We start from the raw sequence: 57,671 nt of genomic DNA, 5'->3' as shown, positions 1-57,671 counted from the left end.
AACGTCAATAGCCAAAAGAGTTATGCCCAAGGGCAAAATCACATGTTTATCATTATTGGTATTGGCGTGCTAACTTCGTTTGTCACTTCATTCTTTATTGTTATCGGCCTAAAAACGCGAGTGGCCAGCCTACAAAAATCCATTGCTTTGGCCGCTGAAAACATGGCGCTAGATGCTCGCATTGATTTAGGTGGCCAAGATGAGTTATCGAAAATTAGCGACAGTTTTAACGACTTCATTGAGAAAGTACATGTAGCGATCAAGCAAGTGGCTTCGAGTTCTTATGAATTAGCGAATACGGCTAACCAAGTTTCAGCTCGGGCACTATTAACCAAAAACAACTGCACTTCGCAACGTGATAGAACAGTTCAAGTGGCCACTGCCATTCATGAGTTAGGCGCAACGGTAGGCGAAATTGCAAACAACGCAGCTCAAGCTGCCGACGTTGCGAAACAGGCCACTCATCAGGCGGAAAATGGCACCACTGTAGTAGAGAAAGCACAAGTGCAAATTGCAGATTTGATCACTGAATTAGAGCAAGCTGCACAAGTCGTAGGCTCTTTGGCTGGTCAAGTGGTTAACATCAGCTCGATACTTGAGACTATTCGTAGCATTTCCGAGCAAACGAACTTACTTGCATTGAACGCAGCGATTGAGGCGGCGCGAGCGGGAGAGCAAGGTCGAGGTTTTGCGGTCGTTGCCGATGAGGTGCGAAATTTAGCAAGCCGTTCTGCTGCATCAACCGAAGAAATTCAAAGAGTCATTAATAACTTACAGGAAGAATCGAAACGGGCGGTTGGGGCAATGTCCCAAGGCCGAGAGCAGAGTTTGTTGGTGGTTGAACAAGCTGAAAATGCCAATAGCTCGCTAAAACAGATCCGCGTTTATATAGAGAATATTAGTGATCAGAACATTCAAGTGGCGACGGCAACGGAAGAGCAATCAAGTGTGGTCAGTGAAATCAACCGCACCGTTGAAGATATTAATCATCTCACCATGGAAACAACAACAGTGGCTGAGGAGCTCACTGTCAGTAGCGAACATTTGAAAAAAGTTTCTAAGCAACTCGATAGCCTAGTGAATAATTTTAAATTGTAATTGTGGTGATTAATACGATACAGAAAGAGAGTGGAGGCTCTCTTTCTTATTTTTAAAATAAGAATTAAATATCCTATCACTCACTATTTTTATTATTTGTCACACGTCACAATTTTCTTGATTCTGTGATGTTAAACATGAGTTGGTTATTTTTATTTAAATGAGATATTTATCTAACCATTTGTTATGTATTGTATTTATTTTATACGTGAGTGGGTTTTAATAAAGCGTACTCAGTTTAAAATCATAAACGTCATATCCCGCATTAAACAACTAATTTATAGGGTTTTGAATCACATAACCATTTTCGTATTCATTGAATAATTCCATTATCAATTTGAGGCTGAATGACAGTTAAGTATTTAGCTAATAGTTGAGCTAAAGGGAATAACTATAAATAATAGGTACAATAATGAATATGAAACTCAAGAGTATACTGATCAGCACAGCGATTGCCTCTATCTGCGCTATTCCTGTAGGAACGGTAATGGCGAAAGATTATCCGCCTAAAACAATCTCATTTATAGCCCCAGCAGGTGCTGGTGGTGGTTGGGACTTAACCATTCGTACCGTTGCTAAGACCCTAAAAGATACCAACTTAGTCGAATCGAATTTACCGATCACTAACCGCCCTGGTGGTGGTGGTGCCGTTAACTTAGCTTATATGCAAACGCAAAAAGACAGTGACAAATTAATTGCTGTTTATTCTCCACCTATTTTGCTTACTCACCTTACTGGTGCAAGCAAATACAGCTATGAGGATACGACTCCATTAGCCCGTTTGATCACTGACTATGGCGCATTCGTCGTTTCAAAAGATTCAAAATACACCTCAATCAATCAAGTGATGGATGCGCTTAAAAAGGATCCAAAGAGCGTTAAAATTGGTGGAACATCGGCTGCAGGCAGTATGGATCACATTCAATTTCTGATGATTGCGAAAGCAGCAAGCGTACCGAACCTAAACCAGATTGATTACATTTCCTTTCAGGACGGCGGCGCGGTGGCTCAAGTATTGGGTGGACACGTTGACCTCATTTCGACCGGTCTTGGTGATGTCGCTCAATTGGTTGAAAGCGGTAACCTAGTAGCGCTGGCACACACAGCTAATAAACGAATTGGTGAAGGCGAAGTTGCTAAGATTCCAACAGTGAAAGAACAAGGAATTGATGCGACTTTCGAAAACTGGCGTGGGTTATTTGGCCCGAAAGATATGCCTGATTACGCGGTCACTTATTGGAATGCCAAGTTAAAACAAATGGCGGAAACATCAGAGTGGGCGGAAGCACGCAAACGTCATGGCTGGGATGATGCTTACCAGAATAGTGAGGAATTCACTCAATTTTTGGCAACCACTAATGAGCAATATAAAGAGATCCTAGCGGAAATATTTAAGAAAAAATAATTCATCTTAAATATTGGGGGCTCAGAGTGTTGTCGTGTCCCCGAATTCTTTCCAATCGCATTGTTTCTCAATCATTCCTCGCAAAAGGGTTACATATGGAAAATAACAAGATTCGTCCAAACTGGGATGCTTTTACAGGTTTGTTTAGCGTCGGATTTGGTCTTATATATGGAGGCATGACTTATACCATGCCAAGAGCTGCCTTCGGCAACCCACTTGATCCTATTTATTTCCCAATGGGCATTGCAGTACTTGCTCTGATGGTAGGTTGCATTCTTCTGGCTAAAAGTAACATGAGAGCCTCTGTCATGGCTTTTATTGCTTTGATTAATGAAGATGAAGTGAAGAAGTTTGATCGTAAAAGAATTTTATATACCTGCATTGTTTCTGTTGGTTACGCTCTGATTTTCGACCCACTTGGCTATGTAATCAGCACCTTCTTCTTCTTGTTTTCAATGTTGACGATCACTAGTGGAATCAAGGCATGGAAACAAAGCATCTTGGTTGCATTAGCGTTCTCTGTCTGCGTGTATTTTGTGTTCAGCACGTTACTAAGCATTAGTCTTCCACCATTACCGTTTATGGAATAAGGCAAATAATTATGACTGATATTTTTGTTAACTTAATGAATGGTTTTGGTATCGCTTTTCAACCTTATCATCTATTACTAGTCACGTTAGGTGGCATATTGGGTACTGTTGTGGGAATGCTTCCAGGCTTAGGCCCCGCAACGGGTGTTGCTGTTCTGCTTCCCATGACGTTTGCTATGGGGCCGACGGCCGCCTTGATCACTATGACGGGTGTTTACATTGGGGCGATGTTTGGTGGTTCTCGTAGCTCGATCTTGATCAATACTCCCGGAGATGGTGCCGCCTTGGCGGCAACCTTCGATGGCTACCCGATGGCGATGAAGGGCAGAGCAGAATCCGCGTTAGCGATTTCAGCGATTGCTTCTTTGATCGGCGGTACGATAGCCGCAATTTTAATGACACTACTTGCTGAACCTGTTGCAGGATTCGCGCTTAAATTTGGTCCTGCGGAATACTTTTTGTTGATGGTGGCTGCGTTGTCCATGACCGCATCCATGTCGAAAGGCAATATGTTGAAAGGTTTCTTATCCATGGTAATCGGTCTTGCTATTGCAACGGTCGGTATTGATGCGCAAAGTGGAGCAGAACGATTTACATTTGGTAATTTACACCTTCAAACGGGTATTGATTTTCTGGTGGTGATTATCGGTATTTACGCAATGGGTGAAGTCTTTAAGAGCTTCAGTTCGTTAAGTAAAGGCACGAAAAAAGCACAAACCAAATTCAAACGCATTTGGATTGAAGGGGATGACTGGAAACGTTCCAAATGGGCTATTCTTCGCAGTGCTCCCATTGGTTTCATCATCGGTTCCTTGCCCGGTGCGGGTGGGACTATGGCCTCGTTAATGTGCTACAACAACGAAAAGCAGCTTTCAAAACACAGTGAAGAGTTTGGCCATGGTGCAATTGAAGGCCTTGCAGCACCAGAGTCGGCTAACAACGCTGCATCGATTGGTGCAATGATCCCGATGTTGTCGCTCGGTGTTCCAGGTTCTGGTACGACGGCCGTCATGATGGGTGCGTTACTGATGTTGGGTATTCAGCCTGGACCATTGCTATTTGTACAGCATGCTGATGTGGCTTGGGGTCTGATTGCAAGTATGTTTGTAGCAAACATCATTCTGGCTATAGTGAATATTCCTCTGGCAGGTTTGTTAGTACGAGTGTTAGCCATTCCACCTAAAGTGTTATACCCAATTGTATTAGGTTTGGCATTTATCGGTTGTTACGCGATCAGTAGCTCAGTGATTGAGTTTTACATTCTGATCATCTTGGGTGTGGCTGGTGTGATCATGAAGCGAGTGAATATCCCCACTGCGCCTATGATTCTTGCCGTGATAGTGGGTGGCACCATGGAGCAATCATTCCGCCAAGCGTTTAGGATTTCCAATCAAGATTTATCTATTTTTGCAGGCTCAACCGTATCACAGGTATTAATTGCTATTACTGTATTGTCAATTGCACTACCACTATTTGGTATGTACAGAAAGACAAAACAAACATCACAGCCAGCATAATTTTCGAGTTCTTTAAACGAGATGAAATTTAGTGTTGCATTGATGTAAATAGCGACAAAACCCTCCATCGAATAGATGGAGGGTTTTGTCATTAATATAAAATCAAATGGTATTGGTTAAATATTATCCAAAAATGCTGAATTAATTCATTAACGCCATTTAAATAATTAATCATTGATACCCTATATGATGAAACTCAACGTTAGTCAGTCAAAGAAACAAGATAATTTGTTGGTGAATTTTTAAATGAGAAAGGCCTGTGCTCACGTCATACAGTTTTGAACGAATAAAAAAGAGCAATGCAAGAAGAATGGAGCCCGTCAGTCTATTCTTGCAAAAAATGGGACTCGGGGTTGATGCGGATGTTGAACTCTTTGTCATCGCTTACTATAACCAATCCATTGTTGGATGCGGTGGTTTGGCGGGGAATACACTCAAGTCCGTTGCGGTAGACACTCAGCACCAAGGACAAGGGTTATCAACAACATTATTAAGTGAATTGGTCACGCTTGCTTACGATTTGGGGCGTTACAATCTTTTTATTTACACCAAACCTGAAAATTACGCGATGTTTCACAGTGCGGGTTTTTATTTGCTTACCGCTGTAAAAGGGCGCGTCATTCTGCTAGAAAACAGCAAGTCCCGGCTCACCGATTATTGCCACCGACTCTCAAAGCTCAAGCAACCTGGCAATCACATCGGAAGTATTGTGATGAATGCCAATCCTTTTACGAGAGGGCATCGTTACCTGATTGAACAGGCCGCTCAACAATGCGATTGGGTCCATTTGTTTGTGGTTAAAGAGGATCGTTCCTTTTTTTCTTATCAAGATCGCTTAGCAATGATACGTTCAGGTGTGAAAGATCTAAAAAATGTCATTATCCACGAAGGTTCAGACTATATTATTTCGCGCGCGACTTTTCCTAGTTACTTTCTCAAAGATGAAGGGGTGACGAACTACTGTCATACTGCGGTCGATCTGCAATTATTTCGCAATTATATTGCACCCGCATTGGGGATCACACGTAGGTATGTGGGAACTGAACCTATTTGCGCCGTTACACGTTTTTATAATCAGCAGATGCTGCAATGGTTGACTACACCGACGTTAGACAGTGCGCCGATCGCTTTGATTGAGCTTCCACGGACAGAAAAAGCCAATACGCCAATTTCGGCGTCATTAGTGAGAAATCTACTGTTCGATAATCAATGGGATATGGTTGCGCAACTTGTTCCAGAAACGACCCTTAACTATTTGAAGCCGTTATTTAGCCTTGATACATCCGTTTACCAAGTAAAGAGAAGAACGATGGCGATGAAAGATAGAGGCAATATCGCAATACAATGTTGAATGCATACCAATGCAAAAGCGCCGCAATGCAAGGGCGCTTTTATTTATTACACTCATTGTGCCGATGGGCTCGAATGAAAATCGCGTTTACATATTTAACTAACGACTAGTTTTTAACTATAGCTGTAAGCCTGATTACATAATGAAACGATACATTTTTCTAGCTCATCCAATGCATGTTGGTGAGTCGATGAACATTTCTGTACTGGCTGGCCACACATTAGGCACTGCCGTGGTGCCATACCACAAGATTTTCTAGAAATGGTTTTCCCTCGCAGACACATTACATCGATATTAAATAACGTACCTAAAGGGTGTATCTGTTCAATATCGATCATCGCTTTTTTTACAACGTTAGCCGATGCAATCTGAGTAATATAATAGGCTTCTGAACCAAAATTGGAATGGATTATCTGACGATGCAGTACCTGTGATCTGAGTGCATTGATCTTTTCATTTATAGCATCAAGTGCGCTATTGAATATCACTTCGGTGTATCTTTTTTGAGCTAATTCAATCGGCAAATTTAATGTAAGCGTGATCAGGGGCGCCTGAAATTGCTTTAAGAGTTGAGATTGACGTTCAATTCTTTGTTGTAGATTTGTCAAATTGTCTATGGTGTTACGGTATTGGTTGCTTTGCATGGTGTTTTCTCATTTTGGCATATCCCATATTTAAACCATAACGGCGAAATGATGATCAAAATTTGAATTAGCGGACAATTACACGCAGCACTTGAGTTTTAAATGACCTTAATGATGTTAATTATTCCTTGCTGACATCCGGTCACTATAAAGTTGGCTACCATTATCTGCTATTTCGTCACTTTCCTGTTTGATTGGGTTTAAATATGGGCTTGTTCCCTGCTTATTTGGTTATTTAGGTGTGCTTGATGTAAATTGTTTGTTATCAATTTGATGAATTTAAACGGTATTTACATCAATATGAATTAAATAAATAAACACCATTTAAGTTGTTTAATGGTGTCATTTGAATGATGAAGTTCACGAAGTCCATAAGCTTCGCTCAGTAGACTAATCTCACCGATTTTAATGTGGGTTTTAGAATAACCATGAGCCAAGATCCAATTATTTATGAAGGCATAACCCTAATGGCATTAGGCATGGGGTTTGTGTTTTGTTTCCTATTGTTGCTGGTGGGCGCAATTAGAGTGTTGACCAGTCTCTCATCTTATTTTTTACCAGTGTTAATCAACAAGCCTACAGTGTCAGATAAAACCACGGCACCTGAAGATACGCTTGTCGCTGCCATTTCTGCAGCCCTTCACCACCATAAGAAAAAATTCAGTTAATCATGATTCGAATATAGGGGATTTTTAATGTCTAATAACAATAAACCACTTGGCATCACCGATGTCGTTTTGCGCGATGCGCATCAATCTCTTTTTGCTACTCGCTTACGTCTTGATGACATGTTACCCATCGCATCGGAACTTGATCAAATTGGTTACTGGTCCTTGGAAACGTGGGGCGGAGCCACGTTCGATTCATGCATCCGCTTTTTAGGGGAAGACCCATGGCATCGGTTGCGCGAGCTTAAAAAGGCGATGCCAAATACCAAGCAACAAATGCTATTTAGAGGACAGAACATCCTTGGCTATCGCCATTATGCTGATGATGTTGTTGATAAATTTGTTGAGCGTGCTGTTGTCAACGGAATGGACGTATTTCGTGTGTTTGATGCATTAAACGATGTACGCAACATGAAACAGGCCATTCAGTCCGTCAATAAGTATGGAGCTCATGCTCAAGGCACCATTTGCTATACCACGAGCCCAGTTCACACCATGCAATCTTGGGTTGATGTGGCGGAGCAATTAGTAGAGTGCGGTGTGCAATCCATCGCAATCAAAGATATGGCGGGTGTTATGACGCCGTATGAAGCCAGCGAATTGGTTTCTACACTGAAAAAACAGCTTGATATAGAGCTTCATTTACACTGTCATTCAACGGCAGGCCTTGCTGATATGACATTACTGAAGGCCATTGAGGCTGGAGTGGATCGCGTTGATACTGCCATTTCTTCGATGAGTGGTACTTATGGCCATCCTTGTACTGAGTCCATAGTCGCGGCCTTAAAAGGGACAGGACGTGATACCGGGTTAGACATCTACAAATTAGAGAGTATCGCCGCTTATTTCCGTGAAATTCGCAAAAAATATCATGCTTTCGAAGGGCAGCTAAAAGGAGCCGATTCACGTATTTTAGTGGCTCAAGTGCCTGGCGGCATGCTGACCAATATGGAAAGCCAACTCAAACAGCAAAATGCACTTGATAAAATAGACGAAGTGCTGAAAGAGATCCCTCGCGTAAGAGAAGATCTCGGTTTTATTCCACTGGTTACCCCAACGTCACAAATCGTAGGCACGCAAGCGGTGATTAATGTGATGATGGGTGAGCGTTACAAAACCATCACCAAGGAAACGGCTGGTGTTCTTAAAGGAGAATACGGACAGACACCAGCGCCAGTGAATGCCGAACTTCAAGCGAAAGTGCTGAAAGGCGCAGCGGCAATCACTTGTCGACCTGCTGATTTAATTGAACCAGAAATCAATACGTTGTCATTGAGTGTTCAAGCACAGGCCAAAGAGAGAAATATCTCTTTAGTTGAAGAGGTGATTGACGATATTCTTACCATAGCACTGTTTGACCAGGTGGGTTGGAAGTTCTTAGAAAATAGAATGAATCCAGCTGCATTTGAGCCTAAGCCTTGTATTGCTGAGGTGAAAGCCCCCGTTGTGGCCTGCAAAGAAGAACAAGCGATCTATACCGTGAGTGTTAATAACCAAAGCTACGTTGTTCAAATCAACGAAGGCGGTGATCCACAGGTTCTTGCAACTGCGTCCAACGTTTCCCCCAAAGCAGCGGCTGCTTCGGCATCCCCTAGTGCTCCTTCAGGTAACGCTGAAACAGTGGCTGCTCCTCTGGCAGGCAACATTTGGAAAATACACACCAAGGTAGGAGATGTAGTCGAAGAAGGCCAAGTACTGCTGATTTTAGAAGCCATGAAAATGGAAACGGAAATCCGCGCAGCCCGAGATGGCATTATTGAAAAGTTGAGTGTCTCTGAAGGGGATTCCGTGCAGGTTGGTGATGCTTTGATGGCGTTAGCGTAAGGAACGATGATGGACAGTATTTTAGCGCTAATCAATGATTTCGGATTTTTCCATTTACAGCTAGGCCAAGCCGTTATGATTATCATCGGTCTTTTGTTGCTGTACTTGGCCATAGTGAAGAAGTTCGAACCTTTACTGCTAGTGCCGATTGGTTTCGGCGGAATTTTAGCAAACTTGCCAGATGCAAACCTAGCCGTTAATGCAATAGAAGCGGCGATCTACGCTGGGAAAAGCGATGTTATGAGCGCTTTTTCCTCTGTGCTTAATATCACGGAAGCGGCTCCTGATTCGGTGAAGCACGCGCTTGAGATGGCGACTCCGCTACAAAAAATGAATTTGCATTTATTGGCTGAACAATTCAATTACAGCGATGGTATGTTGTATACCTTCTATAGCGTGGTGATTGCATCTGGTGTGGGCCCGTTGGTCATTTTCATGGGCGTGGGGGCTATGACGGATTTTGGCCCACTATTGGCGAACCCCAAAACCTTGTTGCTAGGAGCCGCTGCTCAATTTGGTATCTTCGCTACCGTTCTTGGTGCGTTAGGTCTTAGTCAATTGGGGCTGATGGACTTTAGTGTGGCTCAGGCTGCGGCTATCGGTATCATTGGGGGGGCTGATGGCCCTACTGCGATTTATGTTTCGAGTATGCTAGCGCCAGAATTACTGGGTGCTATTGCTGTTGCCGCTTACTCATACATGGCGTTGGTTCCTATGATTCAACCGCCGATTATGCGTGCGCTGACCACGGAAGCAGAGCGTAAAATTCAAATGACTCAGCTTAGAACCGTTAGTAAAGTTGAAAAAGTTTGCTTCCCGTTAATGCTGCTTATTTTGATTGCGATGTTGCTGCCTTCGGCCACGCCACTACTTGGGATGTTTTGCTTTGGCAACTTAATGCGTGAGTGTGGGGTGGTGGAACGGCTCAGTGATACTGCTCAAAATGCCTTAATTAACATCGTTACGATATTTCTTGGATTGTCGGTAGGTTCGAAGTTGATGGCAGACAAGTTCTTGCAACCTCAAACCTTAGGTATTTTAGCGTTGGGTATTGTTGCGTTCTGTGTGGGTACAGCGGCGGGTCTGCTAATGGCAAAAGCCATGAATCGTATCTGCACCGAAAAAGTGAACCCGCTTATTGGTTCTGCAGGGGTTTCGGCGGTACCGATGGCAGCGCGAGTCAGTAATAAATTGGGTCTAGAAGCTAATTCACAAAACTTTTTATTGATGCACGCGATGGGACCAAACGTGGCTGGTGTTATCGGTTCGGCCGTAGCGGCTGGAGTAATGATCAAGTATGTGATCGGAGGCTAACCGTAATTTAAAAAGGAAGATCACGGTATCTTCCTTTTTATTATTTTGCCAAGCAAAATATCCGATGAATAGACTAAATAAGAAATTTAATTAAAGGAAAGTTTCGAGTATGAGCATTAATTATATGCAAATAGTGGCAAGGATGAAAAATGGTCTATCATTTAGAAATCGGGTATTTATATTAATATTTTGCCTAATGATGGTTCAACTTTCTCTAGTGGGTATGAACTTTCATAAAGGGCTTATTAATACGCTTGAGCATCAAGTTGGAACAAGAGCGCTTATTCAAGCTAAAGAGATTGCAAGTGATCCTGAGTTAATTCAAGAAGTTCGGATTAAAAATATTGCCGCGATTGACCACGTTATTAGCCGATTGCATAAAATATCGGATGCTAGTTTTATTGTAATTGGCGATGCTGATGGCATACGCTTATCTCACCCCGTTAAAAAGAGCATCGGAAAACCAATGCAAGGTGGCGATAATGAAGGAGTATTAGAGCGAGGTGAGGCTTATGTTTCCATTCAAGAGGGAAGTTTAGGCTATGGTGTTCGTGGCAAGGCGCCAATCGTAGATTTTGATGGTGAAATAATCGGTGTGATCTCTGTGGGCTATTTGTTCAATCGCTTTGAACAGTGGGTCAATTTTTATTTTCAACCACTGGTTTATGAACTCATCTTTACATTCTTTTTGACATTAATTGGTGCTTGGTTTTTCTCTAGTCACATAAAAAAGAAAATGAATGGCATGGAACCTTCAGAAATTGCGTTGGCACTGTATCTTCAAAAGTCGATTTTATCGTCCGTTTATGAGGGAGTGATTGCTATCGATAAAGTAGGTTCTATTTTAGCGATCAACCGTAGCGCGTTAGAATTACTGGGATCAGAGCGTGATCCAAAACATATGAAATCTCGTTCTATTTTGGAGTATGTAACTAATTCTCAATTTTTCTTTCAGACACCGTTTGAAAAAAATATTAAAGATGAAATTGTATCGATCAATGGGAAAACGATCATTGCCAACCGAGTTGCTATATTTGATGGTACAGAACTCATAGGGTGGGTTGTTAGCTTTCGTCAAAAGAATGATATTAATTCACTTACGGCAGAATTAACACAAATAAAACAATATACTGATAATTTACGTGTGATGCGTCATGAGCATGCAAACAAATTATCAACAATTAGTGGTTTAATAGAAATAGGAGATAATAAAGCAGCATTAGAATTAATTAACAGTGAAAACATAAAAAAGCAACAATTAATTGACTTTATAAGTTCAAGAATAAAACTAAGGCAAATTGCAGGAATCCTGCTAGGAAAATATTCTCGCTCTTGCGAGCTAGGGCTAGAATTGCAGTTCGATCCCACTTGCCAGTTACGTCATTTAAATGAAAAAATAGAACCAAATGAATTATCCGCTATTATTGGGAATTTGATTGATAACGCATTTGAAGCCACACTTCAGAACCCTGAAAGTAATAAAATTGTTACCGTGTTAATTACAGATGCTGGTGATGATTTAGTGGTTGAAGTCTCTGACAATGGTTGTGGTATATCATCGGATATAGCAAGTACTATTTTTGAACGTGGGGTAACCAGTAAAAAAGATAGTGAAGGCCATGGAATAGGTTTATATCTTATCAATCGATACGTGATGAATGCTGGTGGAGTTATATTAGTTGATGATGCGGAACCTAAGGGAACGATATTTTCAATTTTTATTCCGAATAAAGGTAATTAAGAATGAATATGATTGATGTATTAATTATAGAAGATGAAGTTGGAATCGCTGAACTTCATGCACATTTCTTCCGTCAGACGATAAGGTTCAATCCTATCGGTATCGCATCGACCATTGCTATGGCGAAAACGATGATACGGATCCATAAACCTAGCCTGATCATTTTAGATAACTACTTGCCCGATGGCCGTGGGATTGATTTGTTGCGCGAGATCATCGCCGATAAGAGTGGCAATCAACCCGATGTGATTTTGGTGACGGCATCAAGTGAGATGGAAACAGTAAAAGACGCGCTTCATTGTGGTTGTTTTGACTACCTTTTAAAGCCTATTTCTTACGATAGACTACAAGAAACGCTCAATCGATACTTGAAATACCACTGTGCCATCAAAGCGTTTGACAACATCAGCCAACGCCATGTCGATGATTTATTTAATATCCAGACGCGGGATAAAGAATCCAGCCGCCTTCCTAAAGGGATTGGTGAGTTAACATTGGATATGATTAAACAAGTATTTAGAGCCAATAGCGGCCTTAAATACACCGCGGAAAGTTTAGGCAGTGAAGTGGGGATCAGTAAAACCACTGCGCGACGCTACCTTGAATATTGCGCCGCCAGCGGTTTCATCTCGGTTGAAAATGAGCATGGCCGGGTCGGTAGACCTGAACGGGTCTACGTTAAAAACGCCTAGTATTTATGCTTATCGCTACCGCGCCACTCTTTCAGGGTGGCGTTTTCACATCATTGCTATTGTTCTTTCTTTACTCGCGATTAAATTCATTAAAAACGTTAATGGTTTTTACCCTACAGCGAAACTTGAGCAGCGTCCCCTTTAATCGCCCAGCCTTTGACGACAATGCTAGCAACAGGCAATAGCGGATAAACATCTATTGTCAAAAAATTCAAACATCCAATAGACGTATCTTAAGGACTTCGTATGCATATTAGTCAGCGCTCCTACGCTGGAACACTTGAGTCGAGTGACCTACTCGTTGAAGTGACACCTAGCGGTGGCGGTCATCTGAAAATTGACATTACTAGCTCGGTCGAAAAGCAATTTGAGCCAATTATCCGTCAGGTTGTAACTCACACGTTGGAGGAGATGGGTGTCAGTTCTGCCATCGTCACTATTAATGATAAAGGAGCCCTTGATTGTGTGATCCGCGCTCGCGTACAAGCCGCAGTGATGCGCGCAGCGAATATCGCTAATAACGATATTATTTGGGGGGCAATTTAATGAGTAAGCTACGAAGAAGCATGCTTTTTGTCCCAAGCTCTAATGCGGCAATGTTAAGCAATGCATTCATCTACACACCCGATGCAATCATGTTTGATTTAGAAGATTCCGTCTCCCTGCGTGAGAAAGATACGGCGCGCATGTTGGTTTACAACGCACTGCAACACCCGCTCTACCAAAATATTGAGACGATTGTACGTGTTAATGCTTTGGAATCTGATTTTGGACATGCTGATGTAAGGGCCGTCGTCAAAGCTGGCGTGAACGCGGTGCGTTTACCCAAAACAGATACGCTGCAAGATGTGGTGGATATGGAGCTTGCCATAGAACAAGCTGAAATTGAATTTGGTCGCAAGTTAGGCAGTACCAAAATGCTTGCTGCGATTGAATCGGCGATGGGAGTAAATAACGCTGTTGAGATTGCTTGTGGTTCAAAACGTTTGATTGGTATTGCGTTGGGCGCAGAAGATTATGTACGCGATTTGCGTACACAACGCACATCTGAAGGCACTGAACTTTTGTTTGCACGCTGTTCAATACTGCAAGCTGCTCGTGCCGCCGGCGTCATGGCTTTCGATACTGTTTATTCCGATGCGAACAATGACGAAGGCTTTCTTCACGAAGCGGAACAGATCAAAACATTAGGTTTTGATGGCAAGTCGCTGATTAACCCTCGCCAAATCGAAATGATCCACAACGTTTTTGCTCCATCACAGAAAGAAGTTGATCACGCTTACGCCGTTATTGAGGTGGCGCAAGACGCTGAGCAACAAGGTTCTGGCGTGGTTTCTCTCAATGGAAAAATGGTGGATGCGCCGATCATTGAACGTGCTCGATGGACACTAGAGCGGGCAAAATCCGGTATTAAACAGTAAGGCAGCAGTTGGATGAATAATAAAAAACTTCGTGAATTTGATTTAACGGCTCCCAATTTAAGACCTTATGCGGGTCCACATGAGCTTACTCCCCACTTATATGACCGTGACAAAAAAAAGTCACGTAAGCTGTTCAAAACCGTTCAAGACGCTGTGCGCAACAGTGGGTTGAAAGATGGTATGACTGTCTCATTCCATCACTCTTTTCGTGGTGGTGATCAAATCATCAACATGGTGATGGATGTCCTCGCGCAGCTAGGATTAAAGAATTTAACCTTAGCCTCCAGCTCGTTGGCCGAAATCCATTCACCGCTTATTACGCACATAGAAAATGGTGTAGTGAGTAAGATTTATACCTCCGGATTGCGTGGTGAGCTGGCGGAATTTATTTCCAACGGATCCATGAATGAGCCGATCCACATTCATTCGCATGGTGGTCGTGTTCAGCTTATACAATCTGGTGAACTTAATATTGATGTTGCGTTTCTTGGTGTCTCTACCAGTGACGAATTTGGTAATGCCAATGCCGTACATGGTCATTCACGTTGTGGCTCTTTGGGTTACGCACAAATCGATGCCATGTACGCTAAGCATGTGGTTATTTTAACCGAGCAACTGGTTCAATTTCCAAACCAACCAGCTTCAATAGCGCAAGATAGTGTTGATAGTGTGGTACTGGTGAAATGTGTCGGCGATGCTTCAAAAATCGGCGGTGGAACAACACGTATGACAAGTAACCCCCGTGAGCTTTTGATTGCACGGAAAGCGGCCGATGTTATTGAGCATTCTGGGTACTTTAAGCAAGATTTCTCAATGCAAACTGGCTCGGGTGGTGCTTCTTTAGCGGTGACTCGTTTTCTTGAAGAAAAAATGGTCAGAAAGAATATTACAGCCAGTTTTGCACTGGGTGGTATTACATCCACTATGGTGGATCTGCATGAAAAAGGCTTGATCAAAACGCTACTCGATGTTCAGTCATTCGATGGCCATGCGATTGACTCTTTAGCTCGCAATCCAAACCACATTGAAATTTCCGCTAACCAATATGCTAATCCTGCCTCCAAAGGAGCGGTAGTAGATCGATTGGATGTAGTGATCTTAAGTGCACTAGAGATCGATACCGATTTCAACGTCAATGTGATTACCGGTTCCGATGGTGTTATCCGCGGCGCATCGGGTGGTCACAGTGATACTGCGGCTTCGGCCAATTTGACGATTATTGTTGCTCCCTTGGTCAGAGGCCGAATTCCTACGGTTGTAGAATCAGTATTGAATGTCGTGACCGTTGGCAGCGAAATTGATGTGTTAGTGACTGATCATGGTGTGGCAGTTAACCCGAATCGACCTGAAATTGCCGAAAAATTGCAACAAAGTGGCCTGATTCTAATGAGCATCGAGCAGTTGCAAGAGAGGGCAGAATTATTGACGGGTAAACCAAGGTCCATTGCTTTTGAAGAAAAAGTGGTGGGCTATGTTCGTTACCGTGATGGTTCAGTGCTTGATGTGATTCGGCAAGTTAAGGAGTTGTGAGTGTACAGTGGGCCACAAGTTAATTTACAGCAATTACTTGATTGTAAAGAACAAAGAGCCTATCGACAAAGAGAGTGGGTTAACACTCACTCTCTGCCGCTGATCAGTTTCACGATCAACATGGTGGGGGTTGTTAAGAAAAATGCGATATCAGAAAAAGCGTTTGATGCTGGATACTATGCGATTTTAGAAACCTGTTTAGCAAACAACATTGCGGTTGTTCGGATGGAAACTGTTGTGGAAGTCACCGGCTATGAGCTTTTGATCGCTGCAAAATGCGAAGATCCCTATCGGTTAAAATGCTTGATGGTGAAATTGGAGGAGAATCATCACTATGGGCGTCTATTTGATATCGATGTGATTTCAACCTCTGGTCTTCCAATGTCGAGAGAGATGTTACGTTTGCCGAAGCGACGCTGTTTATTATGTGAGAACGAGGCGAAAAGTTGCGCTCGTAACCGAACTCATCCTCTGTCTGAATTGATCCATAAAATGAGCGAGATAACCCATGATTGCCAATAGAAGCATTGAATGGTTGATGGATGACTGCTGCCTATATCAACCAGCCGAACGTGGAGCGTTGAGGCTGAATATTTGTGTGTTAGCAGGCAATTTGGCCTACCACGCCATGATGTTAGAAGTGCATTTAACCCCAAAAGCGGGGCTGGTAGATTGCTCCTCAAACGGTGCGCACCATGATATGGACATCCATACATTTGTGCGCAGTTGCGATGCACTTCGGCCGTTTATGAAGGCATTCGTTAAAGCAGGAGCCAGAATGTCGTATTTACCAGCCAAATCACTGCTGCCGGGTTTAAGAACTGTTGGTATTCAGGCAGAGAAAGCGATGTTTTCCGCAACCAATAAAGTTAATACGCATAAAGGCATGATTTTTACCCTTGGCCTGATATGCGGTGCAGTCGGCTGGCTGTATCAAAAAGGACTCAGTTACGACTCACAACGAGTGAGAGCCGTTATCAAAGAGTGTTGCGCAAGTTTGGTGGTAGATGATTTAAAATTATCCAATAAAATCCCCGTAACTGCTGGAGAAAAACTGTACAAACAATTTGGAATTACGGGCATTCGAGGAGAAGCTTCAAAAGGTTACCCTACCATTTATTGTTACGGGCTGCCTATTTACCAAGAGTGCATTTTGCAAGGCCATTCGGAAGAGCAAGCGCTGTCAAAAACCTTGCTCTCTTTAATGAGCCACAACTGTGACAGCAATGTGGTTAACCGTGGTGGAATGTCGGGTCTCGACTACGTACAAAGTCAATCAAGGCAGCTACTGGAAAAAAGCCATTATCCCCACACCAACCTTGACAGTGAAATTACGCTACTCGACCAGCAATTTACGCATAAAAATCTCAGTCCAGGAGGTAGTGCAGATTTGCTGGCTGCTACTTGGCTGCTTGCTCAACTCGATATTTGTTCACAGATACTGGTGAACAAACAAGTGTCAATATAAGCAATAAAGTCAGTGATAAAGGGAAAGTTTCATGTTGTGTATCGGTATTATTGGTAATTATTCAGGTCATTTAAGTGGTGCAGAACAAGTACAAGAAACGGCATTGCCCAATGGTATCTTTGTGATTGATTGTTCTCATCCGGAAACGTTAACCTCAGGGAAGATAATCTACTACCCAAGAAGTGGAAGTAAAGTTGATATTGAGCCAGAATTTGTTATTCGTTGCCAAGTGAGTTATGAGCAAGGGAAAGTGAGCGCTTTAATGCCAAAACAGCTTACTATAGGCAATGACTTTACTATTCGTGAATTGACAGGTTCCAATAAAATTGACCAACGAAAATCTTGGGGAGAATGTTCTAAAGGGATTAATCACTATTGGTGGGATGTGCTGAGATTAAGTCCTTCAAATTATGGTGAGAATTTAAAGCTTATCTCCTATATTGAACGAGATGGTGATTTCTATTTAGCAACGCCAGAAGTTGATTGCACCGAACTAAAAATATTCTATTGTCATTTAATGGTGTGGTTAACTAACGTGATTAATAACCAAGTTGATGAAGGTATGTATAGCACTATTTTACCTGAAATAGAAAAACAAGGTTTTCCTAATGAACTGATTCTCTTTACTGGTGCACCAAATTATACCTATTGGGGTGATATGAACTTTATCCAGAAAGGTGATAAAGTTCATATCGCTGCTTATGATATAAATCATATTAATGAGGATGAAATAAAGAGAATGTTTAAATCACAATATATTATCAATAACCAATACATATTATCATTGTCTCAACATATTATTTGACATTGTAGGGATATTTGTTTTTCTATTTAAATTTCTATTTTTTAATAGTCAAGCATTAGTCGGCGTGAGAATTAAATTCATAGAATTCATTAAATGATATTTGAACGTCAAGAAAGTGATAGCTTATTCATACTTATGGTTTCTATTTCGTCATATTATCATTTTGTGCTCATCGACAGGATTGAACAATGATTGTAACCAATACATTTAACGAAAATTTAAGTGAAGAATCAAAACAGAATTGGCTTAGTTACTGGAATCACTTTAATAATAATGAATACCAATTTTGTGCAGAACATAATTGCATAAACAAGCATCATCATGGCGTATTGGTCAAACAAACTGGTTTTAGTGATGATAGGCTATTTGTTATACCTTTGTGTAAAGAACACAGCGCTAATTTTTTAAACCCCATTGAACTTGATGAGAAAGTCAGTGTTGTTCCAGCAGAGCTAAGTTTGTAGATATCCTTGTAGGGATTTTGTTGGAAGTTGAGCAATGCCATTTATTTTGCATTGCTCTTTTTTTATCTAAAATTTGTAGTTCTGGTTTTAATGTTTGAAAAGTGTAATGTTGATTATGGAATTGGAGGTGTGCTTTGTGATGCCTTAACCTCCGACATTAGAAATGTGATAACTATTCCATAACTTAACACGACATAAGACATGTCTATGAAAAATGGTATTATTTTTGAGAATTTTAGTATTTTTATAGGAATCGGTTGTGGACCCTGTGATATCGCAATTAAAGAAGGATTTTTATGCGCAGATTCGCTCTCTCAAAGACGGTCCGACATCTGAATCTCAAACGACCTTAGCACTGCTCACAGAAGAAGAGTTGCAACAACTCGAACAAATGTGGGTTGAACTGGCGGTTTGGAAGCAGTCGCAGAATATCTAACTGCCCACAAATTGATTAGCGCAAATTTTCGTAATAATCCCAAATAAAAAGCCAGCAGAACAGATGCTGGCTTTTTTGTTTATCACATCGGCTGTTAATTATACGCGCGTGCGACACGTCCAAGTGATGACAGTTGATAATGTTCAGCGTATGCGGGGATGAAGATTGAGTGACCTTTTTTCACGGTTAGAGACTCACCATTGTCATGGGTTAAGGTCGCATCAGCATCAATGGCAAAGATAATTTCGGCACTGTTGATTTTCACGTTAACTTGCGCGGCATTGAGGTAAATCGCAAACTTAAAATCGCGGACTGGGACAGGGAACAATAATGCTCCATTTTCTTCGATTGGTTTCAATAACAGGCTTGAAGCGGGTTTTTCTTCAAATAGCGTGCATGATGCGAGCTCTTCAATATCCATGTGTTTGGGTGTTAGGCCAGCGCGCAGCACGTTGTCTGAGTTGGCCATGATTTCAAGCCCGGTACCTTTCAAGTAGGCGTGTGGTGTTCTGGCGTCTAAAAACATGGCCTCACCCGGAGCTAAAGTGAGTACATTGAGCATTAACGGAGAAAATAGGCCAATATCACCGGGGTATTGTTGTGCCAGCTCTAAAATGAGATCAAAAAGATCATCATCTGAATGATGATGGGCATACGCTAATAATGCATTCACCGCATGTTCTTTTTTTTCGCCAGTTAATGATAGCAATGCACTAAAAAAGGTTTTTAAACCTTGTGATGTTGGGTTGTGTGCAAAAGCATCGACTAGGGTTGAAATCGCATTGATATTCAGCGTTTGAAATTGTTCAACAATCTCTGTGATTGGGCGAAACCCATTCATCGCTTTATAAGGGGTAAGGGCGTAAACTAATTCCGGCTTGTGGTTAGGATCTTTATAGTTGCGATGTCCGGCATTGAGTGGGATCCCCGCTTGGTTTTCTTTCTCAAAGCCAATTTCCGCTTCTTGCTTACTTGGGTGAACTTGAATCGAAAGGGCGTTCGCTGCGGCAAGTACTTTGAAAAGATAAGGTAACTCACCAAAGGTTGTTGCAGTAGCAGCAGAAAGAAACGCTGTTTTATCTTGGTTGATCATCTCAAGCAACGAAACAGGTTCTCCATTCACATGAATTTGTGAGCATCCATTTGGGTGTGCTCCCATCCAAATTTCTGCTTGTGGAGCCTTGGTTGGGTTAGCAATATCAAACAAGTGCTGAATCGAAGTCGTGCTTCCCCACGCATAGTTTTGGATGACATTGTCCATCAAAAAGAAAGGTTGTTTGTTATTGGTCATAGTACATCTCACAAAAAATCAAAATAAAAACAAAGTAGCAGTACACAGAGTAAGAGAAATAAAAAACTCCCGAGTTAAAGCGGGAGTACAACATAAAGTCAGAAGCTCAGCGTTGATGAACATCAAGCACTCTCGGGGGAGAGTGCTTGATCATTAAGCCGTTGCTTGTTGTAATTTCGCTTGGCGCATTTTTTTCAGAGTGATACAAACAACACCTGTCACTACAGCACCGGTTGCCATGCAAAGCAAAGCTAGCAAAGGCTTATTCATGGCACCGAGCAATGCTACTACAGGACCGCCGTGGGCAACACTGTTTGTAATGCCAAAAGTGAACGCCATAACCGCTGCAACCATCGACCCCAAGATGTTTGCTGGAATGACTGACATCGGATCTTGCGCGGCAAATGGAATTGCCCCTTCAGAGATACCAACCAAGCCCATTGCACCGGAAGCTTTCCCTGCTTCAATTTCAGAGGCTTCAAACAAGTTCAGTTTACGGCCCAAAACGGTTGCTAAAGCCATACCGAGTGGCGCGACTGGAATGGCACACGCCATTGCACCCATAAATTGAGTTTGACCACTGGCAATCATACCAACAGAGAAGAGGAATGCCACTTTGTTAAATGGGCCACCCATATCAAAGCCAGCCATGCCGCCGAGCACAATACCGAGCAGTATCACGTTACCTGAGCTCATGCTCGTAAGTAGTGCGGTTAAGCCATCCATCAGGCTTGCAATCGGCGCGCCGATAACAAAAATAAAGAGCCCAGAGATAAAGAGTGAGCCTGCGATGGGTGCAATCATGATTGGCACAAGTGGTTGAATAAACTTGTGAAAATGGATGCTTGTTAACCATTTGATGAAATAACCGACTAAAAGGCCAGCAATAATGGCACCGATAAAACCTGTACCGGCATCTGCGCCGTAGAATGACCCGTTGTTAGCGATCCAACCACCAATTAAGCCAGGAGTCAGAGCGGGGCGATCGGCGATCGCATACGCGATGTAACCTGCAAGAATGGGGATCATCAACGTAAAAGCAACCACACCGACGTTCAGCACTTGGTTCCACATACTGCCGTCAGGAATGGCCATACCAGCTTCGGTTGGCTCGCCGCCAATAGCGAGTGCTAAAGCAATCAACAAACCGCCAGTAACAACGAATGGGATCATATGCGATACACCATTCATCAAATAGCGGTATAAATCGGAGCGAGCTTGCGCCGCTTTGCCTTTTCCATTTAAAGTCTTGGTACTGGCATCGGCTTGATATTTTGGTGCGCTGAGGGCTTTTTCAATCAACCCTTTTGCATCACGAATCGGCGCTTTAACGCCAGTTTCAATCAGTTTTTTACCCGCAAAGCGCACCATGTCAACTTGCTTGTCGCAAGCCACGATGATCGCATCAGCTTTGGCTATCTCTTCATCCGTTGGGCTGTTTTTCACCCCAATCGAACCGTTGGTTTCGACTTTAATTTGATAACCCATCGCGGCGGCCCCTTTTTCCAGCGCTTCAGCGGCAAGATAAGTGTGTGCAACACCCGCTGGGCAGCCCGTTACGCCAATCAAAAAGCCTTTATTGGCTTCAACATCGGTTGTTTTTTCGGTTTTTTGTAGCAATAAATCTAGCGCTGCTTGCTCTGTTTTTGCGTCTAAGAAACGTTGGATGAACCCTTCTTCAATCAGCTTGGAAGAGAGCTCTGCCAGCACTTCAATATGATGATTTGAACCACCATCAGGCGAGGCTATCATGAAAAATAATTTAGAAGGCAAGCCATCTTCCGCGCCATATTCGATACCGCTTTTGCTGATGCCTATCACAACTGCAGGCGAGATAACGGCGGAACTTTTGGCATGAGGCAGTGCGACACCATCTTCAAATCCAGTGTTACCAAGCTCTTCACGAGCATAGATATCGGCTAAAAACTGCGATTTATCGCTGATGCGTCCTTGTTCTAACAGTACATCGACCAGCTCTGAGAAAACGCCATCTTTTGATGTTGCTTTCAAATCAAGCCGGATCAAGTTCTCATTAATGAGTTGAGTGATCATGTTTCGTCCCCTATATGGTTTTTATCCCCTTCGCACTTAGAACTGAGCCATGTTGGCTGCAACTTCAAACTGTTTGGGGATATTGTTATTGCGCACCGCGCTTTTTGTTGGAGATATTGTGATCGCCTCGGGTGAACAGTGGTAGTGTACGAAACTGGCATTTACTGGATTATTGTAACCTGTGGCTGCAAACGTGATCAGGCTCTTATTTTGGTTTTAGGGTGATAATTTGAATTTATTATTAATTTTTTATTTTAATTCAATTAGATAAATTGATTATTTTGCTTTTTCGATCGGAGTTATCGAATGCGTAATGATTGGTGATTCATAAGGTATTGGATTATAGTTGCCTCGTTTATTGATGGGTATAGGGTGAATTTTGTGATCCCAGTATTTAAAAATGTGATTGAAGTGCTGCTCTCGGAGCGAGAAAGTTTTAATCGAATATGGTTTGCTGGGGACAAAATAACGCCGCCAGCGTTCAGTTACCAAGTCAATTTCCCTCGTCTAGAATTGGTTTTAAGCGGCGTGTATAGCAACGAAATCGAAGAGATTGAACACGGTATCAGTAAGGTCAACATCTTATCTGGTGATGCGCTTTATATACCTCCGAACTGCTGGAATAAACCTGATTGGCAAGAGAGCTGTTCGGTCTTGAGTTTGCTATTTGGCCGTCGTCAAATGGGGTTTAGTTTGGTCAGTAAACACAAAGGCGAGAGTGGTTTTTATGATGTTCAGAAACACAGTATTCCAACGCGTACTGGGCACGCGATTGATCACATGCTCGAAGGGCTAAATGCATTAGCACGTGAGCCTCAGAAAAGCCCAATGGACGAACATTTGTTGTTGGCTCTGTTGAGTTACAGCGCCACAATGCTTGATCAACCGACCGCTTCTCCTAAAAAGCGCAGTGAAGATTTATATCAAGGCATCTGCATCTATATCCAAGAAAATTTTCATCGCAATATTTGCCGTGACAGCATCGCACAGCGGTTTAATATCTCTGCCAACCATTTATCGCGCATGTTTCGCCAACAAGGACACATGACTCTTGCTGATTACATCACTTGGGTAAGAATTGAACGGGCAAAATTTATGTTGAAGAAATACACCTTTCGTTTAGCCGAAGTGGCCACGCGCTGTGGATTTCAAGATGTGAATTATTTTTTCCGCGTATTTAAAAGCAAAGCGGGTATGACTCCATCTGAATATCGAACTCTGTCGCAATAAAGCTATTCATTTTGTATTGGGTCGCACGGCTTAGCCATCACGTGCAGCAAAATGGCTTTAAGGGTTTCTTCTCTTTTTGCCGTAAGTAGCCATTGACGATGTTCCTCTTCCAGCAACCAACGAGTTAACTGCGTGAGCGGTTTAATCACGGTTCGCGGCGCTGATGTCGGCAGTAATAAGGTGATGATCAGCGACACATCGCCGGATTTTTCTGACCATGATAGCGGGTTTGCTAACCAGTGAACCGCCAGTGTTGGCTGGGCAACTCGTGCGTGAATGATATGGGGTAGCGCTATTCCACGGCCAATAATGGTCGGGGAGATGGCTTCTCTTTTTTCCAGCGCATGCAAAATATCATGGCAATGTGCGGGCATGATCTGCTTAGCAATCGTGTCGAGTGCTTCTGATTTGCTAAGCTCAGGGCCTAATGTGGCGTAATGCCACTGTAGCGAAAAGGGCAGTTTAAAAGCAGAGTGGGTGGCAAACGCCAATTCCGCTTTGGCATTTTGTTTGTGTGATGTTGAAATAAGCAGTGTGTGCTCGCGTAAATACTCTGTCATCACCATGCAGGCCAACTCGGCGTCGAGCCCTTCAATGGCAATTTGGCATACATCTCCCGGGTTTGAACCAAGGCTTAACACTTGCAGTGTATGGTTAAGCATTGCCTTGCTGTCACGCGTGATGTTAAACAGCACCACCACCGAGCGAAAATGGCGGTTGAGATCTTTCAATTCATTTAATTGCCAGCTGACCAGACCGCCTGCTTTTAAAACAAAGGTGATGCGCGTTGTGATCATCGGCGGTTACAAATAACGATCTAAAACAGATTGCACGTTCGTCAACACTTCTTCAATTGACACCTGAACCGTTTTGCAACCAACAAAACGTTCACGCTGTTCAATGTCGATATCTGAAGCGATGAGGATCAGATCCGCGTTGACAATATCTGCCACTGTCAGTGGGTTCTCGACACCCATTGCGCCTTGGGTTTCGACTTTAATTGAGATATTACGCTTATTCGCTTCTTTTTTGAGTGCGTCTGCGGCCATATAGGTGTGCGCGATGCCTGTTGGACAAGCGGTTACTGCGATAATTTTCATAACGAAAGATAATAGAGAAATGATGAGTGAGTATAAGGAGGATGAAAGCGTGACTCAACCGAAGTTTACGCTAAGCCAGCACCCTAATGACTGTAGCACTCAGGCTACTCGGCTTTGCACATAAACTTTGCACTGGCCGTAGAATAGGGAAGCCCATCATAAAAAATGGTGCTGCACAGATAGTAAATGTGACGTTTTTGTTTGATAAGATGCGCTTCGACTTGCAACGGTACATTCAGTGGAATAGGGTGCAGATAACGTACGTTTAGCTCTGCTGTCATCGCATAAATGCACTGTGCAAACAGACAATGTGTCATGGCCGCATCATGTAAGGTGCTGATCAGTCCACCCTGCATGACCCCTTGATAGCCTTGCATCTTTTCTGTTGCTACAATCTGTGCGCATACGCTCCCCGTTTCTGTTTGGTTAAATTGCAGTGCGTGCGTTTCAGAAAAGAACGGGGCACAACACACCGCGCAGTGGCAATGTTGTAGGGGAGGTTGAATGTTCATAAGTTCACCAAACTGTTTTTAAATGATTAGGAGAAGAAAATGGCAAGACCCAAAAAAATTCGTCGTGTTTGTGGTCAAGCGGCGTATGCATGCTTCAAACCCAACGGTGTCAAATTATCTGAATTGAACACAGTAGATTTACTGCCAGAAGAACTTGAAGCGCTGCGTTTGGCTGATAAAGAGGGGCTTAGCCAATTGCAAGCGGCCACGCAGATGGGCATATCGCGACAAACCTTTGGTAATATCGTTAACCAAGCAAGAGCGAAAGTCGCGACTTGCTTGGTGGAAGGTCATGCGTTGATGTTGGTTGAACGCTAACGCTCGTGATCAGGTTCTTGAATTTGATACAACACCTTCTGATGCTCATCACAAACGTCTACGCAGTTACATTCTCTTTCAATATCGATATTTGCTAATCCACCACAACTGCCTTGCAGCGAGCGGCGGCGAAACAAAACACCGATCGCCATCAAGACAATAATGCCAATAAAAAACGCAAAGGTTATAACATAAGTCATTATTTTCCCTCGACAATCGCTTTTACTTTCAGCACTTTCTTCAACGCTTCTATGGTAGTTGGTGACAGCATTCTGGGTGCCAGTTTGTTATGTTTATCCACTTTCTTCGATCCACATTGACTAGCACAACGTTTCTTCGATTTATTGGCTGAAGGCTTGCCAAAAGAGACGTCGGTGACGGGCAGAAGATGGTTTGGATGAAGTGATGTTAATTGGCTGCCTCTTGGTGCGTAATATACCTCAATCTTCTTTTCTAAAATTGCTGCTAACATATTTTGTCCGATATTGCGGACGATAACAGCGTCCACTCTATTCTCTCTTAGCAGTGCAAGTAGCTGTTTTTTGTGGCCACAACTGCCCTCGGTTTTAGTAACGTCAATACGTTGGCTAGTGGCGGTGGTATCGTCCACAATCATCAATTGAGGCGCTTTGGCAAAGTGATTAAAAGGCGAGTTTTGATCACAAGGGATGGCATAAATCATCATGGCTCCTAAAGTTTATCGGGTTCTTGTATTTAAAATACACCTTATTATTGGCATATGCCAATAATAAAAATGACAATTTAAGAGTTCATTAATTAAAAGTCGTGGTGCTGTTTGGTAAATCGAGACCCGATATGGCGTAAAAATGCGCGAATAAATTGCAGGCGTATGTAACAAGCCTCACCTACACTTTGTGAGCGGTCAAATGAAAATTAAATCTATTGCATATTGGAAACTCGTAAGTGTAAACGTTAACAATTGGTGTTTTGAGAGGTATGATCTCTTTCGTGGTGGATCGCACTTTTAAAAAGAGAAATAGGTCTCGATGTTACATTGCGTTACGTATGATTACTTAGTTTTGCAATAGTTATCAAACTATTCACAAGAAACTGCATGAAAATGCGATTTCAAAACTGAAATTTTAACTGGTTCACATTAATTGTTTGTTTTACTACTATACTTTGAAAGGTAAACGTTTTCACTGCTGTTTCTCAGAGTTAACGTTTCTCCCCCTACACAACGTAATAACAACACTAACAAATAGGACTTGTTCAATGAGAAAGTTAACTACTTTAGCCATGCTTGCGGCTGGTATGAGTTTCGGCACTCAAGTCATGGCTGACACAACGATCGGTGTGACCGTTTATAAGTACGATGATAACTTTATGTCAGTTGTTCGCCAAGCAATTGAAAAACAGGCAAATAATGACGGCAATACCAAGGTTTTGATGAATGACTCACAAAACAGCCAATCAATGCAAAATGACCAAGTGGATGTCATGTTGGCTCGTGGCGTGAAAGCACTGGCGATCAACCTTGTCGACCCTGCAGCTGCACCAAGTATTATTCAAAAAGCGAAAATGGATGATGTTCCTATCGTTTTTTACAACAAAGAACCGAGTGCTAAAGCGCTCGCTTCATATGACAAAGCCTATTATGTGGGTACAGATTCAAAAGAGTCGGGCATCATCCAAGGCGATCTCATTGCGCAACACTGGAAAGCCAATCCTGCTTGGGATAAAAACGGTGACGGTGTACTGCAGTATGTAATGCTGAAAGGCGAACCAGGTCACCCAGATGCGGAAGCTCGTACTTCTTATTCTGTGAAAACCATTAACGAAAATGGCATCAAAACAGAAGAGCTACACATGGATACTGGTATGTGGGATACCGCCATGGCAAAAGATAAAATGGATGCTTGGTTATCTGGCCCCAACGGCAGCAAAATCGAAGTCGTGATTGCCAATAATGATGGTATGGCGATGGGTGCGATTGAAGCGTTACGTGGTGCGGGTGCGAAAGTACCAGTATTCGGTGTTGATGCGTTAGCAGAAGCATTAGCATTAGTTAAATCTGGCGACATGGCAGGCACTGTGCTTAATGATGCAGATTCACAAGCGAAAGCGACATTTGAACTTGCACGTAATTTAGCCAACGGCAAAGCTGCAACCGAAGGCACTCAATGGGAAATGGCCAATAAGATTGTTCGTGTTCCTTATGTTGGTGTGGATAAATCGACACTCGAGTAACCTAAAGTTCAAGGGGGAAGTCATTCCCCCTTTACTCCCTAACTTATAGGGTGTTTATACAATCAATAATAAATAATTGCTGATTAAATTTTATTTAATATTGAATGGTATTAATCAAAGAATAAATAAGTGATGCCATGGTAAATCAAGAGCATGAATTTCTGTTAGAAATGACAGGAGTGAGTAAAGAGTTTCCCGGGGTTAAGGCATTAGATAAAGTTAATTTGAAAGTTCGACCACACTCTATTCATGCGTTAATGGGAGAGAATGGTGCAGGTAAGTCGACGCTATTAAAATGCCTTTTTGGAATTTATGATAAAAACGAAGGTGATATTATATTTTTAGGCGAACATGTGAATTTTCAATCGTCTAAGCAAGCTTTGGAAGCGGGTGTTTCCATGGTCCACCAAGAGCTTAACCAAGTATTACAATGTTCTGTAATGGATAATATTTGGCTAGGGCGTTACCCAAAGAAAGGACTCTTTGTCGATCACGATAAAATGTATCGCGATACCAAAGAGATCTTTGATGAACTCGATATTGATATAGACCCGAAAATTAAAGTGGCTAAATTATCGGTATCACAAAGGCAGATGGTCGAAATAGCGAAAGCATTTTCTTACAACGCGCGCATTGTGATCATGGATGAACCCACGTCCTCTTTGACTGAAAAAGAGGTATCGCATCTTTTTACTATCATTAACAAGTTGAAAGAAAAAGGCTGTGGCGTGGTGTACATCTCTCACAAAATGGAAGAAATATTTACTATTTGTGATGAGATAACCATCTTGCGTGATGGGCAATGGGTTGATACGAGGCCGTTGAAAGGGCTCGATATGGACAAAATCATTTCGATGATGGTTGGCCGTGAATTAACACAGCGCTTTCCCACAAAGACCAATGTGCCAAAAGAAATTATCCTCGAAATCAAAAATTTAACAGCACTGAACCAACCCTCTATTCAGGATATTTCGTTTGATCTCAGAGAAGGTGAAATCTTAGGTGTGGCTGGGCTCGTCGGTTCAAGACGCACTGATATTGTGGAAACCATTTTTGGGGTTCGTGAGCGTAGTAACGGCCACATTATCTTACATGGCCGAGAGATGAAAAACCGTGATGCACATGAAGCGATCAATAGTGGTTTTGCGTTGGTGACAGAAGAGCGTCGTTCAACCGGCATTTACAGTAATTTAGATATTACCTTTAACTCTTTGGTTGCCAATGTGGATGAATACAAAACCAAATTAGGTTTACTGAGTAATAAAAAAATGAGGAGTGATACACAGTGGGTAATTGACTCCATGAGTGTAAAAACACCTTCTCATGAAACATCAATCGGTTCTTTGTCTGGTGGTAATCAGCAGAAAGTCATTATTGGCCGTTGGTTGTTAACTCAGCCAGAAATATTAATGCTTGATGAGCCGACTCGGGGTATTGATGTCGGAGCAAAGTTTGAAATTTATCAATTGATATTGGAATTAGCGAAAAAGAATAAAGGGATTATTATTATCTCTTCCGAAATGCCAGAGTTGTTAGGCATTACCGACAGAATATTGGTGATGAGTAATGGCCGAGCTGCGGGAATCGTTAATACTAAAGACACTTCACAGAATGAAATATTAGAGCTGGCCTCTCGTTACCTCTAGGGAAATTATTATGGATTCAGTTAAAACATTTGCAATGAAGCACCTAAAGGAAGGTGCGATCTATGCGGTTCTATTTATTCTTCTGGCAATTATTATTATTCAGGAGCCATCATTTTTAAGTTTACGCAACTTTAGTAATATATTAACGCAATCTTCAGTGCGCGTTATTATTGCATTGGGTGTGGCGGGGCTGATTGTAACGCAAGGAACCGACCTTTCTGCTGGACGTCAAGTGGGTTTAGCCGCTGTAATTTCGGCAACACTTTTACAATCAATTGATAACGTCAACAAAGTATTCCCTAGCATTGGTGACGTGCCGATTGTGGCTGTGATTCTTTGTGTGTGCGCGATCGGCGCGATCATCGGCTTAGTGAACGGTGTGATTGTTGCTTATTTAAAAGTAACGCCGTTTATCGCCACATTAGGCACCATGATCATCGTCTACGGGATTAACTCTCTCTACTACGATTCGGTGGGTGCATCTCCAATTGCAGGTTTTGATGAGCGTTTCTCTTCATTCACTCAAGGTTTTATTCGATTTGGAGATTTTAGGTTTTCGTACATAACCTTCTACGCCATTATCGCGATTATCTTTACATGGATTTTGTGGAATAAGACCGTTTTTGGTAAGAACATTTTCGCGGTCGGTGGTAACCCAGAAGCCGCAAAAGTTTCTGGTGTTAATGTGCCATTGACGCTACTGAAAGTGTATGCTTTATCGGGTGTGTTCTATGCGTTTGGCGGTATGTTGGAAGCTGGCCGTATCGGCAGTGCGACCAATAACCTTGGCTTCCTGTATGAGTTGGATGCGATTGCAGCCTGTGTTGTGGGTGGCGTGTCATTTGCTGGCGGTGTCGGAAGCATTGCGGGTGTGGTCACGGGTGTGCTTATCTTCACTGTGATCAACTATGGTATGACCTACATTGGCGTGAGCCCTTACTGGCAGTACATCATTAAAGGCGGCATTATTATTTTCGCTGTCGCGTTGGACTCAATGAAGTACGCGAATAAGAAATAGCCGCCTAAGAGCAGAAATACAATTTTCGACATTTAATCGCCGAAAATTGTCGAAATAAAATAAACAAAGAGCGCTTTTATCGGCGCTCTTTTGCTATTGCCCAGTAGGAAGCGTACGTTTTTCAAAATAGCGCACAATCTCCTCGATCAATATTTTGATACGTGACGGTTGGTGATCACGATTGGGATAGAGCAGATGCAAGTCCGATCCTGTGGCCAGAGCGTGTGAACTAAAACTTTGCCGATAATCTTCCAAGAGAAGAACGAGTTTCCCAGCATTGAGGTCGGGTTGAATATCGAGTTGTGATTTGAGTGCAATACCTGCGCCTTCGAGTGCCCACTGGCGAATCACTTCGCCATCATTAGACAAACGTGATGGTTTGATCAGAATATCTTGAACGACATCTCCTTTAAGAAAAGACCAACGCGTTAATGATTCACTTTTGCGTAGCATACCCAAGCAAGCATGCTGTTTGAGATCCTCTGGGTGCGTCGGTTGACCATGACACGCTAAATATGCGGGTGAGGCACAAAGAACGCGGCGACTAGTTGCTAATTTTCTGGAAACCAATTGACTATCTTTGAGTGTGCCGTAACGCAATACCAAATCAAGTTTTGTTTCATATATCCCTAACACACTGTCACTAAAGGTAATCTGAGGCACAATTTTAGGATGTCTTGCTAAGAAGGAGTCGAGCAGTGGCAGCAAATGTTGTCGCCCGAGATCTTTGGGTGCTGAAATTTTTATATTGCCTTCCAAGTGTGTTTTCTCGGCGAATAGCGAAGACTCGACTTCAGTGATGTTGGCTAAGGTTTGTAAACATAATGGATAGAAACGTTCGCCGGCTTCCGTCAATGCAATTTTACGTGTGGTTCTTTGCAGCAATTTCACGCCATAGTGGCGTTCAAGCTCTTGCAGTTTTAGTGTGACTGAAGCGGCGGACATATTGATGGCTTTTGCGGCGGCCGCCAACCCTTGTTGCTCAACAATGGCAACAAAGACCTCCATGTTCAATAATTTGTTCATTAAGATTCTATATCGCAGTTATTGTTAAGTAATCCTAAATACTCTTTTTAATTATAGCTAGATTATTTAGTGATTCTTTTGTTATAGCCTATGGATAACAACCCAATACAGAGCGATTGAATGATGAGTAGCTTATTTTCCCCGATACAAATCGGTCCACTTTCTTTGAATAACCGGCTGGTAATGGCCCCGATGACGCGTGCTCGGACAAGTCAACTGGGTAATGTTCCCAACGACATCATGGCGCAATATTATGCTCAGCGAGCGAGTGCTGGTCTGATTATTACTGAAGCAACACAAATATCAGACGATAGCCAAGGATACTCATTTACTCCTGGCATATACACGCCAGAACAAATTGTGGGTTGGCAGCAGGTCACTCAAGCCGTGCATGACCGCGGAGGAAAAATAATGAATCAGCTATGGCATGTAGGGCGAGTATCGCATCCTGTTTTTCAACAAGGTCAAAAGCCGATGGCTCCTTCAGCTATTGCTCCAGTCGATACCAAAGTCTGGATTGCACAGCCGGGGAGTGCCGGTGAGATGATGGAATGCGTTGAACCAAGAGCAATGACATTGCAAGAGATTAACCAAGTGGTACGCGATTTTGCTAATGCTGCACACAATGCGATTGCGGCTGGCTTTGATGGCGTCGAAATTCATGGTGGTAATGGCTATTTGATCGATCAGTTTTTGCGAACCAATTCGAATCATCGCACTGATCAATATGGTGGCAGCAGAGAAAACCGCTTACGTTTTCTTATGGAAGTTGTGAGTGCAATCATTGATAAGGTTGGCGCTGACAAAGTTGGAGTTCGCTTGGCGCCTTACATCACATTTAAAGATATGAACTGCCCAGATATCGTCCCAACGATTTTACAAGCGGCGGAGCAATTACAGAAACTCGGTATTGCGTATCTGCATTTGTCAGAAGCTGATTGGGATGATGCTCCACAAATCCCTGAAGATTTTCGCCGACATTTACGTGAGCTGTTCACCAATACCATTATTGTTGCAGGCCGATATGACGTTGAGCGAGCAAACCAAATCTTGGAAAATGGCTACGCTGACTTAGTCGCATTTGGGCGTCCCTTTATTGCGAATCCAGACTTAGTCGAGCGTTTGAAAATGAACCGTACATTATCGGCATTTGATCCAAGTTGCTTATTTGGTGGAGGTACTAAGGGATATACAGATTATCCAAACCATTCCTAAATCGAGATAGCCAGCAGTCGTTTGTTCTATGATTCTGCTGGCTTTTTTACAACTGGTTGGCCGTTATAAAGCAATGAGCCATTAACGCGCGCCAAAATGATACGCTAAAAGTAATAAGGCCACAGAATAAACATCCATGTGAATGCTGAAAATATCAACGCGATCAGTACGGCAGCTGAACCGATGTCTTTGGCGCGGCCACTGAGTTCGTGCCATTCGCTACCGACGCGGTCAACCACGGCTTCCACTGCGGAATTCATCAACTCCACAATCACAACTAAGACTAAGCAACCAATCATCATGATTTGCTCAATTTTGGTGACAGGCAAAAAGAAAGTAATGGTAATCAACAAAATTGAAGTGACAGTTTCTTGTCGAATAGCGGCTTCGTTTAGCCACGCGGCTTTCAGCCCTTGTATTGAATAACCTGTGGCATAAAACAGACGCTTTATACCCGTACGACCTGGTTTCATAAAATGAACAACCTAATAATGAATAACTATGACAATGGGCATGAGTGAATTACGTGTAGACGTAAAATAGCCTTCGCCCCGCACCCTCATGTTAAAAAAGAGAATCAATGACGTCAGTTCACTGATTCTCTTAAGTGGCCCGATATTAAACGCCCACCACGGGTAGTACAAGAGTAAAGCAAGCGCCTCCGAACACACTTTTAGCCACCGATACTTGGCCGTTGTGGCGTAAAACGATCTGTTTGACGATGGCCAAGCCTAACCCGAAGCCTGATTGTCGCTCTCCACGTGAGAGATCCGCGCTGTAAAAAGCATCAAAAATGAATGGCCAGTGCTGCGGGTCAATCCCTTCTCCATCATCATGGATATCAATTTGCACTGCTTGACCTGCGTTGATCACGGAGGTTTCAACGGCTATTTTGCTTTTGGCGTATTTCTGAGCATTACCCAATAAATTATCCAGAGCTCTTTTGAGAAGGTATGGATCGACTTGTAAAGTGGCGACTTGTGCTAATGGCAGCAACTGGATCTCGACTACGCTGTTGCTACGCCATTTACCTAGTATCGGTTCGAGCCAGTAATTGAGCTGAATTGTCTGCATATTGAGTTCGTTTTCTGGCCTTTCAACTTTCGCGTAGTAAAGAAGTTCATCGACCATCGTTTCCATCTCTTCGGTATCTTCGATGATACTGGCGACTTTCGCCGCTTGTTTTGGTGTCAGAGATTCATCGGCCAACATTTCTGCTTGCCATTGGATCCGAAAGATAGGGGTGCGTAACTCATGAGCCACGGCATTACTCAGCGCTTTATTGCTGAGCACCAAGGCGGAAATTTTGCTTGCCATGTAGTTAAAGCTTTTGTTTAAAGAGCCGACTTTATCGCCGCTTTTGATGGAGGCGCGAGCGGTCAGATCACCAGCGGCAAAGGCTAAGGTCACTTTTTCCAATTCACGCACTCGCCGACTGATGAACCAGATCAGCAACACACAGTACAGTGCAAAGCCGACGACAAGCAGCAAAAGTGAGAGATTATCTGCGAAGAAAATGGCTTGCCTCAGTGGTGATTCTTCATCGGGTTTAAAGCTGTAAATTGGTGAGGTGGACGTAAGGCGCAACCATAAAAAACGGTCATTATCGTAGTAGGTGTAGGCATTGGGGGCGGTGGTAAAGAAAAACGCTCGCACATCCGAGGGTAAGGTCTTTTCAGTATGCGTCTCTATCAGTTGTCGTGTTTTATCGGCATATTCTTTTAGTACATTTAAGGTGTTGGCTTCACCTTCATGCTGATAAATACGAGTGACCAAGTCATGAAATGCTTCAGCTTGATAATCTTCAAGTACGTAATCGTAGTCAGTACCAAGCTGGTAAACGACCAGTTCAATGGTAATGAGTGTCGCTAAAAAAAAGAGCAATAAACCAACAAAAGATTCAACGTAGATACGACGCATACAGGTTTCTTCTAAAATACGTGGTCATTACCACGTGTCTGGTACAAAAAGGTATCCTTTCCCTCGGACCGTAATAATGCGTTTCGGTGTGGAAGAATCATCACCGAGTTTTTTACGCAAAATGACAATCTTGTTATCGACGGTTCTATCAAGCCCATCGTATTCAATCCCGCGTAACGCTTTGGTTAATACATCCCGTGATAGGACTTGATCTGGTGTTGATGCCAGTAGCCACAGCAAGTCGAATTCGCTGTCGGTCATCGCTACGGCCTCACCATTCATTTCACACAGATGTCGAGATTGATTGAGATACAAGGCCCCAAATTCAAGCACGGTTTTCGCGGTTTGAATTGGCTCGTTGTCGACTCTGCGCAGTAGCATACGCATTCTTGCAAGCAAGACGCGTGGTTTAATCGGCTTTGTCACAAAATCATCGGCACCAATTTCCAGTGCTGCAACGTGATCAAAATCGTCATCACTGGCGGTTAGCATCAATATCTTACCGTTGTACATAGGACGGATCTGTCTACAAATTGTCAGCCCATCTTCACCGGGTAGCATTAAATCCAGTAACACGATATCTGGTTGTTGCTCTAAAATGACCGCGCTCGCTTTGGCACCTTCAGCAAGGGCAATGACGCTAATATCTTGACTTTCAAAGTATTCTGTTAACATTTCTCTGAGTTTTAGATCATCTTCAACGATGATTAAAGAGTGTCTATCCGTCATGGAGACTCCTAGATAGGTACGATGAACGACATGACAATCGCTGACATTGGAAAAATTTGAAGTGCATAGTAAAGCAAAGACCCAGCATTTTCGCTAGGTCTTTGTATGGTTGGATGAGTTTCTATTGATACAATCTCTTGTTATTCAACTGCTTTGGTCGGTGAAGAGCGAAGTTTGTTCGCCAGCATCACCACAAGTGGGCTAGTCAACATCACAACTGCAAGCACGGTAAACACGAAAGTGATCGGACGTTCCCACAAGAAGCTTAACTCCCCATCGCTGATCATCAACGCGCGGCGAAGGTTCTCTTCCATTAATCCACCCAAAATAAAGCCAAGCAGCAGTGGTGCCAGCGGGAAGTTGGCTAACCGTAGAGCAATCGCCCCCATCGCGACGATCAACATTACGTAAACATCCATAGTGTTAAACGAAACCAAATAAACACCGGTGATTGAGAAGAACAAAATCATCGGCAGCAATACGGTTCTTGGCACCGCCAATAGCCTTGAAATATATGGAATAAGCGGCAAGTTAAGGATGATCAGTACAATATTACCGAGATACATTGAGATGATGACAGACCAAAAGACATCGGGGTGATCAACAAATAAACGAGGGCCAGGTTGAATGCCGTAAGAGAGCAGGGCTCCAAGCATGATCGCTGTGGTGCCAGAGCCGGGAATGCCGAGTGTCAACAGCGGAACAAAAGATCCGCTAGAGGCGGCGTTATTGGCTGACTCTGGTGCAACAAGCCCACGCAAAGACCCTTTACCGAACTCTTCTTTTTTATCTTTGGGCGCTAAGCTGCGCTCCATACCATAACTCAAAAATGCGGCGATGGTTGCGCCAGCGCCGGGCAACACGCCAGTGAAAAAACCTAAAATGGAAGCACGAATTGAAACGGGAGCCGCTTCTTTAAATTCTGCCTTGGTGATTTTCATACTGCCCAAGTTGCTGATTTTATTCTGTTCATCTGTACGCGTGTCGTTTTCTGGTTTTAAAATACCCATTAATGTCTCGCCTAAAGCGAATGTCGCCATCGCCAGCAAGAGGAAGCTAAAACCGTCCATTAAATCAGTTAAGCCAAAGGTAAAACGTTCCACACCAACGCCTTTATCAATACCAACGGTAGAGAGCATCAAGCCAAGAACAACCATCATCCATGCTTTAAGGACTTGTCCTTTTCCAGCAAAGGCGGCGACCGCCGATAGACCGAGTAGCATCAACGCAAAATAGTCAGAGGATTGAAAACTCAGTGACACGCTGGCCAGTGCAGGCGCTGCGACCAAGAGCATAATCGCTGACAAGGTTCCGCCTGTAAAAGAGGCGTAAGCGGCGATGGCTAACGCTTTACCAGCTTGGCCTTTTTGCGCCATGGGGTAGCCGTCAAACGCGGTGACCACGGTTGCCGAGCATCCGGGAGCATTAATCAAAATGGAGGAAGTGGAGCCGCCAAAAATAGCGCCGTAATAAACGCCGGCCATTAAAATCAAACCTGAAGATGGTTCAAGGCCATAGGTGATCGGGATCATCAACGCGATGGCCGAAATCGGGCCAAGCCCGGGTAACATGCCGATAAAAGTACCGACGAAACAGCCCACAATCACCATGAAGATGTTCATTGGCATCATGGCGGTAGAAAGCCCTTGTAAAATTCCATCTAACATAATCAGTTCCTACCAGAGTGTGAAAATAACGCCGGGCTCAAGGTAGATGTCCAAACCTTGAGTAAGCAGCAGATAAAACGCGATGACAAAGGGAAAAGAAGCACCAAATAACACTGATTTGCGTCTTTCACCTAAAATATAAAAGCCAGCGAGTAGAAAGAAACTGGTGGCCAGTACGAAGCCTAAATAGGTTAGACCAAGTCCGTACAGCGCCATCAACGCTAAAAAACCAATCAACAATTTCCAGTTGAAGTGCAATACCGCGCCGCTTTGTTTATCGGGCTGCCCTAACACCAGCATCAACAAAGAGAGGCCAATTCCAGCGTAAGTCAGCAGAGTCGGCAAGGTTTGGGCGTTAAACGGTTCATATTCATCACCGGGAAACATCGGTATTTGAGTCGTTTGATAGCCGTAGCAAAGGCTAAGAACAAGGAAGATCAACGCGCCAACGCGATCGCGGCACAGTAAATATTCTTTGCTGAAAAATTTGGTTGGCAGATCCGACATATCCAACTCCATGGTAAAAATAGGGGAGAAAAGAGCCGTGTAGCAGCGAGTTAATGAATTGATTAACTAAGGGCAAAGGGATAGGTGTATGGAGGTTTTCCTATTCATATTTGCCTGATAAACAAAGGAGTATTGAGCATAACTGCACACGGCAAAAGTGTTGCTAGCGGGGACAAGGCAAGGAACTGTCCCCTTAGCGACCTTACTTCAGGAAACCGAGCTCACGCATCAGATCACCCATCTCTTTCTCTTGGGCTTCTAAGAAGGCGTAAAACTCTTTATCCGCTTGATAGTTATCGATCCAACCATTACGGTCGCGGACGATTTTCCATTCATCGGTGGTGTACATTTTCGCTAATGCTGCGTTCCACTGATCAATCTTCTCTTGGCTGATCCCAGGAGCTGCGAAGAAGCCGCGCCAGTTAGCAAAGACGGTTGGGTTGCCATAGTCAGTTAATGTTGGAATATTCGGGGCAGATTCCAAACGTTTAGGGGCGGTGATCGCCAAAATTTTCACTTGGCCAGACTTGGACATTTCAAGCACTTCACCTAAGCCTGTTGAAAGCAGTTGTGTTTCACCAGAAAGTAGTGCCGCCATGGCTTTGCCACCCGCGTCATAGGCGATGTAGCGAACTTCTTTTGGATCCAACCCTTGCCCTTTGAAAGCGGCTGCGGCGACTAAGTGATCCATACTGCCACGAGCAGAACCGCCAGCGACTTTCACTTTACGCGGGTTGTCTTTGAAATCGGCAACCGCATCTTCCCACGTTTTGTATTTTGAATCGCCCGCAGCAACGATAGCGCCATAATCAGAAACGGTGGCGGCAATCGGTGTTAAATCGCGGAAGGATTGTGGAAAAACACCGGATAAAGAACGAACAACAATCGGTGTAGAGTTGACCATCAAGGTATCTTCTTGGCGGTCTGCGGTTTCAATTAGGTGTGCAATCGCTTTACCACCACCACCACCGGATAAGTTTTGGTAAGACACATTGCCGACAATGTCGGTTTTCATCAGTACATCACCTGTACCACGAGCCGTCATGTCCCAACCACCACCCGCGCCACCGGGTACTAAAATGTGAAGTTTCTCAATATCAGCGGCGAAGCTGCTAATAGAAAAGGTTGCAGCCAGAATGGATGCAGTGAGGGTTGGTTTGAACTGCTTAAACATATTCACGTTCCTTATGTAGGGCGCATCTTCATCTTTACCTTGGAGCGTTTGTGACTGAATGCTACAGGCGGAGATAGGGTGCTTATCGTTGTTATCATGACTGCATCAATGATCTAATGCAGATACGTTAAGTTAATAACCTGTTACAGGTTTGTCTCTAATGCGTAGATAAAAACAATATAGGGCATAAAAACGTTTTTGTTCATAAAGTTCACGGCGTTATTTTGCTGCGTTGTGTGACGAGTCTTCGCTAGCGTCTTGTCTCACTATCTACGAGCAGTAAACGGGTGTTATTCATTGCAAATTGCGCAGCTGAGGCGTCATTACCTTGTTGAAGTAAGGTCGTGATACTGGGCAGCAGTAAGAAAAAGATCAAAGGTTCGGGATATTGGGCTTGCCATTGATGGCGCTCATCTAACACATGCCCTTCGAAGTAGACGGTGAGTACCACACTGTCCGATGAAAAGTGCGAACCATGGAACCGCCCTAAAGTATGCGTCGAGCCCCATATTGAGCTCAATGGTCGCTCCGATGTGCTTTTAAGATAGAGATCAACGGCTACACTTTGCGATTGAGAACCTTGCGGTTGAGAATGTCGATGAACCGTTAAGCGCTCACCCGAATACTTGCCTTGCTGGAAAGGCAAATAACCTAAGTTGTTCGGTGTTACACGGCCATCGTTTGCACACATTTGAACCGAATCGGACATTTGCTGGCTGCTGTACAATTCACAAGCAAATTGAGCAACAAGTTGCTGTACTGCGCTTTGAAATAAGCGAGCATCAAATGAGTGTTCTTGCTCAAGGTGTAAATTTAATTCAGGAAAAACAATAGGTAACTGGCTTGTTAGCGCGTTGAGGTTATTGATCGTAACCGATTGATTCTGCTCTATTGCCGTGCGAATAATATTTGGGTTGTCTGCCAATGAAAGATCATCTTCAGAATAGATCGCCTCACTCAGTAGTGGGTAGCTGCGCGGATTTTTCGGTTTACTGTTGTAAGCAATGCATCCAGATAAGAGCAACGAGCAGGCGAGAGCGTAACCAAAAGGAGAGTGCGTGATTCTCTTGCAAAGATTCATAAGTGACGGCCGTGTCATCGGTAATGGGTTGCACTGCTTATTCTATCTGCGAAATCGACACTTTTCTCTTTTCAAGCTCACAGAGTTTTATCTTCTTCGGGTTCAAATTTAATCATTAAGTTTCTTATACATTAGTCTAATGTGTCGACAATTTTATTGATTATCGATGGTTTTATGGTCTATTTTAACAATAAGTTTTAATAATTGTTAACACATATAAGTGTGTGAGTGCTTTGCGCCTCAGCATGAATCCAACCTGTGAGCGATAACAAGATGAATAGTGCACTAACACTAAACAGTACTGATACAAAATCACACGCTGTTGAACGAGAAAAAGAGAACACCAAATCGGAAAACCTTACGGAGTATCTGATTGAGGCGATTGTTGAAGGGCGTATAGCACCGGGCAGCAAGATTTCAGAACCCGAACTCGCCAAACGTTTTCAAGTCAGCCGTGGGCCACTGCGTGAAGCGATAATGCGTGTGGAAGGCTTGGGGTTGATCGAACGTGTTTCACATGTGGGCGCGCGAGTCATTGAGTTATCACCCGGTAAGTTGGTGGAGCTTTATGCAGTACGCGAAGCGCTAGAGGGTATGGCGGCAAGGTTAGCGGCGCGCAACATTTCGCCCTCTGAATTACAAGGGCTAGAGGCGTTATTGTCGACACATTCGAATCATATTGAGCAAGTCGAAGGGGCTTCCTATTTTCATCAACACGGTGATTTTGACTTTCATTACCGCATCATCAAAGCCAGCCGTAATCATAAATTAGTGACTTTATTGTGTGATGAGCTCTATCACTTACTGCGCATGTATCGTTATCAATCGCCACGCTCACATTCACGTCCGAAGGAGGCTTTGGATGAGCACAAATACATTCTACAAGCGATCAAAAACGGCGATGAAGAACTGGCTGAGATGTTGATGCGACGCCATATTTCGGGCAGTCGAATCTTGATTGAACAGCAGATAGTAAAAGAGTAAGCCACAGGGCGGCGGGCAGAAAATAATCATGCCTGCAATGAAGAAAACCAAGAACCACGCATAGAGCGGCCTTGAATAAGGGCGATAACCAAATGACTGATTAGGAGAATCTCATGAGCTTAAGTCAGGGGGCGAAATTTAGACTCGCTGTTCAACAAAATGATCCACTGCAGATTGTCGGCACGATCAATCCCTATTGCGCAATGATGGCCAAACGTTTAGGCCACCAAGCCATTTATCTGTCGGGTGGTGGCATCGCTAACGCTTCGTATGGTTTGCCCGATTTAGGTATCACCACATTAAATGATGTGCTGGTGGATGTTGAGCGCATCACCAATGCGTGTGATTTGCCTTTGTTGGTGGATATTGATACCGGTTTTGGCGGCGCATTTAGCATTGCTCGCACTATCAAAGCGATGGAAAAAGCGGGCGCTGCTGCCGTGCATATGGAAGATCAAGTTGCGCAGAAACGCTGCGGGCACCGCCCTAATAAAGCGATCGTCAGCCAGCAAGAGATGGTTGACCGCGTTAAAGCTGCGGTAGATGCACGAGTGAACCCAGAGTTTGTGATCATGGCGCGCACCGATGCGTTAGCGGTGGAAGGCATTGATAGCGCCATTGAACGTGCCATTGCTTGCGTGCAGGCCGGAGCCGATATGATTTTCCCCGAAGCGATGACCACTCTTGAGCAGTACGATCGTTTCTCCACCGCGTTAAGCGCAGCTTGTGGTAAGTCAGTACCGATTTTAGCCAACATTACTGAGTTTGGTCAGACGCCGCTCTACCCATGTGCAGAACTTGCTCAAGTGAAAGTGGATATGGTGCTTTACCCATTGAGTGCGTTTCGTGCGATGAATAAAGCGGCTGAGAATGTCTATCGCCATTTATTAGAGCAGGGCAATCAACAAGCTTTGCTCGATAGCATGCAAACCCGTAGCGAGCTGTATGACTATCTCAATTACCACGATTACGAAGATAAGCTCGACGAGCTTTTTTCATCAAAGGAATAATAAAAACAAAGGAAAAGGAGTTCAACATGTCAAACGCACCACTGGGCGGCGCAGGTCTGCGCGGTCAAAGCGCGGGAGTCACCGCTTTATGTACTGTCGGAAAAACTGGGACGGGTCTAACTTATCGAGGTTATGACATCACCGATCTTGCCAACCATGCACAGTTTGAAGAGGTCGCTCATCTGTTATTGATTGGCCATTTACCTAATCAAAGTGAACTTGACCAGTACAAAACCCGCTTAATGGGATTACGAGGTTTACCGCAGCCGTTAAAAGCCGCGCTAGAGCTGCTACCAGCCAGTACACATCCAATGGACGTAATGCGCACCGGCTGTTCAGTTTTAGGCAACCTTGAAACCGAGCACAGTTTTGCTGAGCAGTTGAGTGCGACCGAACGGATGTTGGCACTTTTCCCCGCTATTATCTGTTATTGGTATCGTTTCAGCCACCAAGGCATCCGGATTGACACTGAAGATCAAAGCGAAGCATGCATTGGTGGCTACTTCTTAAAAATGCTGACAGGAAAAGCACCGAGCGAGCTGCATAAGCAGGTGATGCATTGCTCATTGATTCTGTACGCAGAGCACGAGTTTAATGCATCAACGTTTGCCGCGCGCGTCTGTGCTTCTACGCTGTCAGATATTCACTCTTGCGTAACCGGGGCGATTGGCACACTGCGTGGCCCGTTGCATGGTGGAGCCAATGAAGCGGCGATGGCGATGATCGAACGCTGGCAAACACCGGACGAAGCTGAGGCCAATATTCTGCAAATGTTGGCTAATAAAGACAAAATAATGGGTTTTGGTCATGCTATTTATCGTGAAAGTGACCCGCGTAACGCATTGATCAAACGTTGGTCAAAAGCGTTATCTGAAGCGGTGGGTGATACGCATTTGTACGCGGTATCAGAACGTGTTGAAGCGGTGATGAAACGTGAGAAAAACCTATTTTGTAATGCGGATTTCTTCCACGCTTCGGCCTACCATTTTATGGGTATTCCTACGCCATTATTTACCCCTATTTTTGTGATGAGTCGATTAACCGGCTGGGCCGCTCATGTGTTTGAGCAGCGCGCTAATAACCGAATTATTCGCCCAAGTGCCGATTATGACGGTCCTGAACATCAAGAGTGGATACCAATAGAGCAGCGTTAATGGGATGAAATCAAGCCATGCTCCTTTGGTGTATGGTTTGATGGCAGGTAAAACCTAGCTCGCTAGACGATGTTTTGAATAGACAATGTTTCGAATAGACAGTTTTATGGGTGGAATTGATGAGTCATCAAACGATCAACAGCCAATACAAAAAAGTATTACCAGTGACCGCGCTGGAGTATTTTGATGCACGAGAAGCGGTCAATGATATCCAAGCCGGAGCGTATGATCGGCTGCCTTATACCTCACGGATACTGGCGGAAAACTTAGTCCGCCGCTGTGAGCCGCACACATTGGTTGATTCGCTGAAACAGCTGATTGAGCGTAAGCGCGATCTCGACTTCCCGTGGTATCCGGCGCGTGTGGTGTGCCACGACATTTTAGGACAAACCGCTTTAGTGGACTTGGCGGGGTTAAGAGACGCGATCGCTCAGCAAGGCGGTGATCCATCCAAAGTAAACCCTGTGGTGGAAACGCAACTGATTGTTGATCATTCACTCGCGGTTGAACATGCCGGCTTCGAAGCTGACGCGTTTGAAAAAAACCGTGCGATTGAAGATCGCCGCAATGAAGATCGCTTTCACTTCATCGAATGGTGCAAAACCGCCTTTGAAAATGTCAGCGTTATTCCGGCAGGCAATGGCATCATGCACCAGATTAACTTAGAAAAAATGTCGCCCGTCATCCAAGTGAAAAACGGCTTAGCATTTCCAGATACTTGTGTCGGTACTGACAGCCATACTCCTCATGTCGATTCATTAGGTGTGTTGGCGATTGGCGTCGGTGGGTTAGAAGCTGAAACAGTGATGTTAGGTCGGCCTTCGATGATGCGTTTGCCCGATATTGTCGGCGTTAAACTAACCGGTCAACGCCAAGCGGGGATCACCGCGACCGACATTGTGCTTGCCATTACGGAGTTCTTGCGAAATCAGCGCGTGGTGTCTTGTTATCTGGAGTTTTTCGGAGAAGGCGCTCGCGCATTGACGATTGGCGATCGCGCAACGCTTTCCAATATGACACCTGAATATGGTGCAACCGCAGGCATGTTCTATATTGATGAGCAAACCATCAACTATCTCAAACTCACGGGTCGAGACGCACAGCAAGTAGCCTTGGTTGAACAGTACGCTAAGCAAAGCGGCTTATGGGCCGATGATTTGATTGAAGCGCAATACGAACGGGTGCTGGAATTTGATCTCTCAAGTGTACAGCGCAATTTAGCCGGGCCTTCGAATCCTCATCGCCGTTTGCCGACAAGCGAACTGACCGAGCGCGGTATTGCGGGGGCGTGGCAAACCAAAGAAGGCGAATTACCTGATGGCGCAGTGATCATCGCCGCCATTACTTCGTGCACCAATACCAGTAATCCGCGCAATGTCGTGGCCGCCGCGTTGCTGGCGAAAAAGGCCAATCAATTGGGTTTGGTTCGCAAACCTTGGGTCAAAACCTCCTTTGCACCGGGCTCAAAAGTAGCCAAACTTTATTTAGAGGAAGCTGGCCTGCTGCCTGAACTAGAACAGCTAGGTTTTGGCATTGTCGCTTATGCATGCACTACCTGTAATGGCATGAGTGGCGCGCTTGATCCTATGATTGAGCAGCAAATCATTGAACGCGATCTCTATACGACGGCTGTGCTATCAGGTAACCGAAACTTTGATGGCCGCATCCATCCCTATGCGAAGCAGGCTTTTCTTGCCTCTCCGCCATTGGTGGTGGCGTATGCACTTGCGGGTACGATTCGTTTTGATATTGAAAAAGACGCGTTGGGAATAGATGCGCAAGGCAAGCCGATTTACCTCAATGACTTATGGCCAACCGATGAAGAGATCGATGATGTGGTGGCGCGCCATGTTAAGCCCGAACAGTTCAAACAAATCTACATTCAGATGTTTAAATTAGATGAGCACATGGCCAAACAAAAGCCACTTTATGATTGGCGCCCCATGAGCACTTATATCCGTCGTCCGCCTTATTGGGAAGGTGCGTTAGCGGGTGAACGTCGGCTGTCGGCCATGCGACCTTTGGCGATTTTAGGTGACAACATCACTACGGATCATTTATCGCCATCGAACGCAATTTTAGCGACCAGTGCCGCTGGGGAATATTTGCTCAAAATGGGCGTTCCGGAGCAAGATTTTAACTCCTATGCCACGCATCGTGGTGACCATCTGACCGCGCAACGCGCCACTTTTGCTAACCCCAAACTGTTCAATGAGATGGTGCAAGAGGAGGGCAAAGTAAAGCAAGGCTCGTTGGCGCGCATTGAACCTGAAGGCTTGGTTACCCGCATGTGGGAAGTGATAGAGACTTATATGGATCGTAAGCAGCCATTGATCATTATTGCTGGGGCCGATTATGGGCAAGGTTCGTCACGTGATTGGGCGGCGAAAGGTGTACGTTTGGCGGGAGTTGAAGCCATTGTTGCCGAGGGGTTTGAACGGATCCATCGCACGAATTTAGTCGGGATGGGTGTTCTGCCACTGCAATTTAAAAGGGGAACAGACCGCCACACACTGCAACTCGATGGTACTGAGCTTTATGATGTGGTGGGAGATATTAAGCCGAGCGTCGACTTAAGCTTGGTGATCACTCGTACGCAAGGCGCAAATAAGGGCGAACAGCAGAAGGTTACGGTGACTTGTCGTTTAGACACGGCTGATGAAGTCAGTGTGTATCAGGCTGGTGGCGTATTGCAGCGTTTTGCGCAAGATTTTCTGGCTCAATGACGCTAAGGATAAAGGAGTATCAGGTGAGTAACTCATTAAAAATTCCGGCGATGTATATGCGCGGCGGCACCAGTAAGGGTGTGTTTTTTCGGCTTGAAGATTTACCCAAAGAGGCTCAGCAAGCGGGAGAGGCGCGAGATCAACTGCTGTTGCGTGTCATTGGTAGCCCCGATCCTTATGGCAAACAAATTGATGGAATGGGCGGCGCAAGTTCTAGCACCAGCAAAGCCGTGATTCTATCCAAAAGTGAGCAAGCCGATCACGATGTGGATTATTTGTTCGGCCAAGTTTCGATAGACAAAGCGTTCGTAGACTGGAGCGGCAACTGCGGTAACCTTTCTGCGGCGGTAGGGCCATTTGCGATTCACAGCGGTTTTATCGACCCAGAACGGATCCCTAATAACGGTGTAGTGACGGTTCGCGTTTGGCAAGCCAACATTGGCAAAACCATTCTTATTCATGTGCCAATTGAGCAGGGTGAAGTGCAAGAGTGTGGCGATTTCGAACTCGATGGGGTGACTTTTCCCGCCGCCGAAATTGCGGTTGATTTTCTCGATCCTGCCGATGATAGCGGTGTGATGTTCCCAACCGGAAATGTGCTCGACCAACTGCAAATCCCCGGCATGGGAACCTTGAATGCAACGCTCATTAATGCGGGCATTCCGACGATTTTTATCGATGCACACGACATCGGTTATCAAGGTACTGAACTGCAAGAGACTATCAACAATGATGATCATGCCTTGGCGATGTTTGAAGCGATTCGCGCTTATGGCGCTGTGAAAATGGGTTTGATTGAGCATATTGAACAAGCCCAACTGCGCCAACATACGCCTAAAGTAGCGTTTGTGGCAAAAGCGCAATCCTATTTGTCATCCAGTGGTAAAGCGGTATCGGCGAACGATGTCGATATTGTGGTGCGCGCTCTGTCTATGGGAAAACTGCATCATGCGATGATGGGAACGGCCGCCGTGGCCATCGCTTCAGCGGCCAGTGTCCCAGGGACGTTAGTGAATATGTTGGCGGGCGGTGGAGCAAAAGAATCGGTCACTTTTGGTCATCCATCCGGTACGCTGAAAGTGGGCGCTAAAGCCGTTTTACGAGAGGGTCATTGGGGAATAGAGAAAGCCAGTATGAGCCGCAGCGCGCGGGTGTTAATGGAAGGTTGTGTGCGAGTCCATCGCTAAGCCTCGAATCATGTTAAGGGAAATGTTATGTCGGCATATTTAAAGGAATATCAATGGGCTCAATCTGAACCTGAATCATTTTGGCAGGCTCAAGCTCGGCAGATTGAGTGGTTTGAGTTTCCCCAAACTATCTTACAAAAAGATGAACATGGCATTGAACGCTGGTTTACCGATGGTGTACTCAATACCTGTTGGTTGGCGCTAGATTTCCATTGTGAACAGGGGCGAGGTGAGCAAACCGCGCTGATTTATGATTCCCCAGTGACCGGAAGAAAGCGTCAATACAGCTATACACAATTACGAGATCAGGTAGCGAAAGTGTCGGGAATGCTGGCAATGCAAGGTGTTGCTAAAGGCGATCGGGTGATCATTTATATGCCAATGATCCCGGAAGCAGTGATGGCGATGCTCGCTTGTGCACGGCTTGGCGCGATTCACTCTGTCGTTTTTGGCGGTTTTGCACCCAATGAATTAGCGGTGCGTATTGAAGATGCTGAACCGAAAGTGATCATGACGGCATCTTGCGGTATCGAAATCAATAAGATTTTACCCTACAAACCCTTAGTTGACCGTGCCATTTTAGACAGCAAATGGAAGCCGGAAAAAGTGGTGGTGTTACAACGCTCGGAGCATGTGGCTGACTTAAATAATGAGCGAGATCTAGAGTGGAATCGAGCCGTTAAAGAAGCGCCGCCGCATGATTGTGTGCCGGTTTTGGCGACCGATCCGCTTTATATTCTTTACACATCAGGTACAACAGGCAAACCCAAAGGGGTGGTGCGCGACAACGGTGGTCATGCGGTTGCGATGAAGTACTCCATGTCAACCATCTACAATATGCCTCAACAAGGTGTTTTTTGGGCTGCGTCGGACGTGGGGTGGGTAGTCGGTCACTCTTACATTGTTTATGCGCCCTTGATTCACGGTTGCACCACTATTTTGTATGAAGGTAAACCAGTGCGCACACCGGATCCGGCTGCATTTTGGCGAGTGTGCCAAGAGTATAAGGTGGACGTGCTTTTTTCTGCGCCTACCGCCTTTCGCGCCATCAAAAAAGAAGATCCCAATGGCGATCTACTCAAACATTATGATTTATCCACTTTAACCACTATTTTTATGGCCGGAGAGCGTCTTGACCCGCCGACACTTGAATGGGTAGAGCAGCACACTAAAAAGCCAGTAGTTGACCATTGGTGGCAAACCGAAACCGGTTGGGCGATTGCTGGTAATCCGATAGGGCTTGAATCGATGCCAATTAAAGCGGGGTCAGCAACAAAACCGATTCCCGGCTATCAGGTTGAGATTCTCAATGAGCTAGGTGAAGTGATGCCCGCCAATCAACAAGGGTTTGTGGCGTTGAAACGCCCCTTACCACCAAGTTGTTTAGCGACGGTATGGCGTGATCACGAACGATTTGAGTCCGGTTACCTTGCTCAATTTGACGGTTACTATGTTTCTGGTGATGGTGGCTATTTGGATGAAGAGGGTTATCTCTTCATCATGGGGCGAATTGATGATGTGATAAACGTTGCAGGCCATCGTTTATCTACGGGGGAGATGGAAGAAATCGTCGGTGCTCATCCTGCGGTTGCCGAATGTGCTGTCGTCGGAGTGTATGACGAGCTGAAAGGGCAGTTGCCGTTAGGGTTGGTGGTACTCAAAGATGGCGTTAAGGTGGATGAGCGCGAGTTGGAACAAGAACTTGTTAACAAAGTGCGCAGTGAAATTGGTGCGGTAGCGTGCTTTAAGCATGCGTTAATTGTTGATCGTTTACCCAAAACGCGCTCTGGTAAAATTCTGCGTCGCGTCATTCGACAAATTGCCGATGGCGAAGAGTATGCTGTCCCTTCAACAATTGATGACCCAATGAGCTTGAGTGAGTTAGAAAAAGCGCTCCATCACTAGCGGTTACCCTATAGTTGACGATTAATCGAGGCGCCTCAGATGAATGAGGCGTTTTTATTGCCAATTTGCCATCCGCATTTTATTTGTTTCTCTTAGTTCATCTGTCTTAGTTCTAAGACGAGATTAGCGCTCAATCGACCAAAAACACTACGCATGAAGATATATTTTTTAATCACTATCTTATAGAATCACGGCCAAAGCTTTATTCATTCAGAGCGCGAAATATGTCGTTAGTTATCATAACTCCTGCTTGTGATCGTGATTTACCGCAACTGAATCAGTTGATGTATGACCTTCATCATGAGCATCACCTTGCTTGCCCTGAGCATTTCAAAACAGCAGAAGAGATTGAACAAGAAAAAAGTATTGCTCGTTATTTAGATGATCCGGAATGTTTGGTTTACGTTGCCAAAATAGACAGTCAAATTGTGGGATTTATATCGGGTCACTTTTGCGAGTTAATTTCAAGCGTGAGCAAAGCGGTACCAATGGGCAGTATTGATGAGCTTTACGTTGAGCCACAATATCGTCAGCAGCATATCGCACAGCAGTTGTTTCAAAAAATGGAGCAGACATTAAAAGAGTACGGTATTACCCAAGTCTTTGTCGAAGTGTGGGATTTTAACCAAGGAGCGCAATCTTTTTATCAACGTTCTGGTTTTTCATCGCATATACATTGGTTAAGAAAGTCAATCGATAGCAAGTAATTCGATAATAATAATCATGGATTTTTAATGTGTTAAAACAGTTTTCATTGTTGAGTGTCTGTTTGCTGTCGTTGTTCTGGTCAAGTGTTGGTGTCGCTCAACAACCCGTAACGCTACCAGATAATATTCGTGGTGCTCTATGCCTAGTTAAAGCCGATCATAAGATCGTGCTCGTTAACGAGGTGATCACCAAGCAGATTTCATTGCCAGGAGGGACGATATCTCCCGGTGAATCTCCAGAATTGGCCGCGCAAAGAGAAACATGGGAAGAAACGGGCCTTGTTGTAACGGTAGGGCGCACGTTGGGGTATACGGATACGGCTGTCGTTTACAGCTGTCGTAGTGATTCCGATGTGATTGCTTTTGAGTCAAAAAATAGCCGTAATGGACATGAGTTGCCTATTTGGTTTGCTCCTCATTATGGTGTCGAGGTTGCTAGCGCAATGCTGATCGATCCGTATCGTATTGATGCAAGTCAGTATCGTTACCCTGAGCAATGGGATCGGATCAAAACCATGTATCAAGAAGCGGATAGCCAACCCGTGATTTATGTAGAGAATCTGGTTTCTGCTGCGCCTCGGTTTCACCAAATCGAATTAGGCTGGATGATGAAATTGCAGAATACGGTCGCGGAATGGCCGTATACGCTGAGTTCGTCGATTTATCAAATCGCAGTATGGATCACCAAATTGACGGATCCTTTATTGCTGATAGTTTTATTTCCAGTGATTGCCTGTTATCTGGGTAAAGAGTCTGTTTATAAGATATTTTTTGTGGTTACCGTGAGTTCATTATTGTCATTGGTGGCTCAGCAAGGATTTGCATTACCAAGACCTCATGCCTATATACCATTGTTGGAACTTTGCCAAAGTTACGGGTACGGTTTTCCAAGTTTACCGATTGCAGTTTGGTTTGGTGTAGGGATATCACTATTGCGAGCTTTTGATCATCTCGATTTCAACCGAATGTTTGTGGGTTTTATCGTGTTGATGGGGCTATTAATGTTGGCCAAATTCTATATTGGGGAAGCCTTCATCAGCGATATGGTGATAGGTGGATTGTTGGGCGCTCTGGTCGCGTGGCATATTGTTCGTTTAGATGAACAATCTTATACCGACGTCAGAACACTGCTGGGTTCGCGTGGGGTATGGTGGGGTTTAACGATCACGGTTGCACTGCTGGCTATGATCTGGCCCTTGCCTAGTTTCACCGCTTGGTTAGCCATTTTGCTGATGGCATCGGCTTTAGTTATGACAAAGAGCACTGAACCACTACACATCACTCTTCAACGAATGTGGCTGCTGATCATTTTGTTATTAGCACTCAATCAAGTGGTGTTATTTGGTGCCACGCTCGTTTCATACAGCAGTATTTTCTCTTTAATGGTTGAGACGCTCCGCTTGCCAATACTCATGCTCATCTTTGCATGGTTCATGCGAAAATGCCGTGCTTAACTTGGTTGTTTAGTCAACATCCCGATTAAAGACGCCTCGACTGAGGCGTCTTTAATGCCTATTCGTGAGACTCACCGAGTACAAATTTTTCTATAGCAACTGCTACACCATCGTTGTCATTACTGAGTGTAATATAGTCGGCTAGCTGCTTAGTTTGTTCCATCGCATTTGCCATTGCAATTCCAAGTCCTGCGTATTGCAGCATGTGATGATCATTTTCAGCATCTCCCATACAAATAATGTGTTTAGCCTCGATCCCCAAGTGCTCGGCAATCGCTTTGACACCGACGCCTTTATTACTCTGTGTGTTTAAGAATTCAAGAAAGAATGGTGCACTTTGTACAATGGTAAACTGCTGATAGAGTTCCGAAGGAAGTTGTTCAATGGCTTTCTGTAGCAAGCTCGGCTCTGCCACAATCATTGCTTTGATGATGGGATGATCATCTTCAAGCTGTTCAAAATCCATTTCCGTGATCGGCAGTCCGTTGATTCTTGCTTCAAGCTCGGTATATTCACTGATTTTAGGCGTGATCAGACCATGAACTTGGCTAAAGGCGTGTGTATTCACGTTAAGCTGGTTTGCAAGATTAGCGACTAATTTTGCAGAGCGGCCATCGATAATTTTGTGATGAATAATTTCACCACTGCCAATGTTTTGAACCATTGAGCCGTTGTAGTAAAGGACAAAATCCTCATTTGAGTTTAAATGCAGTTCTTGCAACTTATCGCGCATGCCATCAATGGGACGTCCAGACGCCAGCACCACTTTTACGCCTTTTTCACGAGCTTTGGCTATAGCCTGTTTTGTTCTGGCTGTGATCTGTTTTTGGCTATTGAGAAGAGTACCGTCCATATCTAAAGCGATGAGTTTATACATGACTTACCTAAATTAAGTGAAGAAGAAAGCCAGCAGCTTATGCAAGTTGAGATGTGATCGCCACTGATTTAGTCAAATTTTTACGCACGTGATGGGTTTAGTTTGACCTAAGGCAAGGCATCTATTAAGGTCAGCGACCTGCATTTTTTGATATTGAGTTAGGCTGAGTTTACGTTGTACAAAATTAATGAAATGTTTGAGACCATTCAAGGTGAAGGCGTGCATACCGGCGTTCCTGCGGTTTTTATTCGTTTGCAAAAATGCCCAGTGGGATGTGCTTGGTGCGATACAAAGCAGACGTGGGATGCAACGCCGCAAGATGAACGCCCAATCAATGACGTGCTAGCCAAAACCCAAGATAGCCCAACTTGGTGCTCAGTCAGTGCAGAAGAGATGGTGTCGCTCTATAAAACACAGGGTTATCATGCTAAACATATTGTAATTACGGGCGGTGAACCGTGTATTTATGATCTGCGTCCACTTGCGCAAGCATTTGAGGCAATGGGATGTCACATTCAAATTGAAACCAGCGGCACATTCCCGGTTCAAACCTCGGCAAACACATGGGTGACAGTGTCACCAAAAATTGCAATGAAGGGCAAACTGCCTGTACTCGACTCAGCTCTGTTAAGAGCAAATGAGATCAAGCACCCCGTCGCAACGGCTAAAGATATTGAACAGCTAGATGCGTTATTGCTGCGAGCGCAAGTTCCTGATTCAACAGTGATTGCTTTACAGCCTATTAGTCAGAAAGAGCGGGCAACCCAATTGTGCATTGAAACATGCATTGCGAGGAACTGGCGTTTATCGATTCAAACGCATAAATATTTAAGTATTGCCTGAGGAGAGGAAAATGAAAAAAGCCGTTGTGGTATTTAGTGGTGGCCAAGATTCAACAACCTGTTTGGTTCAGGCATTAAAAGAGTTTGATGAAGTGCACGCCATCACTTTTGATTATGGCCAACGCCATAAACTCGAGATTGAGGTTGCCAGCACCTTAGCGAAAAAGTTAGGTGTAGCTGCACATAAAGTCATGGATGTCAGCTTACTCAATGAGTTGGCGATCAGTTCACTTACTCGTGACGATATTCCAGTATCACACGAGTTACAAGAGAATGGGTTACCGAACTCGTTTGTGCCGGGACGTAACATTCTGTTTTTGACCCTTGCGGGTATTTACGCGTATCAAATAGGTGCAGATGAGGTGATTACTGGTGTTTGTGAAACAGACTTTTCTGGCTATCCGGATTGCCGAAATGATTTTGTTAAAGCGATGAACAGTGCTTTGGTGCAAGGGATGGATCGCCCATTCAACATTCGTACTCCTTTAATGTGGCTAAACAAAGCAGAAACTTGGGCATTGGCGGATCAACATGATGCTCTCGAACTCATAAGACACGAAACACTGACTTGTTATAACGGTATTATTGGTGATGGTTGTGGCGATTGCCCATCATGTGAGCTACGTAAAGCGGGTTTAAACGATTATTTAGTAAACAAAGCGTTGGTGATGAATGCGCTTCACCAAAAGCAATCTGTAACTTTATGATGTATCTAATAATCAACGCATAGATCAAGTGAAATTTAAACGGGTGTTCTAGTGTTTGCGAATGGAATAGCGTGCAAATAGAACACCCATTATTTAGCTCAAGGTACTAAATAGTTCAAGGTACTAAAGGTACATTTTGGCCAAATCTGCAGGTTCTACTTCTTTACCTTCTAAGCTTGCATTCCAGTTGGTGCCAATTAATACACCATCTTCATCAAGGGTAATCAACCAATCTTCTACGAAAATATCGAGAGGGATTTCTAACACTTCGAAGTCAGACCACTCTTCAACGTTGTGAGTTTGTGCATCTTCTTTGGTTGACCAAAAGGGCATAACTTCACTACTTTCAAATTCTGTCGAGTCGCATGCCAGCCAACCATCTTCATTTTTTAAGCCCCATACTAGTTGGGTCTCTTTTGTTTGTTCAATAAACAATTCTAAGTTTGCTTGAAGGTCAGCAGTTAATTTGCTCATTATCTTTATCTCATAAGGTGATGACGCGCAAGGATAGCATTTTGTGCTAGTAAACTCATTACAATTTTAGACAGAAAAAAGGGGCGAAAACGCCCCAATCCTCGATAAATATCGATTTCAACGCTCGCGTTTGGTGAAAATGGTCCACTCTTCTTTCACCGAACCCTTGTGGCCGACGACAGTGGCGACAACTTTTCTATTCATCGCATGGCTAATATCATCATCACTATTTTCTGTCAGTTCAGTATCACCAAAACCAACAATACGGACACGAGTATGGCTAATGCCGTAACTAACAAGCGCCTTCTCGACATTATAAGCTCGGTTTTTCGATAACTCTAAGTTATAACCTGGATTCCCAACCTTACTGGCATAACCTTGTAATTCAATCGAAGCTGAAGGGTATTGCTTGAGAAAATTGGCCATTGACCGTATTTGACTTAGAAACACAGGGTTGACTATTGCTGAATCATTCGCAAACAGAATTCTAAGCTGGAGTTGCTCTTCGGTTTTAATGAAAGTGCCACAACCATCATTATCGATCTCTGACTTCAATGGTGTTTCGGGGCACAAATCTCTGGCATTAATCACGCCGTCAAAATCATCGTCACGTAAATCGTCTATTTGATCAGCGAGTGGCATATCAATATATGGATAACCATCTCTAGCAGATGAAGCCGTCGAGGTGATAAAGAGTAAGCTCGCTATCATTGGCCATAAGTATTTCAACATGTTAGTACTCCACCGCATCATGCCACTCTTTGGGTGTATCCACTCTCAACGAACTCAACAATGACCCAGTTGCATTCATAACACGGTATTTTGCATACTGTTCATCGTATTTGGCATCGAGATAACCTTTTCTTGCTTCGAAAAGCTCATTTTCAGTATTCAACACATCCAATAGTGTTCGCTTGCCGAGCTTATATTGTTTTTCATAAGCAATAACCGTATCTGAAGCAGAATCAACATGGTCGGCTAAAAATTCTTTTTGTTGTAATGTCAAATCAAGAGCGCTCCAAGATAAACGCAACCCCTCTTCAACACTACGATAAGTCCGATCTCTTAAATCTTTCGCTTTGTTCATTTGGTAGGCTGCACTGTCGGTGCGCGCAGAATCTGAACCACCATTATATAGGTTGTAACGCATCCTAATCATGGCCGAGAATTCATCGCTGCTACCTTCTATCCCACCGGCATCATCACGCCATGTTTGTGCAGCTTCGAAAGATAACGTTGGGTAATTTGTTCCCTGAGTTTGTTTATATTGAAATTTTGCGGAATCGACATCGGCTTGCGCTACTTTGATGACCGGGTGATCTTGGTAGGCTTTTTCTAAAGCGTCATCAACGGTAAAAGGCAAAGCAGAGTGGTCTGCTCTAGGGAAAATTAAATCTTGAGGAGGTTGACCTACCAACCGTTTAAACTGGGTATGTATATCAAACAGATTATTCTGTGCAGCTAAAAGATTGCCATGGGCTTTAGCTAGACGAGCTTCAACCTGAGAAAGATCAGCGGTTGAACCAATGCCTGATTCCACACGCTTTTGTATATCACGATATATTTTCTTATGTACTGAGAGGTTGCTTTCAGAAAGTGTCAGTATTTCAAACGCTTTCGTTGCATCGAGATACACCTTAGTGACCTCTAATGCGATATCTTGAGCGTCAGCTAAGAGTTGGAAACGAACGGATTCGGCATCGGCCGAAGTACGATCAATATCGTTTAAAGTCGAAGAACCATCCCAAATCAGTTGGGTTAAGGTAATGGTGGCTTCTTTACGAGTAAGTTCATTTTCAGTACCAGAGGCTAAATCTACCGCTTCGTAGCCAATACCAGCATCGAGATCGATCCTTGGAAGATAAGCACCAGAAGAGGCTTCGCTATTATAGCGCTTACTCACATATTCGTTATATGCACTTTTAATATTTGGATTGGTTGCAAGCGTTATTGACACCGCTTGCTCAAGAGTCTGGCTATATACAGAGATCGGGAAGCTGAGTGCGATGGCGTAGCTCAACGTTTTCATATTCATCCAATTCACTTGGGCACTCCTCTAGGAACTTCTACTTCTTTTAAGCCGCAATAGTACGGCATTAGCTGTTGCATTATCGAGACGCTTGATGGAAAAACGCAACAAAATAACATTAAATTCTCATCAGTAAACAGTAACATATTAATTACATTCGTGATTTTAGCAAAGAATCATACACCAAATAATCAATTAACATTTATTAAACATTGTTGATTGTTTTTATAATAAAGTACATCTTTAGTGTGATATTGATTCAAACTATAAATGTGTGACTTAAGTCTCCACCTACGTCACATAAGAAGGTGTAAAAATGGTTTTTCCTTTGTATTACAGGTGTTAAATGCTAATTTATTACCATTAGAAATGACAAATTACGTAGCAAAGATGTAGGAATGTAAACAGTCGCATCGTTGTGAATTCGGAAGTTATTAGAGGCATTATATGGAACTTGGTTCTTTTTCTTTAGGTACAACATTAACTTTCGGTCAGATGATCGTTGTGGATGCAAATGGCAATGTACGGGTGCTTCAGCCAGGAGAAAAAACCTTGCCTGGTGAAATAATCATCAGTGCCAGTAACGCTACCCCAAACGATGTAGGCAATAATAATGATGTACAAATATCAAGAGTTAACGCCGATGGTCGCAACGTAGATATAACTAATGACATCAATGAAATTTTCGCAGCATTAGAGCAAGGCCAAGACCCAACACAGCTAGGCGAAGATCTTGCAACTGCAGCGGGTGAATCGAACGGTTCAAGCCCGACGGGCTCAGTCAGCATCGCTCGCGACGCTTCGGAAACCATAGCCGCAACAGAATTCTCCACGTCAGCACTCACCGCGCTAGGCCTCTCTGAAACACAGAGTTTAACGCTATTAGAAAGCTATTCTCAAAGTGCTTTGGGATCAATCGTAACGGGCATCAATGGTGCGAACGACGGCGCGAAAATCACAGGCGATGATAGCGGCAGCGTGACCGAAGACGCGGCGGAGAACACCGCGACGGGCACCTTGCTCGCAAGCGACGTGGACAACACAGACAACGTGTTCCAGGCGCAAACCGATGCGGCGGGCCAGTACGGCACGTTCAGTGTGGATGCGAACGGCAAGTGGACCTACGTGCTGGATAACAGCAACGAGACGGTCGATGCGTTGAACGTGGACGAGACACTGACAGAAACCTTCACGGTGAAATCGGAAGACGGCACCGAGCAGGTGGTGACCATCACCATCAATGGTACGAACGACGGCGCGAAAATCACAGGCGATGATAGCGGCAGCGTGACCGAAGACGCGGCGGAGAACACCGCGACGGGCACCTTGCTCGCAAGCGACGTGGACAACACAGACAACGTGTTCCAGGCGCAAACCGATGCGGCGGGCCAGTACGGCACGTTCAGTGTGGATGCGAACGGCAAGTGGACCTACGTGCTGGATAACGACACCGAGAAGGTCGACGCGTTGAACGAGAACCAGACTCTGACTGAGACCTTCACCGTGCAGAGCGTGGACGGCACGCCGCACACCGTGACCGTGACCATCACGGGCACCAACGACGCGGCGATCATCAGTGGCGATGCGCAGGGAGCCGTGACCGAGGGCAATGGTGACATCGTTCTAAGTGACAGCGGCACTCTGACCGCGGAAGACAAGGATGGGAACAACGCCGACAACACCTTCCTCACAAACGTGACGGCGGTGGCGCACCCGACGGAAGGCGCGCCGCTGGGCAGCCTGAGCATCACCGAAGGTGGCGTGTGGACGTACAACGTCGACAACAGCAAAGTGGAGTACCTGGGCGCGGGTCAAACCAAGGTTGAGACCTTCACCGTGCAGAGCGTGGACGGCACGCCGCACACCGTGACCGTGACCATCACGGGCACCAACGACGCGGCGATCATCAGTGGCGATGCGCAGGGAGCCGTGACCGAGGGCAATGGTGAC

General features: G+C 44.3%; 55 protein-coding genes (1 of these 55 running past the window's edge). 35 read left to right on the top strand and 20 right to left on the bottom strand.

Annotated features, from left to right (window positions below):
* The 5 genes from AACV12_RS06710 to citC all read left to right on the top strand — a co-directional run.
* Window positions 1-1,098, top strand: partial view of a methyl-accepting chemotaxis protein gene (locus tag AACV12_RS06710; RefSeq protein ID WP_170900071.1) — the 3' portion only. 549 nt of this gene lie to the left of the window's left edge; the window shows 1,098 of its 1,647 coding nt (coding positions 550-1,647); its start codon lies beyond the left edge, outside the window; the stop codon is at window positions 1,096-1,098.
* A gap of 412 nt (window positions 1,099-1,510) precedes the next feature.
* On the top strand, window positions 1,511-2,503 hold the full coding sequence (locus AACV12_RS06705) for a Bug family tripartite tricarboxylate transporter substrate binding protein (RefSeq protein ID WP_013856993.1): 993 nt from the start codon (window positions 1,511-1,513) through the stop codon (window positions 2,501-2,503).
* A 95-nt stretch (window positions 2,504-2,598) separates the two neighbouring features.
* The gene (locus AACV12_RS06700; protein WP_019281353.1) at window positions 2,599-3,093 is read left to right on the top strand and encodes a tripartite tricarboxylate transporter TctB family protein; all 495 of its coding nucleotides are present in this window, start codon (window positions 2,599-2,601) and stop codon (window positions 3,091-3,093) included.
* 11 nt (window positions 3,094-3,104) lie between these two features.
* Window positions 3,105-4,610, top strand: coding sequence for a tripartite tricarboxylate transporter permease (locus AACV12_RS06695; RefSeq protein ID WP_013856991.1), 1,506 nt, complete (start codon window positions 3,105-3,107; stop codon window positions 4,608-4,610).
* A 259-nt stretch (window positions 4,611-4,869) separates the two neighbouring features.
* Window positions 4,870-5,961 (top strand): [citrate (pro-3S)-lyase] ligase, encoded by a 1,092-nt coding sequence (citC, locus tag AACV12_RS06690; protein WP_170900070.1) that lies wholly within the window; start codon window positions 4,870-4,872, stop codon window positions 5,959-5,961.
* A 113-nt stretch (window positions 5,962-6,074) separates the two neighbouring features.
* On the opposite strand, the gene citX (AACV12_RS06685) is transcribed toward citC, so the two are convergent.
* A complete protein-coding gene (gene citX / locus AACV12_RS06685; RefSeq protein WP_013856989.1) occupies window positions 6,075-6,605 on the bottom strand; it encodes a citrate lyase holo-[acyl-carrier protein] synthase in 531 nt (176 codons plus the stop codon).
* A gap of 428 nt (window positions 6,606-7,033) precedes the next feature.
* On the opposite strand from citX (AACV12_RS06685), the gene AACV12_RS06680 reads away from it, so the two are divergent.
* From AACV12_RS06680 to AACV12_RS06620, 13 genes are all read left to right on the top strand, one after another.
* Window positions 7,034-7,273: an OadG family protein gene (locus AACV12_RS06680; protein ID WP_019281352.1), complete on the top strand. Its 240-nt coding sequence runs from the start codon at window positions 7,034-7,036 to the stop codon at window positions 7,271-7,273.
* A 27-nt stretch (window positions 7,274-7,300) separates the two neighbouring features.
* Window positions 7,301-9,097 carry a sodium-extruding oxaloacetate decarboxylase subunit alpha gene (oadA, locus tag AACV12_RS06675; protein WP_170900069.1) on the top strand — a complete coding sequence of 599 codons (1,797 nt, stop codon included), beginning with the start codon at window positions 7,301-7,303 and terminating at the stop codon, window positions 9,095-9,097.
* A gap of 9 nt (window positions 9,098-9,106) precedes the next feature.
* Window positions 9,107-10,411, top strand: coding sequence for a sodium ion-translocating decarboxylase subunit beta (locus AACV12_RS06670; protein ID WP_105976966.1), 1,305 nt, complete (start codon window positions 9,107-9,109; stop codon window positions 10,409-10,411).
* Window positions 10,412-10,520: 109 nt separating this feature from the next.
* Window positions 10,521-12,152, top strand: coding sequence for an ATP-binding protein (locus AACV12_RS06665; protein WP_170900068.1), 1,632 nt, complete (start codon window positions 10,521-10,523; stop codon window positions 12,150-12,152).
* Window positions 12,153-12,154: 2 nt separating this feature from the next.
* A complete protein-coding gene (locus AACV12_RS06660) occupies window positions 12,155-12,844 on the top strand; it encodes a response regulator (protein WP_013856983.1) in 690 nt (229 codons plus the stop codon).
* Window positions 12,845-13,090: 246 nt separating this feature from the next.
* Window positions 13,091-13,390, top strand: a complete 300-nt coding sequence (citD, locus tag AACV12_RS06655; protein ID WP_013856981.1) for a citrate lyase acyl carrier protein — start codon at window positions 13,091-13,093, stop codon at window positions 13,388-13,390.
* Complete coding sequence (gene citE, locus AACV12_RS06650) at window positions 13,390-14,265, top strand: citrate (pro-3S)-lyase subunit beta (protein ID WP_029189992.1); 876 nt, start codon at window positions 13,390-13,392, stop codon at window positions 14,263-14,265. The genes citD and citE overlap by 1 nt, the downstream gene beginning before the upstream one ends.
* A gap of 12 nt (window positions 14,266-14,277) precedes the next feature.
* On the top strand, window positions 14,278-15,795 hold the full coding sequence (citF, locus tag AACV12_RS06645; protein ID WP_013856979.1) for a citrate lyase subunit alpha: 1,518 nt from the start codon (window positions 14,278-14,280) through the stop codon (window positions 15,793-15,795).
* The gene (gene citX, locus AACV12_RS06640; RefSeq protein WP_013856978.1) at window positions 15,796-16,317 is read left to right on the top strand and encodes a citrate lyase holo-[acyl-carrier protein] synthase; all 522 of its coding nucleotides are present in this window, start codon (window positions 15,796-15,798) and stop codon (window positions 16,315-16,317) included.
* A complete protein-coding gene (gene citG, locus AACV12_RS06635; protein WP_013856977.1) occupies window positions 16,304-17,263 on the top strand; it encodes a triphosphoribosyl-dephospho-CoA synthase CitG in 960 nt (319 codons plus the stop codon). The genes citX (AACV12_RS06640) and citG overlap by 14 nt, the downstream gene beginning before the upstream one ends.
* A gap of 31 nt (window positions 17,264-17,294) precedes the next feature.
* On the top strand, window positions 17,295-18,068 hold the full coding sequence (locus AACV12_RS06630) for a DUF5718 family protein (RefSeq protein ID WP_013856976.1): 774 nt from the start codon (window positions 17,295-17,297) through the stop codon (window positions 18,066-18,068).
* A 188-nt stretch (window positions 18,069-18,256) separates the two neighbouring features.
* The gene (locus AACV12_RS06625) at window positions 18,257-18,532 is read left to right on the top strand and encodes a hypothetical protein (protein ID WP_013856975.1); all 276 of its coding nucleotides are present in this window, start codon (window positions 18,257-18,259) and stop codon (window positions 18,530-18,532) included.
* 259 nt (window positions 18,533-18,791) lie between these two features.
* A complete protein-coding gene (locus AACV12_RS06620; RefSeq protein WP_017042466.1) occupies window positions 18,792-18,968 on the top strand; it encodes a hypothetical protein in 177 nt (58 codons plus the stop codon).
* A 94-nt stretch (window positions 18,969-19,062) separates the two neighbouring features.
* Here AACV12_RS06620 and manA read toward each other — a convergent pair whose 3' ends face one another.
* A complete protein-coding gene (gene manA, locus AACV12_RS06615) occupies window positions 19,063-20,259 on the bottom strand; it encodes a mannose-6-phosphate isomerase, class I (protein ID WP_170900067.1) in 1,197 nt (398 codons plus the stop codon).
* A gap of 153 nt (window positions 20,260-20,412) precedes the next feature.
* A complete protein-coding gene (locus AACV12_RS06610) occupies window positions 20,413-22,311 on the bottom strand; it encodes a PTS fructose transporter subunit IIABC (RefSeq protein ID WP_170900066.1) in 1,899 nt (632 codons plus the stop codon).
* Between the two features lie 372 nt (window positions 22,312-22,683).
* Between AACV12_RS06610 and AACV12_RS06605 the strand changes: the two genes are divergently transcribed.
* On the top strand, window positions 22,684-23,541 hold the full coding sequence (locus tag AACV12_RS06605; RefSeq protein ID WP_017046162.1) for a helix-turn-helix transcriptional regulator: 858 nt from the start codon (window positions 22,684-22,686) through the stop codon (window positions 23,539-23,541).
* A gap of 2 nt (window positions 23,542-23,543) precedes the next feature.
* On the opposite strand, the gene AACV12_RS06600 is transcribed toward AACV12_RS06605, so the two are convergent.
* The 3 genes from AACV12_RS06600 to AACV12_RS06590 form a co-directional block, all read right to left on the bottom strand.
* Window positions 23,544-24,338 (bottom strand): PTS sugar transporter subunit IIA, encoded by a 795-nt coding sequence (locus tag AACV12_RS06600; RefSeq protein WP_170900065.1) that lies wholly within the window; start codon window positions 24,336-24,338, stop codon window positions 23,544-23,546.
* 6 nt (window positions 24,339-24,344) lie between these two features.
* Window positions 24,345-24,641, bottom strand: a complete 297-nt coding sequence (locus AACV12_RS06595; RefSeq protein WP_017042461.1) for a PTS fructose transporter subunit IIB — start codon at window positions 24,639-24,641, stop codon at window positions 24,345-24,347.
* 104 nt (window positions 24,642-24,745) lie between these two features.
* Window positions 24,746-25,153 carry a PaaI family thioesterase gene (locus AACV12_RS06590; protein ID WP_094165600.1) on the bottom strand — a complete coding sequence of 136 codons (408 nt, stop codon included), beginning with the start codon at window positions 25,151-25,153 and terminating at the stop codon, window positions 24,746-24,748.
* Window positions 25,154-25,192: 39 nt separating this feature from the next.
* Here AACV12_RS06590 and AACV12_RS06585 point away from each other — a divergent pair, with 39 nt between their 5' ends.
* Window positions 25,193-25,471, top strand: coding sequence for a DUF134 domain-containing protein (locus AACV12_RS06585; RefSeq protein ID WP_026027228.1), 279 nt, complete (start codon window positions 25,193-25,195; stop codon window positions 25,469-25,471).
* Here the strand turns inward: AACV12_RS06585 and nqrM are convergent.
* Together nqrM and AACV12_RS06575 are read right to left on the bottom strand one after the other, a co-directional pair.
* A complete protein-coding gene (gene nqrM, locus AACV12_RS06580; RefSeq protein ID WP_013856966.1) occupies window positions 25,468-25,671 on the bottom strand; it encodes a (Na+)-NQR maturation NqrM in 204 nt (67 codons plus the stop codon). The two genes, AACV12_RS06585 and nqrM, sit on opposite strands and share 4 nt — an antisense overlap.
* Window positions 25,671-26,156 (bottom strand): NifB/NifX family molybdenum-iron cluster-binding protein, encoded by a 486-nt coding sequence (locus AACV12_RS06575; protein WP_231140389.1) that lies wholly within the window; start codon window positions 26,154-26,156, stop codon window positions 25,671-25,673. Before AACV12_RS06575 ends, nqrM begins: the two co-directional genes overlap by 1 nt.
* Before the next feature lie 551 nt (window positions 26,157-26,707).
* On the opposite strand from AACV12_RS06575, the gene mglB reads away from it, so the two are divergent.
* The 3 genes from mglB (at window position 26,708) to mglC (ending at window position 30,346) form a co-directional block, all read left to right on the top strand.
* Complete coding sequence (gene mglB / locus AACV12_RS06570; RefSeq protein ID WP_026027227.1) at window positions 26,708-27,682, top strand: galactose/glucose ABC transporter substrate-binding protein MglB; 975 nt, start codon at window positions 26,708-26,710, stop codon at window positions 27,680-27,682.
* 137 nt (window positions 27,683-27,819) lie between these two features.
* Window positions 27,820-29,328 (top strand): galactose/methyl galactoside ABC transporter ATP-binding protein MglA, encoded by a 1,509-nt coding sequence (gene mglA / locus AACV12_RS06565; RefSeq protein ID WP_017046157.1) that lies wholly within the window; start codon window positions 27,820-27,822, stop codon window positions 29,326-29,328.
* Between the two features lie 10 nt (window positions 29,329-29,338).
* Window positions 29,339-30,346: a galactose/methyl galactoside ABC transporter permease MglC gene (gene mglC, locus AACV12_RS06560; RefSeq protein ID WP_013856962.1), complete on the top strand. Its 1,008-nt coding sequence runs from the start codon at window positions 29,339-29,341 to the stop codon at window positions 30,344-30,346.
* A 93-nt stretch (window positions 30,347-30,439) separates the two neighbouring features.
* Here the strand turns inward: mglC and AACV12_RS06555 are convergent, their stop codons facing one another.
* Complete coding sequence (locus tag AACV12_RS06555) at window positions 30,440-31,372, bottom strand: LysR family transcriptional regulator (RefSeq protein WP_170900064.1); 933 nt, start codon at window positions 31,370-31,372, stop codon at window positions 30,440-30,442.
* 123 nt (window positions 31,373-31,495) lie between these two features.
* Between AACV12_RS06555 and AACV12_RS06550 the strand changes: the two genes are divergently transcribed.
* The gene (locus AACV12_RS06550) at window positions 31,496-32,587 is read left to right on the top strand and encodes an alkene reductase (RefSeq protein ID WP_212754875.1); all 1,092 of its coding nucleotides are present in this window, start codon (window positions 31,496-31,498) and stop codon (window positions 32,585-32,587) included.
* 104 nt (window positions 32,588-32,691) lie between these two features.
* On the opposite strand, the gene AACV12_RS06545 is transcribed toward AACV12_RS06550, so the two are convergent.
* From AACV12_RS06545 to AACV12_RS06515, 7 genes are all read right to left on the bottom strand, one after another.
* Window positions 32,692-33,060, bottom strand: a complete 369-nt coding sequence (locus tag AACV12_RS06545) for a diacylglycerol kinase (protein ID WP_017046154.1) — start codon at window positions 33,058-33,060, stop codon at window positions 32,692-32,694.
* A 145-nt stretch (window positions 33,061-33,205) separates the two neighbouring features.
* Window positions 33,206-34,507, bottom strand: a complete 1,302-nt coding sequence (locus AACV12_RS06540) for an ATP-binding protein (protein WP_170900062.1) — start codon at window positions 34,505-34,507, stop codon at window positions 33,206-33,208.
* Window positions 34,508-34,534: 27 nt separating this feature from the next.
* The gene (locus AACV12_RS06535) at window positions 34,535-35,236 is read right to left on the bottom strand and encodes a response regulator (protein ID WP_094147057.1); all 702 of its coding nucleotides are present in this window, start codon (window positions 35,234-35,236) and stop codon (window positions 34,535-34,537) included.
* A 140-nt stretch (window positions 35,237-35,376) separates the two neighbouring features.
* On the bottom strand, window positions 35,377-36,903 hold the full coding sequence (locus AACV12_RS06530) for a tripartite tricarboxylate transporter permease (protein ID WP_017046152.1): 1,527 nt from the start codon (window positions 36,901-36,903) through the stop codon (window positions 35,377-35,379).
* A 9-nt stretch (window positions 36,904-36,912) separates the two neighbouring features.
* The gene (locus AACV12_RS06525) at window positions 36,913-37,410 is read right to left on the bottom strand and encodes a tripartite tricarboxylate transporter TctB family protein (RefSeq protein ID WP_170900061.1); all 498 of its coding nucleotides are present in this window, start codon (window positions 37,408-37,410) and stop codon (window positions 36,913-36,915) included.
* Window positions 37,411-37,612: 202 nt separating this feature from the next.
* Complete coding sequence (locus AACV12_RS06520) at window positions 37,613-38,584, bottom strand: tripartite tricarboxylate transporter substrate binding protein (RefSeq protein WP_017047673.1); 972 nt, start codon at window positions 38,582-38,584, stop codon at window positions 37,613-37,615.
* 250 nt (window positions 38,585-38,834) lie between these two features.
* Entirely contained in the window at window positions 38,835-39,665 is an 831-nt protein-coding gene (locus AACV12_RS06515; protein ID WP_170900060.1) for a hypothetical protein, read from the bottom strand.
* 273 nt (window positions 39,666-39,938) lie between these two features.
* Between AACV12_RS06515 and AACV12_RS06510 the strand changes: the two genes are divergently transcribed.
* From AACV12_RS06510 to AACV12_RS06475, 8 genes are all read left to right on the top strand, one after another.
* Window positions 39,939-40,649 (top strand): GntR family transcriptional regulator, encoded by a 711-nt coding sequence (locus tag AACV12_RS06510; RefSeq protein WP_026028009.1) that lies wholly within the window; start codon window positions 39,939-39,941, stop codon window positions 40,647-40,649.
* A gap of 113 nt (window positions 40,650-40,762) precedes the next feature.
* The gene (gene prpB / locus AACV12_RS06505) at window positions 40,763-41,659 is read left to right on the top strand and encodes a methylisocitrate lyase (protein ID WP_017046149.1); all 897 of its coding nucleotides are present in this window, start codon (window positions 40,763-40,765) and stop codon (window positions 41,657-41,659) included.
* Between the two features lie 26 nt (window positions 41,660-41,685).
* Window positions 41,686-42,813, top strand: a complete 1,128-nt coding sequence (prpC, locus tag AACV12_RS06500) for a bifunctional 2-methylcitrate synthase/citrate synthase (RefSeq protein WP_170900059.1) — start codon at window positions 41,686-41,688, stop codon at window positions 42,811-42,813.
* Between the two features lie 119 nt (window positions 42,814-42,932).
* Window positions 42,933-45,539: a Fe/S-dependent 2-methylisocitrate dehydratase AcnD gene (gene acnD / locus AACV12_RS06495; protein WP_170900058.1), complete on the top strand. Its 2,607-nt coding sequence runs from the start codon at window positions 42,933-42,935 to the stop codon at window positions 45,537-45,539.
* A complete protein-coding gene (prpF, locus tag AACV12_RS06490) occupies window positions 45,536-46,726 on the top strand; it encodes a 2-methylaconitate cis-trans isomerase PrpF (RefSeq protein WP_170900057.1) in 1,191 nt (396 codons plus the stop codon). The genes acnD and prpF overlap by 4 nt, the downstream gene beginning before the upstream one ends.
* Window positions 46,727-46,753: 27 nt before the next feature.
* On the top strand, window positions 46,754-48,631 hold the full coding sequence (locus AACV12_RS06485) for a propionyl-CoA synthetase (RefSeq protein WP_170900056.1): 1,878 nt from the start codon (window positions 46,754-46,756) through the stop codon (window positions 48,629-48,631).
* 224 nt (window positions 48,632-48,855) lie between these two features.
* Entirely contained in the window at window positions 48,856-49,338 is a 483-nt protein-coding gene (locus AACV12_RS06480) for a GNAT family N-acetyltransferase (protein ID WP_017046144.1), read from the top strand.
* Window positions 49,339-49,367: 29 nt separating this feature from the next.
* Window positions 49,368-50,792: an NUDIX domain-containing protein gene (locus tag AACV12_RS06475; RefSeq protein WP_170900055.1), complete on the top strand. Its 1,425-nt coding sequence runs from the start codon at window positions 49,368-49,370 to the stop codon at window positions 50,790-50,792.
* A gap of 58 nt (window positions 50,793-50,850) precedes the next feature.
* Here the strand turns inward: AACV12_RS06475 and yidA are convergent, their stop codons facing one another.
* On the bottom strand, window positions 50,851-51,669 hold the full coding sequence (yidA, locus tag AACV12_RS06470) for a sugar-phosphatase (protein ID WP_013856945.1): 819 nt from the start codon (window positions 51,667-51,669) through the stop codon (window positions 50,851-50,853).
* Window positions 51,670-51,861: 192 nt separating this feature from the next.
* Between yidA and queE the strand changes: the two genes are divergently transcribed.
* On the top strand, window positions 51,862-52,512 hold the full coding sequence (queE, locus tag AACV12_RS06465; protein WP_170900054.1) for a 7-carboxy-7-deazaguanine synthase QueE: 651 nt from the start codon (window positions 51,862-51,864) through the stop codon (window positions 52,510-52,512).
* Window positions 52,513-52,522: 10 nt separating this feature from the next.
* A complete protein-coding gene (queC, locus tag AACV12_RS06460; RefSeq protein ID WP_170899192.1) occupies window positions 52,523-53,218 on the top strand; it encodes a 7-cyano-7-deazaguanine synthase QueC in 696 nt (231 codons plus the stop codon).
* A 123-nt stretch (window positions 53,219-53,341) separates the two neighbouring features.
* Here queC and AACV12_RS06455 read toward each other — a convergent pair whose 3' ends face one another.
* The 3 genes from AACV12_RS06455 to AACV12_RS06445 form a co-directional block, all read right to left on the bottom strand.
* On the bottom strand, window positions 53,342-53,692 hold the full coding sequence (locus tag AACV12_RS06455; RefSeq protein WP_013856942.1) for a DUF2750 domain-containing protein: 351 nt from the start codon (window positions 53,690-53,692) through the stop codon (window positions 53,342-53,344).
* A 117-nt stretch (window positions 53,693-53,809) separates the two neighbouring features.
* Window positions 53,810-54,445: an OmpA family protein gene (locus AACV12_RS06450; RefSeq protein ID WP_170900053.1), complete on the bottom strand. Its 636-nt coding sequence runs from the start codon at window positions 54,443-54,445 to the stop codon at window positions 53,810-53,812.
* Window positions 54,426-55,736, bottom strand: a complete 1,311-nt coding sequence (locus AACV12_RS06445) for a TolC family outer membrane protein (RefSeq protein ID WP_013856940.1) — start codon at window positions 55,734-55,736, stop codon at window positions 54,426-54,428. Before AACV12_RS06445 ends, AACV12_RS06450 begins: the two co-directional genes overlap by 20 nt.
* Window positions 55,737-56,168: 432 nt before the next feature.
* Here AACV12_RS06445 and AACV12_RS06440 point away from each other — a divergent pair.
* Window positions 56,169-57,671 (top strand): retention module-containing protein (locus AACV12_RS06440; protein WP_170900052.1); only part of this gene is annotated, 1,503 nt, incomplete at its 3' end.

The sequence above is a fragment of the Vibrio sp. 2-2(8) genome (assembly GCF_963888495.1).
Lineage (GTDB): Bacteria > Pseudomonadota > Gammaproteobacteria > Enterobacterales > Vibrionaceae > Vibrio > Vibrio anguillarum.
This window is presented reverse-complemented; position numbering and strand designations above follow the sequence as displayed.

Coding starts and splice junctions, on each gene's coding strand:
- AACV12_RS06705 (WP_013856993.1), top strand. CDS start 1,511: ATGAATATGAAACTCAAGAGTATACTGATCAGCACAGCGATTGCCTCT.
- AACV12_RS06700 (WP_019281353.1), top strand. CDS start 2,599: ATGGAAAATAACAAGATTCGTCCAAACTGGGATGCTTTTACAGGTTTG.
- AACV12_RS06695 (WP_013856991.1), top strand. CDS start 3,105: ATGACTGATATTTTTGTTAACTTAATGAATGGTTTTGGTATCGCTTTT.
- citX (WP_013856989.1), bottom strand. CDS start 6,605: ATGCAAAGCAACCAATACCGTAACACCATAGACAATTTGACAAATCTA.
- AACV12_RS06680 (WP_019281352.1), top strand. CDS start 7,034: ATGAGCCAAGATCCAATTATTTATGAAGGCATAACCCTAATGGCATTA.
- oadA (WP_170900069.1), top strand. CDS start 7,301: ATGTCTAATAACAATAAACCACTTGGCATCACCGATGTCGTTTTGCGC.
- AACV12_RS06670 (WP_105976966.1), top strand. CDS start 9,107: ATGGACAGTATTTTAGCGCTAATCAATGATTTCGGATTTTTCCATTTA.
- AACV12_RS06665 (WP_170900068.1), top strand. CDS start 10,521: ATGAGCATTAATTATATGCAAATAGTGGCAAGGATGAAAAATGGTCTA.
- AACV12_RS06660 (WP_013856983.1), top strand. CDS start 12,155: ATGAATATGATTGATGTATTAATTATAGAAGATGAAGTTGGAATCGCT.
- citD (WP_013856981.1), top strand. CDS start 13,091: ATGCATATTAGTCAGCGCTCCTACGCTGGAACACTTGAGTCGAGTGAC.
- citE (WP_029189992.1), top strand. CDS start 13,390: ATGAGTAAGCTACGAAGAAGCATGCTTTTTGTCCCAAGCTCTAATGCG.
- citF (WP_013856979.1), top strand. CDS start 14,278: ATGAATAATAAAAAACTTCGTGAATTTGATTTAACGGCTCCCAATTTA.
- citG (WP_013856977.1), top strand. CDS start 16,304: ATGATTGCCAATAGAAGCATTGAATGGTTGATGGATGACTGCTGCCTA.
- AACV12_RS06630 (WP_013856976.1), top strand. CDS start 17,295: ATGTTGTGTATCGGTATTATTGGTAATTATTCAGGTCATTTAAGTGGT.
- AACV12_RS06625 (WP_013856975.1), top strand. CDS start 18,257: ATGATTGTAACCAATACATTTAACGAAAATTTAAGTGAAGAATCAAAA.
- manA (WP_170900067.1), bottom strand. CDS start 20,259: ATGACCAATAACAAACAACCTTTCTTTTTGATGGACAATGTCATCCAA.
- AACV12_RS06610 (WP_170900066.1), bottom strand. CDS start 22,311: ATGATCACTCAACTCATTAATGAGAACTTGATCCGGCTTGATTTGAAA.
- AACV12_RS06600 (WP_170900065.1), bottom strand. CDS start 24,338: ATGATCACAACGCGCATCACCTTTGTTTTAAAAGCAGGCGGTCTGGTC.
- AACV12_RS06595 (WP_017042461.1), bottom strand. CDS start 24,641: ATGAAAATTATCGCAGTAACCGCTTGTCCAACAGGCATCGCGCACACC.
- AACV12_RS06590 (WP_094165600.1), bottom strand. CDS start 25,153: ATGAACATTCAACCTCCCCTACAACATTGCCACTGCGCGGTGTGTTGT.
- AACV12_RS06585 (WP_026027228.1), top strand. CDS start 25,193: ATGGCAAGACCCAAAAAAATTCGTCGTGTTTGTGGTCAAGCGGCGTAT.
- nqrM (WP_013856966.1), bottom strand. CDS start 25,671: ATGACTTATGTTATAACCTTTGCGTTTTTTATTGGCATTATTGTCTTG.
- AACV12_RS06575 (WP_231140389.1), bottom strand. CDS start 26,156: ATGATGATTTATGCCATCCCTTGTGATCAAAACTCGCCTTTTAATCAC.
- mglB (WP_026027227.1), top strand. CDS start 26,708: ATGAGAAAGTTAACTACTTTAGCCATGCTTGCGGCTGGTATGAGTTTC.
- mglA (WP_017046157.1), top strand. CDS start 27,820: ATGGTAAATCAAGAGCATGAATTTCTGTTAGAAATGACAGGAGTGAGT.
- mglC (WP_013856962.1), top strand. CDS start 29,339: ATGGATTCAGTTAAAACATTTGCAATGAAGCACCTAAAGGAAGGTGCG.
- AACV12_RS06555 (WP_170900064.1), bottom strand. CDS start 31,372: ATGAACAAATTATTGAACATGGAGGTCTTTGTTGCCATTGTTGAGCAA.
- AACV12_RS06550 (WP_212754875.1), top strand. CDS start 31,496: ATGAGTAGCTTATTTTCCCCGATACAAATCGGTCCACTTTCTTTGAAT.
- AACV12_RS06545 (WP_017046154.1), bottom strand. CDS start 33,060: ATGAAACCAGGTCGTACGGGTATAAAGCGTCTGTTTTATGCCACAGGT.
- AACV12_RS06540 (WP_170900062.1), bottom strand. CDS start 34,507: ATGCGTCGTATCTACGTTGAATCTTTTGTTGGTTTATTGCTCTTTTTT.
- AACV12_RS06535 (WP_094147057.1), bottom strand. CDS start 35,236: ATGACGGATAGACACTCTTTAATCATCGTTGAAGATGATCTAAAACTC.
- AACV12_RS06530 (WP_017046152.1), bottom strand. CDS start 36,903: ATGTTAGATGGAATTTTACAAGGGCTTTCTACCGCCATGATGCCAATG.
- AACV12_RS06525 (WP_170900061.1), bottom strand. CDS start 37,410: ATGTCGGATCTGCCAACCAAATTTTTCAGCAAAGAATATTTACTGTGC.
- AACV12_RS06520 (WP_017047673.1), bottom strand. CDS start 38,584: ATGTTTAAGCAGTTCAAACCAACCCTCACTGCATCCATTCTGGCTGCA.
- AACV12_RS06515 (WP_170900060.1), bottom strand. CDS start 39,665: ATGAATCTTTGCAAGAGAATCACGCACTCTCCTTTTGGTTACGCTCTC.
- AACV12_RS06510 (WP_026028009.1), top strand. CDS start 39,939: ATGAATAGTGCACTAACACTAAACAGTACTGATACAAAATCACACGCT.
- prpB (WP_017046149.1), top strand. CDS start 40,763: ATGAGCTTAAGTCAGGGGGCGAAATTTAGACTCGCTGTTCAACAAAAT.
- prpC (WP_170900059.1), top strand. CDS start 41,686: ATGTCAAACGCACCACTGGGCGGCGCAGGTCTGCGCGGTCAAAGCGCG.
- acnD (WP_170900058.1), top strand. CDS start 42,933: ATGAGTCATCAAACGATCAACAGCCAATACAAAAAAGTATTACCAGTG.
- prpF (WP_170900057.1), top strand. CDS start 45,536: ATGACGCTAAGGATAAAGGAGTATCAGGTGAGTAACTCATTAAAAATT.
- AACV12_RS06485 (WP_170900056.1), top strand. CDS start 46,754: ATGTCGGCATATTTAAAGGAATATCAATGGGCTCAATCTGAACCTGAA.
- AACV12_RS06480 (WP_017046144.1), top strand. CDS start 48,856: ATGTCGTTAGTTATCATAACTCCTGCTTGTGATCGTGATTTACCGCAA.
- yidA (WP_013856945.1), bottom strand. CDS start 51,669: ATGTATAAACTCATCGCTTTAGATATGGACGGTACTCTTCTCAATAGC.
- queE (WP_170900054.1), top strand. CDS start 51,862: ATGTTTGAGACCATTCAAGGTGAAGGCGTGCATACCGGCGTTCCTGCG.
- queC (WP_170899192.1), top strand. CDS start 52,523: ATGAAAAAAGCCGTTGTGGTATTTAGTGGTGGCCAAGATTCAACAACC.
- AACV12_RS06455 (WP_013856942.1), bottom strand. CDS start 53,692: ATGAGCAAATTAACTGCTGACCTTCAAGCAAACTTAGAATTGTTTATT.
- AACV12_RS06450 (WP_170900053.1), bottom strand. CDS start 54,445: ATGATGCGGTGGAGTACTAACATGTTGAAATACTTATGGCCAATGATA.